General features: G+C 71.4%; 49 protein-coding genes and 3 pseudogenes (1 of these 52 cut by a window edge). 21 read left to right on the top strand and 31 right to left on the bottom strand.

Annotated elements, in window-relative coordinates; all coding sequences use genetic code 11:
- The 3 genes from LPA41_RS06635 to LPA41_RS06625 form a co-directional block, all read right to left on the bottom strand.
- A protein-coding gene (locus tag LPA41_RS06635; RefSeq protein WP_229069039.1) for a L,D-transpeptidase crosses the window boundary here: on the bottom strand, nucleotides 1-578 show its 5' portion. Its footprint begins 169 nt before the window's first position; the window shows 578 of its 747 coding nt (coding positions 1-578); the start codon lies at nucleotides 576-578; the stop codon falls past the left edge of the window.
- Nucleotides 579-672: 94 nt separating this feature from the next.
- Nucleotides 673-1176, bottom strand: coding sequence for a hypothetical protein (locus tag LPA41_RS06630; RefSeq protein WP_229069038.1), 504 nt, complete (start codon nucleotides 1174-1176; stop codon nucleotides 673-675).
- A gap of 86 nt (nucleotides 1177-1262) precedes the next feature.
- A complete protein-coding gene (locus tag LPA41_RS06625) occupies nucleotides 1263-2876 on the bottom strand; it encodes an FMN-binding glutamate synthase family protein (protein WP_229069037.1) in 1614 nt (537 codons plus the stop codon).
- 167 nt (nucleotides 2877-3043) lie between these two features.
- Here LPA41_RS06625 and LPA41_RS06620 point away from each other — a divergent pair, with 167 nt between their 5' ends.
- Nucleotides 3044-3784 (top strand): SDR family oxidoreductase, encoded by a 741-nt coding sequence (locus LPA41_RS06620; RefSeq protein ID WP_229069036.1) that lies wholly within the window; start codon nucleotides 3044-3046, stop codon nucleotides 3782-3784.
- A gap of 80 nt (nucleotides 3785-3864) precedes the next feature.
- On the opposite strand, the gene LPA41_RS06615 is transcribed toward LPA41_RS06620, so the two are convergent.
- Entirely contained in the window at nucleotides 3865-4089 is a 225-nt protein-coding gene (locus tag LPA41_RS06615; protein ID WP_229069035.1) for a MarR family winged helix-turn-helix transcriptional regulator, read from the bottom strand.
- Between the two features lie 238 nt (nucleotides 4090-4327).
- On the opposite strand from LPA41_RS06615, the pseudogene LPA41_RS06605 reads away from it, so the two are divergent.
- A pseudogene (locus LPA41_RS06605) lies at nucleotides 4328-5248 on the top strand (epoxide hydrolase family protein); the annotation flags it as partial.
- Between the two features lie 192 nt (nucleotides 5249-5440).
- Entirely contained in the window at nucleotides 5441-7606 is a 2166-nt protein-coding gene (locus LPA41_RS06600) for a hypothetical protein (RefSeq protein WP_229069033.1), read from the top strand.
- On the opposite strand, the gene LPA41_RS06595 is transcribed toward LPA41_RS06600, so the two are convergent.
- The gene (locus LPA41_RS06595; protein ID WP_255689292.1) at nucleotides 7603-8016 is read right to left on the bottom strand and encodes a transcriptional regulator; all 414 of its coding nucleotides are present in this window, start codon (nucleotides 8014-8016) and stop codon (nucleotides 7603-7605) included. The genes LPA41_RS06600 and LPA41_RS06595 overlap by 4 nt on opposite strands.
- Nucleotides 8013-8714, bottom strand: a complete 702-nt coding sequence (locus LPA41_RS06590) for a hypothetical protein (protein WP_229069032.1) — start codon at nucleotides 8712-8714, stop codon at nucleotides 8013-8015. The genes LPA41_RS06595 and LPA41_RS06590 overlap by 4 nt, the downstream gene beginning before the upstream one ends.
- Nucleotides 8715-9305: 591 nt before the next feature.
- On the opposite strand from LPA41_RS06590, the gene LPA41_RS06585 reads away from it, so the two are divergent.
- Together LPA41_RS06585 and LPA41_RS06580 are read left to right on the top strand one after the other, a co-directional pair.
- Nucleotides 9306-10265 carry a hypothetical protein gene (locus LPA41_RS06585; protein ID WP_229069031.1) on the top strand — a complete coding sequence of 320 codons (960 nt, stop codon included), beginning with the start codon at nucleotides 9306-9308 and terminating at the stop codon, nucleotides 10263-10265.
- Between the two features lie 65 nt (nucleotides 10266-10330).
- Nucleotides 10331-11113 (top strand): adhesin, encoded by a 783-nt coding sequence (locus LPA41_RS06580; protein WP_229069030.1) that lies wholly within the window; start codon nucleotides 10331-10333, stop codon nucleotides 11111-11113.
- Between the two features lie 29 nt (nucleotides 11114-11142).
- On the opposite strand, the gene LPA41_RS42915 is transcribed toward LPA41_RS06580, so the two are convergent.
- The gene (locus tag LPA41_RS42915; RefSeq protein ID WP_229069029.1) at nucleotides 11143-12252 is read right to left on the bottom strand and encodes an HEXXH motif-containing putative peptide modification protein; all 1110 of its coding nucleotides are present in this window, start codon (nucleotides 12250-12252) and stop codon (nucleotides 11143-11145) included.
- Nucleotides 12253-12365: 113 nt separating this feature from the next.
- On the opposite strand from LPA41_RS42915, the gene LPA41_RS06570 reads away from it, so the two are divergent.
- The 3 genes from LPA41_RS06570 (at nucleotide 12366) to LPA41_RS06560 (ending at nucleotide 17491) form a co-directional block, all read left to right on the top strand.
- Nucleotides 12366-12590, top strand: coding sequence for a hypothetical protein (locus LPA41_RS06570; RefSeq protein WP_229069028.1), 225 nt, complete (start codon nucleotides 12366-12368; stop codon nucleotides 12588-12590).
- A 40-nt stretch (nucleotides 12591-12630) separates the two neighbouring features.
- Nucleotides 12631-16419: an FxSxx-COOH system tetratricopeptide repeat protein gene (gene fxsT, locus LPA41_RS06565; protein WP_229069027.1), complete on the top strand. Its 3789-nt coding sequence runs from the start codon at nucleotides 12631-12633 to the stop codon at nucleotides 16417-16419.
- 109 nt (nucleotides 16420-16528) lie between these two features.
- Nucleotides 16529-17491 (top strand): hypothetical protein, encoded by a 963-nt coding sequence (locus LPA41_RS06560; protein WP_229069026.1) that lies wholly within the window; start codon nucleotides 16529-16531, stop codon nucleotides 17489-17491.
- 9 nt (nucleotides 17492-17500) lie between these two features.
- Here the strand turns inward: LPA41_RS06560 and LPA41_RS06555 are convergent, their stop codons facing one another.
- The 3 genes from LPA41_RS06555 to LPA41_RS06545 are packed head-to-tail and all read right to left on the bottom strand — an operon-like array spanning nucleotide 17501 to nucleotide 21560.
- Nucleotides 17501-19711: an ATP-binding protein gene (locus tag LPA41_RS06555; RefSeq protein WP_229069025.1), complete on the bottom strand. Its 2211-nt coding sequence runs from the start codon at nucleotides 19709-19711 to the stop codon at nucleotides 17501-17503.
- A gap of 35 nt (nucleotides 19712-19746) precedes the next feature.
- Complete coding sequence (locus LPA41_RS06550; RefSeq protein ID WP_229069024.1) at nucleotides 19747-20688, bottom strand: hypothetical protein; 942 nt, start codon at nucleotides 20686-20688, stop codon at nucleotides 19747-19749.
- Nucleotides 20688-21560 (bottom strand): hypothetical protein, encoded by an 873-nt coding sequence (locus LPA41_RS06545; RefSeq protein ID WP_229069023.1) that lies wholly within the window; start codon nucleotides 21558-21560, stop codon nucleotides 20688-20690. Before LPA41_RS06545 ends, LPA41_RS06550 begins: the two co-directional genes overlap by 1 nt.
- A 144-nt stretch (nucleotides 21561-21704) precedes the next feature.
- Between LPA41_RS06545 and LPA41_RS06540 the strand changes: the two genes are divergently transcribed.
- A complete protein-coding gene (locus tag LPA41_RS06540) occupies nucleotides 21705-22598 on the top strand; it encodes a nuclease (RefSeq protein WP_229069022.1) in 894 nt (297 codons plus the stop codon).
- Nucleotides 22599-22611: 13 nt separating this feature from the next.
- On the opposite strand, the gene LPA41_RS06535 is transcribed toward LPA41_RS06540, so the two are convergent.
- Nucleotides 22612-24090, bottom strand: coding sequence for an MDR family MFS transporter (locus LPA41_RS06535; protein ID WP_229069021.1), 1479 nt, complete (start codon nucleotides 24088-24090; stop codon nucleotides 22612-22614).
- 77 nt (nucleotides 24091-24167) lie between these two features.
- Between LPA41_RS06535 and LPA41_RS06530 the strand changes: the two genes are divergently transcribed.
- Nucleotides 24168-24773, top strand: coding sequence for a TetR/AcrR family transcriptional regulator (locus LPA41_RS06530; protein ID WP_229069020.1), 606 nt, complete (start codon nucleotides 24168-24170; stop codon nucleotides 24771-24773).
- A gap of 489 nt (nucleotides 24774-25262) precedes the next feature.
- Here LPA41_RS06530 and LPA41_RS06525 read toward each other — a convergent pair whose 3' ends face one another.
- A complete protein-coding gene (locus tag LPA41_RS06525) occupies nucleotides 25263-26135 on the bottom strand; it encodes a TIGR03620 family F420-dependent LLM class oxidoreductase (protein ID WP_229069019.1) in 873 nt (290 codons plus the stop codon).
- 58 nt (nucleotides 26136-26193) lie between these two features.
- Here LPA41_RS06525 and LPA41_RS06520 point away from each other — a divergent pair, with 58 nt between their 5' ends.
- From LPA41_RS06520 to LPA41_RS06510, 3 genes are all read left to right on the top strand, one after another.
- Entirely contained in the window at nucleotides 26194-26607 is a 414-nt protein-coding gene (locus tag LPA41_RS06520) for a hypothetical protein (RefSeq protein WP_229069018.1), read from the top strand.
- A 61-nt stretch (nucleotides 26608-26668) separates the two neighbouring features.
- Nucleotides 26669-27175, top strand: coding sequence for an SUKH-4 family immunity protein (locus LPA41_RS06515; protein WP_229069017.1), 507 nt, complete (start codon nucleotides 26669-26671; stop codon nucleotides 27173-27175).
- 78 nt (nucleotides 27176-27253) lie between these two features.
- On the top strand, nucleotides 27254-28018 hold the full coding sequence (locus LPA41_RS06510; RefSeq protein WP_229069016.1) for a hypothetical protein: 765 nt from the start codon (nucleotides 27254-27256) through the stop codon (nucleotides 28016-28018).
- Between the two features lie 63 nt (nucleotides 28019-28081).
- Here LPA41_RS06510 and LPA41_RS06505 read toward each other — a convergent pair whose 3' ends face one another.
- Nucleotides 28082-28249 (bottom strand): hypothetical protein, encoded by a 168-nt coding sequence (locus LPA41_RS06505; RefSeq protein WP_229069015.1) that lies wholly within the window; start codon nucleotides 28247-28249, stop codon nucleotides 28082-28084.
- Nucleotides 28250-28354: 105 nt separating this feature from the next.
- Here LPA41_RS06505 and LPA41_RS06500 point away from each other — a divergent pair, with 105 nt between their 5' ends.
- Nucleotides 28355-30325 carry a purple acid phosphatase family protein gene (locus LPA41_RS06500; protein ID WP_374238118.1) on the top strand — a complete coding sequence of 657 codons (1971 nt, stop codon included), beginning with the start codon at nucleotides 28355-28357 and terminating at the stop codon, nucleotides 30323-30325.
- Here LPA41_RS06500 and LPA41_RS06495 read toward each other — a convergent pair.
- From LPA41_RS06495 to LPA41_RS06485, 3 genes are read right to left on the bottom strand one after another with little or no spacing between them, the layout of a single operon-like run.
- On the bottom strand, nucleotides 30277-31008 hold the full coding sequence (locus tag LPA41_RS06495; RefSeq protein ID WP_229069014.1) for an alpha/beta fold hydrolase: 732 nt from the start codon (nucleotides 31006-31008) through the stop codon (nucleotides 30277-30279). The genes LPA41_RS06500 and LPA41_RS06495 overlap by 49 nt on opposite strands.
- A 34-nt stretch (nucleotides 31009-31042) precedes the next feature.
- Entirely contained in the window at nucleotides 31043-32245 is a 1203-nt protein-coding gene (locus LPA41_RS06490) for an alpha-amylase family glycosyl hydrolase (protein ID WP_229069013.1), read from the bottom strand.
- A 55-nt stretch (nucleotides 32246-32300) separates the two neighbouring features.
- Entirely contained in the window at nucleotides 32301-34313 is a 2013-nt protein-coding gene (locus LPA41_RS06485; protein ID WP_229069135.1) for a transglycosylase domain-containing protein, read from the bottom strand.
- Between the two features lie 228 nt (nucleotides 34314-34541).
- Here LPA41_RS06485 and LPA41_RS06480 point away from each other — a divergent pair, with 228 nt between their 5' ends.
- Together LPA41_RS06480 and LPA41_RS06475 are read left to right on the top strand one after the other, a co-directional pair.
- A complete protein-coding gene (locus tag LPA41_RS06480) occupies nucleotides 34542-36644 on the top strand; it encodes a GAF domain-containing protein (protein ID WP_229069012.1) in 2103 nt (700 codons plus the stop codon).
- A 65-nt stretch (nucleotides 36645-36709) separates the two neighbouring features.
- Nucleotides 36710-37804, top strand: coding sequence for a hypothetical protein (locus tag LPA41_RS06475; RefSeq protein ID WP_229069011.1), 1095 nt, complete (start codon nucleotides 36710-36712; stop codon nucleotides 37802-37804).
- 62 nt (nucleotides 37805-37866) lie between these two features.
- Here LPA41_RS06475 and LPA41_RS06470 read toward each other — a convergent pair whose 3' ends face one another.
- Nucleotides 37867-38262: a RidA family protein gene (locus LPA41_RS06470; protein ID WP_229069134.1), complete on the bottom strand. Its 396-nt coding sequence runs from the start codon at nucleotides 38260-38262 to the stop codon at nucleotides 37867-37869.
- A 103-nt stretch (nucleotides 38263-38365) separates the two neighbouring features.
- On the opposite strand from LPA41_RS06470, the gene LPA41_RS06465 reads away from it, so the two are divergent.
- Entirely contained in the window at nucleotides 38366-39334 is a 969-nt protein-coding gene (locus LPA41_RS06465; RefSeq protein ID WP_229069010.1) for a YafY family protein, read from the top strand.
- A 109-nt stretch (nucleotides 39335-39443) separates the two neighbouring features.
- Here the strand turns inward: LPA41_RS06465 and LPA41_RS06460 are convergent, their stop codons facing one another.
- On the bottom strand, nucleotides 39444-39788 hold the full coding sequence (locus LPA41_RS06460) for a hypothetical protein (protein ID WP_229069133.1): 345 nt from the start codon (nucleotides 39786-39788) through the stop codon (nucleotides 39444-39446).
- A 295-nt stretch (nucleotides 39789-40083) separates the two neighbouring features.
- On the opposite strand from LPA41_RS06460, the gene LPA41_RS06455 reads away from it, so the two are divergent.
- From LPA41_RS06455 to LPA41_RS06440, 4 genes and pseudogenes are all read left to right on the top strand, one after another.
- A complete protein-coding gene (locus LPA41_RS06455; RefSeq protein WP_229069009.1) occupies nucleotides 40084-40572 on the top strand; it encodes a GNAT family N-acetyltransferase in 489 nt (162 codons plus the stop codon).
- A 76-nt stretch (nucleotides 40573-40648) separates the two neighbouring features.
- A complete protein-coding gene (locus tag LPA41_RS06450) occupies nucleotides 40649-41851 on the top strand; it encodes a GAF domain-containing sensor histidine kinase (protein ID WP_229069008.1) in 1203 nt (400 codons plus the stop codon).
- An 82-nt stretch (nucleotides 41852-41933) separates the two neighbouring features.
- Nucleotides 41934-43823, top strand: a pseudogene (locus tag LPA41_RS06445) (PAS domain S-box protein); the annotation flags it as partial.
- Nucleotides 43824-46109 carry a cellulose binding domain-containing protein gene (locus tag LPA41_RS06440; RefSeq protein WP_229069132.1) on the top strand — a complete coding sequence of 762 codons (2286 nt, stop codon included), beginning with the start codon at nucleotides 43824-43826 and terminating at the stop codon, nucleotides 46107-46109.
- A gap of 5 nt (nucleotides 46110-46114) precedes the next feature.
- On the opposite strand, the gene LPA41_RS06435 is transcribed toward LPA41_RS06440, so the two are convergent.
- The 13 genes and pseudogenes from LPA41_RS06435 to LPA41_RS06375 all read right to left on the bottom strand — a co-directional run bounded on the left by LPA41_RS06435 (nucleotide 46115) and on the right by LPA41_RS06375 (nucleotide 56647).
- Nucleotides 46115-47413, bottom strand: a complete 1299-nt coding sequence (locus LPA41_RS06435) for a tyrosine-type recombinase/integrase (RefSeq protein WP_229069007.1) — start codon at nucleotides 47411-47413, stop codon at nucleotides 46115-46117.
- A gap of 2 nt (nucleotides 47414-47415) precedes the next feature.
- The gene (locus LPA41_RS06430) at nucleotides 47416-47604 is read right to left on the bottom strand and encodes a helix-turn-helix domain-containing protein (protein ID WP_229069006.1); all 189 of its coding nucleotides are present in this window, start codon (nucleotides 47602-47604) and stop codon (nucleotides 47416-47418) included.
- 52 nt (nucleotides 47605-47656) lie between these two features.
- Nucleotides 47657-49369 (bottom strand): replication initiator, encoded by a 1713-nt coding sequence (locus LPA41_RS06425; protein ID WP_229069005.1) that lies wholly within the window; start codon nucleotides 49367-49369, stop codon nucleotides 47657-47659.
- Nucleotides 49366-50235 carry a hypothetical protein gene (locus LPA41_RS06420; RefSeq protein WP_229069004.1) on the bottom strand — a complete coding sequence of 290 codons (870 nt, stop codon included), beginning with the start codon at nucleotides 50233-50235 and terminating at the stop codon, nucleotides 49366-49368. The genes LPA41_RS06425 and LPA41_RS06420 overlap by 4 nt, the downstream gene beginning before the upstream one ends.
- Nucleotides 50232-51230 (bottom strand): hypothetical protein, encoded by a 999-nt coding sequence (locus LPA41_RS06415; protein WP_229069003.1) that lies wholly within the window; start codon nucleotides 51228-51230, stop codon nucleotides 50232-50234. The genes LPA41_RS06420 and LPA41_RS06415 overlap by 4 nt, the downstream gene beginning before the upstream one ends.
- Complete coding sequence (locus LPA41_RS06410) at nucleotides 51227-51511, bottom strand: hypothetical protein (protein WP_229069002.1); 285 nt, start codon at nucleotides 51509-51511, stop codon at nucleotides 51227-51229. The genes LPA41_RS06415 and LPA41_RS06410 overlap by 4 nt, the downstream gene beginning before the upstream one ends.
- A 386-nt stretch (nucleotides 51512-51897) precedes the next feature.
- Nucleotides 51898-52167, bottom strand: a pseudogene (locus tag LPA41_RS06405) (hypothetical protein); the annotation flags it as partial.
- Nucleotides 52164-52460 carry a hypothetical protein gene (locus LPA41_RS06400; RefSeq protein WP_229069001.1) on the bottom strand — a complete coding sequence of 99 codons (297 nt, stop codon included), beginning with the start codon at nucleotides 52458-52460 and terminating at the stop codon, nucleotides 52164-52166. The pseudogene LPA41_RS06405 and the gene LPA41_RS06400, both read right to left, overlap by 4 nt.
- Nucleotides 52457-53572 (bottom strand): hypothetical protein, encoded by a 1116-nt coding sequence (locus tag LPA41_RS06395; protein WP_229069000.1) that lies wholly within the window; start codon nucleotides 53570-53572, stop codon nucleotides 52457-52459. Before LPA41_RS06395 ends, LPA41_RS06400 begins: the two co-directional genes overlap by 4 nt.
- Nucleotides 53573-53675: 103 nt before the next feature.
- On the bottom strand, nucleotides 53676-54050 hold the full coding sequence (locus LPA41_RS06390; protein ID WP_229068999.1) for a hypothetical protein: 375 nt from the start codon (nucleotides 54048-54050) through the stop codon (nucleotides 53676-53678).
- Nucleotides 54051-54119: 69 nt separating this feature from the next.
- On the bottom strand, nucleotides 54120-54989 hold the full coding sequence (locus LPA41_RS06385; protein ID WP_229068998.1) for an FtsK/SpoIIIE domain-containing protein: 870 nt from the start codon (nucleotides 54987-54989) through the stop codon (nucleotides 54120-54122).
- A gap of 277 nt (nucleotides 54990-55266) precedes the next feature.
- On the bottom strand, nucleotides 55267-55719 hold the full coding sequence (locus LPA41_RS06380; RefSeq protein WP_229068997.1) for a single-stranded DNA-binding protein: 453 nt from the start codon (nucleotides 55717-55719) through the stop codon (nucleotides 55267-55269).
- 61 nt (nucleotides 55720-55780) lie between these two features.
- A complete protein-coding gene (locus LPA41_RS06375; protein WP_229068996.1) occupies nucleotides 55781-56647 on the bottom strand; it encodes a hypothetical protein in 867 nt (288 codons plus the stop codon).
- Between the last annotated feature and the right edge of the window lie 394 nt (nucleotides 56648-57041).

The following is a 57041-nucleotide window of genomic DNA, read 5'->3' as shown; positions in this document are numbered from 1 at the left end:
GCCGGCTTCCCCGCCACATACTGCTTACGCTTGGCGTCCCACCGCACCCGTCCCGGCTTGTTGAAGTTCACCACCGCCGCGTACGCGTACTGCTTCGGATACGCCGCCAACCGCTCCGCCTGCGACTTGCGCCAGGTCCGGCTCGCCGGCGCCGACGGCTGGAACAGGTTGTACGTCTTCGCGTCCCGCCGATCACCGACCCAGTAGTCGTTCTTGTCCACCTTCCGGTACGGCAACCGGGTGCCCGGGTCGGCGCGCACGCCGAACGCCTGCGTGATGGTGAACGTGCCCGCCGGCGTCTGCCCGGTGTCCTGAACGCGGCGCGAGGCCCACGCCCACCCGCCGTGCCCGGTCCGGGCCTTCATCGCCCCGAACACCTGCCGCCACCGCCCGTCCCCTCCGCGCTGATAGGCCCGAAGCGTCGCCTGCGTCGACGTCCACGACTGGCCGCTCACCACGATCAGCTGCCGGGCGTTACCGACGTGGGCCAGCTCGTCCGGCAGCGCCGCCGCGGCCGGCCCGGCGGGAAGCAGAACCGCCGACAGGACAAGTGCCAGCACCACCACTAATCTGCGCATCCCCTGAGCATCCCTGATGACGGTCCGCGCCCGCGGCCCCACGGCGCCCCGGCTCGGCGTCCGGCACGACCGCCGGCGGTCACCGGGACGATACCTACGGCCGGTGGTCGGCGCCCGGCGTTCCTTCGGCCCAGAGACAGTCGGTGATGCCGCTGACCTGCACAACCCGGGCCTGGGGAAGGTAGCTCGCCTCCAATCGGAAGCCGGTGCCGTCCTGGGTGAACGACGCGTTGACGCCCAGGCCGACGGCGGTGTGCTTCGTGGATTCCCATTGCGGTTCCCACAGGGCGGCGACCGTGTCGATGAACCGCGACGCCACATCGGAGGTGACCTCGTTGGACTCGTGAACGACGACCGTCACCACCTGCCCGGTGACCGAGTCGAGGTCCTCGGTGCAGGCGGTGCCCGGGACGGACTCCTTTCGCTTCGGACTGAGCGTGATCCCGTCCGGTGTCGCGGCGATCGCCTCCGCGAGGTGGCCCTCGATGATCTCGGTCGCCGCAGCGGCGGTGATGGTGTCCGGCGGAGGGCTCGCACACCCTGCCGCGGCCAGCGTCAGGCCGGCGACCAGAACGCCTGCCAGCACTCGTTCACGCATCGTCCACCTCCGCCAACGACACGCAGCCCCGTGGCAACGCGGTACCGGAACGCACGATACCGAACGCGCGCACACCGGCATGCGAGTCAGCCGGGACGGCGGCGGTTCGCGGGGGTCACCTCGGCGAGATTGCGTGCCGCGTCATCGGACGGTGGGGCTGAGCCGCCCTGGGGTTCGGTCATCAGGGCGGCGATGGCGGACTGGTCGGCCTTCGAGGGCAGGCCCCAGCCGGGGCGGTAGTCGTAGACCTGGTCGAGCGGGGTTGCGGCGGTGCGGCCGTCCAGGATTTCGACCGAGGCCGTGTCGATCAGGCCGGGGTGTTCCACGCCGCACGCCTCGGCCACCTTGAGGAGGTCGCGACGCAGGGTCTTGATGTAGTTGGCGGCGCGGACGGATTTCAGGGCCGGGTCCAGGCCTCTGGTCAGCCACTTGTTCTGGGTGGCTACGCCGGTGGGGCAGGTGTCGGTGTGGCATTTCTGCGCCTGAATGCAGCCGATCGCCAGCATTGCCTCGCGGGCGACGTTCACCATGTCGCAGCCCAGGGCGAACGCGACGATCGCGTTGTCCGGCAGGCCCAGCTTGCCGGCGCCGACGAAGACGACGTCCTCGTGCAGGCCGCGTTCGGCGAACATGCGGTAGACGCGGGCGAAGCCGATCTGGAAGGGCAGGGACACCGTGTCGGTGAAGATCAGCGGGGCGGCACCGGTTCCGCCTTCGCCGCCGTCGATCGTCACGAAGTCGACGCCGCGGCCGGTGGTCGCCATCAGAGTGGTCAGCTCGGCCCAGAAGTCGAGGTCGCCGACCGCCGCCTTGATACCGACCGGCAACCCGGTCTCGGTGGCCAGCATCTCCACCCAGTCCAGGAGGCTGTCGGTGTCGCAGAACTCGGCGTGCCGGGAGGGGCTCACGCAGTCGACGCCCTGCGGGATGCCCCGGGTGGCGGCGATCTCCGCGGAGACCTTGGCGGCCGGCAGGAGCCCGCCCAGGCTCGGCTTGGCGCCCTGGCTGAGTTTGATCTCCAAGGCCTTGACCGGTGCCGACGCCACCTGGTCCTTGAGCCGTTGCAGGTCGAAGCGGCCCTGCTCGTCGCGGCAGCCGAAGTAGGAGGTACCGATCTGGAAGACGAGGTCACCGCCGCGCCGGTGGTACGGCGACAGCGCGCCCTCGCCGGTGTTGTGCAGGCAGCCCGCGAGTGCGGCGCCCTTGTTCAGCGCCTCGATCGCCGCGCCGGACAGGGAGCCGAAGCTCATGCCGGAGATGTTCACCACGGATGCGGGGCGGAACGCCTTCGCCCGGCCCCGAGCCGCACCCAGCACCTTCGCGCACGGCACGTGGGCTTCGAGACCGGACGCCGGGTTGGATCGCGGGACGGTCCGGCCGAACGTGCGGTGCTTGATGATCGGGTACCCGGCGGTGTATTCGATGTCGTTGTCGGTACCGAAGCCGAAGTAGTTGTTCTCCTTCTTCGCCGACGCGTAGACCCAGCGACGCTGGTCCCGGGTGAACGGGCGTTCCTCGTCGTTGCCGGCGACCACGTACTGCCGCAGCTCCGGGCCGATCGCCTCGATCAGGTATCGACCGTGGCCGAGCACCGGGAAGTTGCGCAGCAGCGCGTGGTCTCGTTGCAGCAGATCCCGCACGGCGACAGCAGCGACCGCGGATGCGGCGGCGGCCGCGGCCGCCCGTAAGCCCCGACTCATCCCCCGCATGTTGCCGCTCCGCGAAACCCCTAAACCGGCCGCCGCGGGAAACGAAAAACAGACCGGCTCGGGCACCCGGCTGTCACATTACGACCGGCCGGATCGTCGGTACGGTGCTGCGCCCGCGGGAACCGGCGCGGCAGAGCACCGAGCGGAGGACGGAAAAAGTGAAGATCGCAGTTGTGGGTGGTACGGGCCTGACCGGCCGCCTCGTCGTGGACGCCCTGCGGGACCGCGGGCAGGAGGCCGTGGTGCTGTCGCGGGCGGCCGGTGTGGACCTGCTCGACGGGAGTGCACTGGAAGCGGCCCTGACCGGGGTGGACGCGGTGGTCGACGTCAGCAACGTGACGACCATGAGCAGGTCGGCGTCGGTGAACTTCTTCGAGACCGCCGGGCGCAACCTCGCCGGCGCCGCCGGGCTGGCCGGGGTGCGGCACCTGCTCACGCTGTCCATCGTCGGGGTGGACCGGGTGCGGAACCCGTACTACGCCGGCAAGATCCGGCAGGAGGAGGTCGTCCGGGCCGGTGGCGTGCCGTGGACGATCCTGCGGGCCACCCAGTTCCACGAGTTCGCCGGCCAACTCCTCGGCGGGGTGCCCGGACCGGTCGCGGTGGTGCCGTCGATGCGGGTGCAGCCGATCGCCGTACGCGAAGTCGCCGAAGCCCTCGCCGACCTGGTCCTGCAGCCGCCGCAGGGGATGGCCCCGGAGCTGGCCGGCCCGCGCGAGGAGTCCCTGGTGAGCATGGCCCGCCGCCTGATCGCTGCCGGCGGCGCCCGCAAGCGCCCGGTGCTGCCGCTGCGCCTGCCAGGCATGGGCGGCAGCGGCCTGCTTCCCGCGAACGCCGGGCCGCGCGGGCGGCAGACATTCGACGAGTGGCTCGCGAGCAGTACCCACCCGGTCGCCTGAAACAGGCCCGGGGCGGGCGCCACCAGTCGGAGGACCGTGACCGGGTGCGGGCCCCACCGGCGGGAAGGACCGTGACCGGGTCAGTCGGCAACCGGTGCGGTGGCGGGACCGGCCGGGTCGTGGTGGGCGAGCAGTTCGCGCAGCAGGGCGGTGAACTCGTCGCGTTTCGACGCGGACAGCGGCGCCAGCAACTCGTCCTGGATTTCGGCCAGCCGCACCCCCAGCTCGGCCTCCCGGCCGCGCCCTGCCCCGGTGACGGTGACGACGTTGCGACGCCTGTCGGCCGGGTCGGGGGCACGTGCCACGTACCCCCGGTCTCGAGTTCGTTGAGTGCGCCGACCAGATCGCTGAGGTGGATGCCGGTGCGCCGGCCGAGGGTGGCCTGGCTGGTCGGCCCGTCGGTGACGAGGGAGCGCAGCAGCCGGTAGTGGTAGCCGCGTGCCCCCACGGCACTGAAGCCGTCGGCGATCAGGCGGCTGGCGTGGGCGGCGGTCCGGTTGAGCAACCACGTCGGCAGATGATCCACCCAGTGACTGGCAGCGCTTCGACTGGCGGGCGCACGAGGCCGAGCTCAATGCGCTGCCGCAGTACGTCACCGAGATCGGCGGCGACCGCGTCCACTTCCTGCACCTGCGCAACGCCGACCCGCACGCGCTGCCTCTGGTGCTCACCCATGGCTGGCCCGGCTCCACCGTGGAGTTCCTCGACGTCGTGCACCGGCTCGCCGGACACTTCCACGTCGTCGTCCCGGCCATCCCGGGTTTCGGGCTGTCCGGGCCGACCACCCGGCCCGGCTGGAGCGCGACCCGGGTGGCGCAGGCCTGGGCCGAGCTGATGGCACGACTCGGCTACCGCCGGTACGGCGCGCAGGGCGGCGACTGGGGGTCCGTGATCTCCCAGCAGCTGGCCGTCGCCGCACCCGGGTCGGTGGCCGGCGTGCACGTAAACTACCTGCCCACCCCCGGTGCCGCGGACAGGCTGGACGACGCCGACCGGCAGCGCCTTGCCCGGACCATGCGGCTGGCCGCGAACCGGCATCCGCATCAGGTGCTGTTCGCCGCCACACCACAGACCCCGGCGTACGCCCTCACCGACTCCCCCGCCGGCCTGCTCGCCTTCCTCGGCGAGAAGTTCGACCGCTGGGCCGACCCGGCCACCCCGGTTCCCGACGACCGAATCGTGGCCGGCGTCGCGCACCACTGGCTGATGCGTACCGCCGGTTCGGCCGCCCGGCTCATCAAGGAGAGCGGCCTGGGCGGATCATTGCCGGCCTGCCCTGCCCCGCTCGCGGTGGCGGTGCTGCCCGGTGACATCACCCAGCCGGTACGGGCCCTGGCCGAGCAGCGGTTCGACATCCGGCAGTGGACCGAGTTCCCGCGCGGGGGCCATTTCGCCGCCCTGGAGGTGCCGGACCTGTTCGCCGCCGACGTGACCGCGTTCTTCCGTACCCTCGCCGATCGCTGACCGCCCGCCGGCGGCAGGCACCGGAAACAGGGTGGCCGGGCGCGGGCCCTGTTCCGTAGGCTCTCCGGCAGAGGCCTAGCCCGGGCATACTTCGACAAACTTCTTTGGTGAAAACCGCCCGGGCACTTTCCTCATATCGGCGCCGCCCTCGCGCGGCGCCGATTTCCGTTCCGCGACTGCCGGAGGTGCCACGTGGACGCGCTGGAGCGCATCGGTTTCGACCGGCTGGGACTGGTCGTGACGCCGCCGAGCGCCGCCACCCGCGCCGTGTCCGCGCCGCTGCTGGCCGAGTTCGCGCACGTGGGTGTGCGGTTCACCAACCCGGAGGAGATCACCGACGGGCTGGCCGGCCCGCACCACGAGCTGATCGCGCACGTGCGGGCGAAGCGGGGCGGGCACGGCACGTACGCCCCGCTGTTCCGCGGTTTTCCGGAGAAGCTGCCGCAGTTCGACGACGCGGTGCTCCGGTTCGTCGTCGCCCGGCTCCGGCTGCTGGACTGCGACGCCACCCAGCAGGAGTGGGAGCGGGCCCTGGACTTCAGCCGTTTCGGCTGGTGGCCGGCCTCTTCCATCCCGCAGGACAGCGAGCGCGCCGACGCCGACCGCCGCGCGCAGGAGATGCTGCCCGGTGACAGCCGGATCGAGTGGATCACCGCACGCCTGGTGCCGGCCGACGAGCTCGAGGCCCGGCTGCGCGACTGGATGCGGGACTGTTTCGGGAGCGCCGCGTCGCTGCGGGAGGATGTGCGGAGCGACCTGGGTGTGCTGGTCGCCCGGCTCGGTGCGGACGCTGTCGAGTTGAGTGAGGTGCGGTTCCGGGAGAACCGTACGCTGCTGCTCGAACTGCTCTGGGCCTCGGATCGCGGCCGCCTGCCGTACACCGGCGCCACCCCGGACGACCTGCTGCGCCTGTTCGCCGGGCTGACCGGCGGCGATGTCAGCCTCACCGCACCGATCCGGTACCCGCGCCTGTCCCGGGCCGACCGCCGGATCGTGGTCAACACCCTCGAGACGAGCGACCGGCTAGGTGACGTCTTCCGCCGCCGCGGCCTGTGGCTGGCGATCGACCGCGGCCTGCACTCCGGGGAGTTCCGCGCGCCCCGGGTGCGGGAGACGTTCGCGCTGCTGCGCCGGACCCGCCACGATTACACCTCGTTCCCGTCCCGGTTCGAGCGGGCGCTCGTCGGCGACCACACCACGGCGGTGCGGCTGGCCGCAACCGAGTCGCCCGGGCTGCTCGGGCGCGGACTGCGCCGGCTCGCCGCGCTCGCGGTAGGCCAGGAACAGCAGGACGCCCTGGTGGCGGCACTGAGCGAGGCGGCGGAGCGCATTCCGCTGCGGGTGCTGCTCGCCGCCGGGGCACAGCTCGCGGACAACGGGAAGACGTATCCCCGGGTGGTGTTCGGCAAGGACGGCTCGGCGCTGCCCATCGTCCGCCCGCCCGGCCACCTGTCCGTGCCGAAGGAGTTCCGCACGCGGCTGCTCGACGCGCTGGACGCGGCCGTCGACGCGCGGATCGCGGCCAAGGGCGACTGGTCCGCCGAGACCGTGCACGTGGCGCCCGGCCTGGATCGGCTGCTGCTGCCCGACCAGCTCCGGGCCACCGCGCAGGGGCTGGTGCAGGTGGAGCGCGGCAGCCGGCTGCCGGTCGGCGAGGCGGCGGTGGTACGCCTTTTCGTGCACTGGCGGGAAGCCGGCGAGACCAGTGACCTCGACCTGTCGTGCATCGCGCTGGACGCGGGGTTCCAGGCGGCCGGCCAGGTGTCCTGGACCAACCTGAGCAACGGGGCGATGACCCATTCCGGCGACCTGACCTCCGCACCGGACGGCGCCGAGGAGTTCCTCGACATCGACATGGCGAAGGCGACCCGGATCGCGCGCAAGCGGGGCTGGCGCTACCTGGTTCCGGTGATCTTCCGGTACGCGGGTCCGCCCTTCGCCGCCCTGGCCGAGGCGTACACCGGCTGGATGCTGCGCGACGACGCCACCAGCAGGAACAAGGTGTTCGACCCGGCCACGGTGGCGAACGCGTTCGCGCTGACCGGCGGCAGACGTTACGCCGTGCCGATGCTGCTGGACCTGGAGACCCGCGAGGTCCTTTACGTGGACCTCTACCTCGGTGGCGAACCGCAGTCCCGGGTCGAGCGGGACGGCCGCGACATCGCGACCCTGGTGTCCGCGGTGGCCGCGCGGCGCGACACCAAGGTCAGCGTCGCCGCCCTGGCGATGCGGCACGCCCGGGTCCGCGGCGCCGGCCTGGTCGACGACCCGGCGCAGGCGACGATCACTTTCGGTACGGGCACGGACTGCACCTATGACGCGCTGCGCCCCGAGAAGCTGCTCGCCGACCTGCTCTAGGCGCCGATCCCTTCCACCCGGCTGATCAGTTGCTTCAGCCGTTCGATCTCCTCGGCGAGCGCGGCGCTGCCGGCTGCGGTCAGCGTGATCCAGGTCCGGCCACGCCGCCCGGCGTACCCCTTCTCGACCTCGATCAGGCCGGCCGCCTCCAGCACGCTGAGGTGCTTGGAGAGGTTGCCGGCGGTCAGCCCGAGCTGCTCACGCAGATAACCGAACTCCACCCGCCGCGCCTCCTGCGCGATGGTCAGGATGCCGAGCCGCACCCGCTGGTGCACCACGTCGTCGAGCCCGGTGACCGGGTGAGCGTTTCCGGTCACCGGGACCGCGTCGCCCGAGCCGGATCCGGTCGCCGAAGCCGCCGCGTCCGGGGCTGCGGCCTGCTCGCTCATCGGGGCCGCCTGCTCGCTCATCGGGGCCGCCGCAGCCGGTGGGCCAGCAGGAAGCCGGCGCTGCCGAGCAGCAGCAGGCCGCCGTTGATGACGAGCTGCGGCGCGAACTCCCAGTTCGACCCCCAGTGCTCGCCCCAGCCGAAGTTGATCGGCGTCAGCGCCACCACCAGGTATCCGACAGTGAAGATCAGCAGTGCCGGACGCCGTTCCAGCCAGGCCAGCACGAGCAGGGCCACCCCGATCGCGCCGGTCGGGTCCGCCAGCCGCAGGAGGAACTGGACGGACGCGGGCGGCACGTCCGGGAAGTAGGGGTTGTCGAGCACGCCCCACACACCGGACACCGCGGCGGAGATCACGACGAGCGCGACGCCGGTAATCACATACGGCCACATCCGGGTGCCGAGCCCTCGCTTGCGGGCAACCCGCCGGTACCCCACGGCGATCAGCACGTAGGCGGCGACGAGCGCCACCCACCAGTAAATCTGCACCGCCTGGAACCACACCTGGCACACCTGGCTGCCGTCCGGCATCGCCTGGCACTCGAGGAGTTCGGGCGAGGTCAGCCGATGCACGACGATGGCCCCGAGCGACACGAGGCCCAGCACCAGCAGCGGCAGCCACGTCACCCGCTGATCGAGCCGCACCCGCTGGGCGAGGCCACGCACGTCCGCCAGCAGCCGCCGAGGATCATCGCCGGCCGATATCGATTCCGCAGTCATGCCGATAGGTTTCCATCGCCAACCAATTTGCACAAGAGGAGAGTACGGGCCACCACTCCCCCGGGCTGGTCGAGCGCCAGGTCCGCACCGCCCCCAATGGCATCGCAATCCCCCAGCACCGGCCGCCACTTCCCGCAAACCCCCCGAACCGGTCACGAGTTTGCGATACGTTCCGGTCACCTGGGACCGCCCGGATCGGACAGGAGTACACCGGCAATGGGTTCAGCCGAGGCGACCACCGCCGGCGTCTGCTTCCGCTGCGGCGGCAACGTCACCGCCTCAGACCCGTCATGCCAGTACTGCGGCATGCCGGTGATCGACCTCCCCACCCCCGGGCCCGCCGGCCCTGCTCCAGCCGGCGCCCCCATGCCCGGCGGTCTCGCTCTTGAAGTCTCCGTCACCGCTCCCACGCCCAGCGGCCTCGCTTCTGGAGGCCCATTCAGCAGCCCGCCGCCCAGCAGTGCGCCCTCCAGCACCCCGCCACCCAGCGGGCCACCGTTCAGCGATCCGCCGCCCGGCGGGCCACCGTTCGGCGGGCCGCCCTGGCAGGCGGTGGGGCCACCGCCCCGGCCGCCGGTCGGGCGGCGGTCCGTGGTCCTCGCGATCGCGGCGGTCACCGCCGTCCTGCTCGCCGGTGTGGCCGCTGTCGGCGTGTCACGGCTGCTCACCGACACGCCGCGTTCGACGGTCGCCGACTACTTCGAGGCGCTGGCCGAGGGTGACGCGAGCGCGGCCCTGGACCTGGTCTTCCTCGGCGACAAGATCGACCCGGCGCAGTATCCGCTGCTCACCGACGGTGGGTTGGACGCCGGCGTGCGACCCTCCGATGTCCGGATCGGTGACAGCAGGGACGCCGATCCGGGTCTGGGGCGGCAGGCCACCGTCGTGCCGGTGCGGTACAGCGCCGGTGGCACCGGTGTCAGCCAGGACATCCTGGTGGTGCGGGCCGACGACGACGGCTACGCGTTGCGCGCGCCGTTCGTCACGCTCGCCGTCGGCAACGCGCAGGGCCGCGCCGTCAAGGTCAACGGCATTGCGCTCGGCGGGCAGGCCGACCTCGTCGGGTTTCCCGGCGTGTTCCGGGCCGAGGCCGCCGCGAACGTGCTGCTCGGCGCGGCCACCGCTACCGCCGTCGCGGCGCCGGGGATGCAGGGCGGCTATGTGGCGCCCCTCGACTTCGGTGTGCCGGAGCTGGCGCCCGGTGCCGCGAAGAAGATTCAGGCGGAGGTGCGGGCGACGATCGACAGGTGCGCCGGCACCACTGCCGCGCAGATCCCGGGCTGTCCGTTCGGGCTCACCGTGTGGGGGCAGAACGCGACGGTACGGTGGACGGTCGCCGCCTACCCCAAGGTCACCGTGCGGCCGGCGGCCGCGACCTGGTTCGGCGGCGGTGGCGTGACGATCACCGATGACGGCGCCGGGACGGTTCGCTGGATGGTCACATACGTCGACGGCACCGGCGTCCGGCGCACCGAGAAGGGTTCGGCGCCGTTCCGGGTCAACGGCATCGCGCAGGTGTCGGCGTCGGGCATCCAGATCACCCTGGGCTGACCCGCAGCCCACTCCGGGTTCACCCGCAGCTCACTCTGGGCTGACCCGCAGCGATCGGAGGAGTCATGAGCGACGCCGCGTACCGGATGCAGGGCCTGCGTCACGGCGGCGCCGAGCCCGGTGTCGACGACGCGGTGCCGGCGTGGACGATCGGCCGGATGGTGCTGGGTGCGGCGTTGTCGGCGTTCCTGGTGTGGGCGTTGTTCGCCTTCCTCGGTTTCCTGCTCGCCGCCGGCGGGGCGGGCCCGGCCATGTTCCATTTCGGTCACCTGTTCGCGTTCACCGCGTTCTGGGCGGTGCTGCTGGCCGCTCGCGTGGACGAGCCGATCGCCGGGTGGACGGTGCTGCTCGAGGACCGGTGGCAGGCCGCCGACTCGGCGTACGCCGCGATCTACGGCACCCTGCGCCACCGGGGTTTCCCGCTCAACGCCACCGCGCTCCGGGTCCGCACCGACGTGCTGGCGCCGGACGCCGTCAACAACCGGCTGCTGGTCACCGACGGTGGGTACCGCTTCGTCGTGTCGGTCTTCCCGTACGGCAGCAGCCTGTTCCTGGGCTGGTCGATGCGCCGCCGCAGCCGGGGCGCGGCCCTGCTCGGCCGGTTCGTCACGGACCTGTCCGGGCGCGGTGTCACGGTCCCGGCGATGCTGGGCACCGAGCGGGTCCGGGCGGCGCGCGAGGCGGTGCACGCCGCCGTCCGGGAGGGCGCCGACGTGGCGCTGCGCGGCGTCTCGGTGTCGATAGCGAGCGTTTTCGGTCAGGACGTGCCGATCCACGACCTGCGCACCGCCGCACCGCAGACCTACGGCCCGCCACCCGGACCGGGCGGCACGCACCCCGGCTCCTGAGCCACGGAACAGCGGCCGGCGAGCAGGGATCAGGAGCCGCCCACCCGGCGGCGGTGCTCCTCGTTGCGCCACCGCGCCTCGGTCACGATCTCTGCCGGCACCGGCTCGGCGAGGTACCGGCCGAGTTCCCCGGCGATCTGCCGGACGAACCGCGCACCCACCGGCGTGAGCACGTCCCGGTCGAGCAGGGCGGCGGCCGCCCGGGCCGCGCCGTCGCCCCAGCGCACGAATTCGACTTGCGCCTCGGCACGCGCGACGGCGTCCCGTTCCGCGCGTGCCTGGCGCCGCCAGAACGCCGCCACACCAAGATGCGCGTAAATGCCCTGGAGCAGCGCGGAAGCGGGTCGCGGGTCGGGCCGCCAGGGCGCGTGGAACAGTTCGGTCACCCCGGGTTCGACGAGGAGGAAAAGGTCCATGATCGCGGAGAGTTTCGCGTGCATCAGCTCGTGGGCGAAAGTCAGTGCGGCCCGTTTTCCGTCCGGCGGGCGCGACATGATCAACATGCCGAACGCGTGCCGCAGGGTCGCACTGAAATGACCGTCGCCTTTGCGCCGGACCGGCACCAGAACCGACATCGCGGCCGCGAATTCCTCGGCGACCGGCCGATGGTGACGCACCAGGATCTGCCAGCCGGCGGCGATGTCGGCACGCCACCGATCGAGCCGCAACTCATCGTCGGGGGTGGTGTCCGGGCGGTAGCCACCGGCCAGCCCGTCGACGCGCAGGCTCATCCACAGCCCACCGGACTCCGCCTCGATCCCGGGCCGCGGCGTGCCGCCGGCCCGGGCGATCACGTCGGTGAGCCCGCCGGGCGGCAGTGGCTGCCCGCGCTCCACGGCCTGCAGGGTCCGCAATGCCCACAGGCCGGTATGCGGAGAATCCAGGACACGACGGGTGTGCGCCGGTGCCCGTACGCTCATCGTCCGTAGCGTGCGGTAACCGCGCATCGCCAGATGCGCCTCCGGGTGCCCGTGCCGCACCGCGGACTCGACCGCCGCCCGGGTCATCAGCAGCGTCTTGCTGCGCTGCGTCTCCCGCAGCATCCGCACCGCGGCCGCTCCCCCACCGCCCCGGGCCAGCGACCACAGCGTGCTCTGCGGCACCCGGATGAACCGTGGTGGCGGCGGTGCGGCTGTCACGCCTCCACGGTAGTCCGCCGATTGTCACGAGATCGACAGAGGTGAAACCGGATGAATTCTCTTATCCTCGGTCTCATGTAGTCGCCATGACTCCGACGGGTGGTAGGTGATCAATGGCCCAGGAGGACGGCGAACCGTCCCTCATTTCTGATCTGCTGGACCTGACCGGTGCCGGGCTCCACGAGGTGGACGGCATCACCGACTCCTTCCTCCTGCCCGGGCTGCGCCGTATATTGCAGGAGGCAGGTGACCTGACCGAGCAGTACTCGGCGTTCGACAACTTCACCGATCCGTGGCGGGGCATCGAGGATCCGGATCCGGACATGCCGATCCAGTAGTGTTTGCCATGCCGATATCTGGTCGATTCGCGGAGACCCCATGACCGTCACGAGCGCCACTTTCCCGAACGCGAATTCGGAGAAATTGGTTGTCACGTTCGTCGCCTCGGCCAGCAACACCGGCCGCACCAGCGTCCTCGACAATCTGGCGTGGATCCTGGCCCGGCGCGGGCGTGACGTGCTGGTCCTCGACTTCAGCACCGAGGGCGCCGAGGCCAGTGAGTACCTGCGCCCGTTCCTGGCCGGCACCGGACCGGCCGCGGCGATGCTGGGTGATCAGCTGACGGCGGCGCTGCGCCCGGCCGGGCACCGGCACGCCCCCGCCGACGCCGTGGCCGGGCGCTACGCGGTGGGTGGCGGGCGGCTCGACATCGTCCGGACCGTGCTGCCCCCGGCCGACCGGATGCCCGGGCTGCGCGAGGCGCTGCACGACTCGCGGTACGACTGCGTGCTCGTCGACGCACCGGCCGACGACGACTCCGCGGAGCTGCCGGCGGCGCTGGCCGCGCTCAGCGACAGCCTGGTGGTCTGCCTCAAACCGGAGTTCGACAGCGTCCGGATCACCGCGCACATCACCGAGCGGATCGTCCGGGCCAAGCCGGGCGAGCTGCCGATCGTGCTGGCCGGGCGCAACTTCGACGGCGACGCCGAGCAGGCGTGGCGCAGCCGGTCCGACATCGACCGCTACTTCGGGCGGTTCGCCGGCGACCCGCCGCCGCTTGTTCCGCTGCCGCCGCAGCTGTACTACGACTACCTGGCGGTGCTGAAGGAGCCGGCCGGTTCGGCACTGTCGGCGGCGTACGGCAGGCTCGCCGCCCGCCTGGTGCCCGGCACCGCCGCCGAGGTGCCGGTGCGCCCGGACAGCCTGGCGGCGCGGTACGTCGCGGTGATGAGCCACCAGGGTGAGCAGGGCGAGCACCCGGTGCACCCGCCGGAGCCGGTCCGGGTGCTGTTCCACCCGAAGGAACTGCACATCGTCGAGTGGCTGAGCGACATCCTGCGCCGCGCCGGCATCGCGACGGTGACCGAACCGGTGACCGGTGGTCACCACGCGGCCGGCCGGCTCCCGGTCGTCGCCGTGCTCTCCGCTGACTGCGGCGCCGACGCGCTGGAGCGACTGGACTGCTGGCGCGACGCCGACGAGGCCGTGACCGTGGTGCTGTCGGCCGGCCTCTACCTGCCGGAACGCGACGACGACGTGATCGTCGACCTCACCGACGACCCGACGCGCGCGGTCGCCGCGGCCCGGGTGTTCGCCGCGCTGGGCCTGGCCGGGACGGTCCCGACGGACACCGGGACCAGCGGCCGGCCGGCGAGTGCCCGGCTCTTCGGGCGGCCGGCGATCTGGGACGGCGTGCCGTACGGGCGGGAGCCCTTCATCGGCCAGGAGCGGGAGATCGTCGAGCTGCGGGAGCGGCTCGGCGGTGACGGCCCGCGCACCGTGGTCCTCGGCGGCGAGCCGGGCACCGGCAAGTCCAACGTGGCCCTGGAGTACGTGCTGCGGTTCCAGGCCGACTACGACACCGTCCTGTGGATCTCCGCGCACGACGAGCGCACGGTGCGCACGGCGCTGGACCGGCTCGGCCGCCGGCTGTCGGTCCGGCCGCGTGGCGACCGGGTCGCGGAGACGTTGCGGCTGCTCGGCGGCGCGCCGGTGCCGCCCGGCACGTCTGGGCCGGGGCGCTGGCTGCTGGTCTACGACGACGCGCCGGACCCGGCCGGTCCCGCGGGTCTGGTGCCCACCGGCGGTGACGGCCACGTGCTCGTCACCTCCCGGGCCGCCGAGCCGGGGGCGCCGGACACGATGGTGGTCGGCGCGCTGCCCCGCAAGGACGCGATGGACGGCCTGGCCCGGCTGATCGAGGACGTCACCGACCAGCTGGCCGTGCTCAGCGACAGCGAGGCGGACGCCGTGGTCACCGCGGCCGGCGGCAGCCCCGCCGGCCTGGCCCTGGCCGCCACCTATCTGCGGCACCGGGTGCACGACTCGCGGGTCCGGGTCGACGAGGAGGGCCGGATCCCGCCGATCCAGCAGGCGCTGCCGGCCGCGATCGCCGGCCTGGTGGAGCCGCTGACGGCAGCACCGGCGCAGGAACGGCTCGGCGTCCTGCTGGACCTGGTGCTGGGTCTGCTGGCGAAGGACCCGTACGGGCTGCGGACCCGCCGCCTCGCCGAGATGTGCGCCTTCTTCGCGCCGGACGGCCCCGACCTGCGGCTCGTCCGCGCCCCCGCGGTGCTGGAGCAGTTGTCGGCCGGCGGCGAACCGGTCACCGCCGACGACATCGACCGGATGGTGTGGACCGGTGTCCGGTTCGGCTTCTTCGCCGTCGACTGGCAGCAGCCGCGCCCGCTGCGGGTGGTGCCGGTGGTCCGGGAGCTGCTGCTGCTGCGGATGACCGCGACCGAGCGGGAGCAGCGCCGCGAGCAGGTCCGCACGGCCCTGGCCCGGGTGGCGATCGTGCTGCCGTGGGAGGGCAACACCCGGATGCGGACGGCCGCCGCGGAGTGGACCGAGGCGGTCTACGACGAGCTGCAGCGTCACCTGTGGAGCTGCGCGGCGCTGGACGGCGACGAGCCGGACGTCCGGGAGTGGGTGGTCCGGCAGGTCCGGTTCATCGTCCGCGGCGGCAACCAGGTGGAGGTCCGGCAGATCTGCGCGCCGGTCGAGGCCGGGCTGGACCGCTGGCGCCGCCGGTGGCCGGACGACGAGCTCACTCTGCGGCTGGCCAACGAACTCACCAACATCTACCGGCTGATCGGCCGGTTCGCGGACGCCCTGACGCTTGACGAGGAGATGCTGGAGCGGTTCGTCCGGCGGCTGGGCCGCGACCACTTCCGGTCGCTGGTGCTGCGCCGCGGCATCGCCGGCACCCGCCGCGCCTTCGGCGAGTTCGCCGTCGCGCTCGCCCTGGACCAGGCGACCTGGCGGTTCTTCGTGCAGACCCACGGCGAGGGTCACCCGGAGACGCTCACCACCGCGCACAACCTGGCGCTCTCGCAGTTCCTCAGCGGGCAGCCGGAGGAGGCGTTGCGCACCGAGGAACGCGCCTACCAGGACCGGCGCCGATTGCTCGGCGCGCGGGCCCGGCAGACGTTGTGGTCGGCCCTGGAGATCGGCATCTACACCCGCGAGGTCGGTGACGTCACCACCGCGGTGCGCCGGTTGCGCAAGGTCGAGCAGGAGATGGAAGAGGCCGGCCTGGAGCGCAACGACGGCCTGCGGCTGCGGGCGCGGCGGCATCTGGGTGTCGCGCAGCGCCTCGCCGGGGAACCGCCGGCGGCCCGGGAGCCGATGGCGGAGGTGCTCGAGGCGTACGACGACCGTTTCGGCCCGGACCACCCGCAGAGCGTGGCCACCCGCCTCAGCGTCGCCGCCGAGGCGCTGGAACTAGGTGACGCGGCGCGGGCGGCCGAGCTGGCCGCCGGGGCGCTGCGCCACTACGAGTCGGTGCTCGGCGCCGAACACCCGTTCACCGGTGCCGCCCGGGCCGACCTGGCGCTCTGCCTGCACGGCGACGGCCGGCCCGGCGAGGCGGCGGAGCAGGCCGACCGGGCCGCGGCGGCGCTCGAGGCAGCGCTCGGCCAGGCCCACCAGTGGACGGTCACGGCGTACCTCACCGCCCTGGTCGTCCGGGTCGGTGAGGTCGACACCGCGACCGCCGCCGAGCGTGCCGACCAGGTCCACGCGCTCGGCCTGGAGTACCTGCCCGCCGGTCACCTCGCCACCCGGATCGCCGGCCGGTGGCGCACCCGGCTGCGCGCCGATCCGGCGGACCCCGATCCGGGTACGAGCCGGCGCCACCTCGACATCACCATCCCGGAGACCTGAGCATGACAAGTCGCGGATCCGACCGACGCGATGACACTCGGCCATCGATGAGTGATGATGTCGGGTGCCCGTCCACGCCATCGCGGCAGTCCGGGCGGGGGTGACGGAGATGAGCGACAGGGATGCGGGGCCGGCGGCGGCCGCCGAGGTGCCACGCGCCGACCGCGTCCGTCTGCGGCGGGCCGCGCACGTGGGCGACACGATGCGCCGCACCCGGCAGCGGCTCCACCAGGCCGTGCTCGACGTTCCGCAGCTGTGCCACATCGGGCACTTCGCGGACAGCGACTGGGACTTCTCGGTCGAGGTCGAACCGGTGCCGACCGACTACGCCGCACTCGGCTGCAACCTGATCGGCGCGCTGACCGGCGTCGACGAACTCCTGGCGCCGGTCGGCACCGGCCATCTGATCCGCACCGTGGCGCACGCCCCGGGCGGCGCGCTGATCTGCAACACGGTCGTGCCCGGCGAGCGGCTGCTGGGCGTGGCGTTGCAGCGGCACGGCGAGGCGTCGCTGCGCAACGACGTCGTGCGGCGCGCCGACACCGCGCTCGCCGTCCTCGTCGACGACGTGCGGGCCAGCATCGGGCAGTCCCGGCAGAACTACGGCGGCTACGACCTCACCGGCCTCACCATCGACCCGCTGACCTGGCGGCCCCCGCCGGCCGGCGGCAACCTCGACCAGCTCGCCGACGCGATCCTGCGCCCGGCCGACCTGCAGTTCGTGGCAGTGGTCCGGGACGGCTCGACGATCTTCACCCGGGACGTGTTCGACCACCCCGCCGCCGAGGAGTACTTCCGGGTCCGGTTCACGCCGGCCCGGCGCCGCGATTTCTACCTCGCGTTCGCGCCGCGGCTCGGCCCGCACGTCCGGCGTCTCGCCGGCATCGCCAACGTCGCCATCGGCCGCGGGATGAGCCGCCTGATCCTGGACATGCAGTGGGGAGCGGTCTGCTATTACCGCATCGACCTGCGGACCTACCTGGTCGGCGTCACGCTCAACCAGGGCGCGGTCGTCGTCACGGATCTGAAGTCCGAGTGGCTCAGCCAGGTCCTGCCCCGGCCGGCGCCCTGACCCCCGCGATCATCCGGACGTCGCCGCCGCGCCCAGACTGACCCGCATCTGGCCCTGCACCCGGGAGCCCAGCCGGTCGAGGGCGTCCACCACGGCCGGGGCGGACGAATCCGGCACCGGGCCGAGCAGATCGGCCAGGTCGTCGACGGCCAGCACCGGGAGCTCGTCGCAGACCGCGTCGAAGATCTGGCAGACATTGGCGAGCAGATCCCAGTCGTACGCCGCCGGTGCGCCCTCGACGGCGGCGGCGTACCACTGGGTGACCGACCGGTGGAACGCGGCGAGCCACTCCTGGAGCACGAAGCCGACACCTGCCGCGCGGTGGATCGTCCGGGATCGCAGCAGGTCCAGCCGGAACGGCAGCTCGGCGGGCCGGTCCTCGATCCGCAGCGCCGCGTCGAACAGCGTCCGCACCTGCGGGATCCGCTGCAGCGCGGCCTCGGCGCGTCCGAACAGCTCGGTCACGTCGTCCGGCAGGGCCGGTGGCAGGGGTTCCGGTGTGGCCGCCGGCGGCGCGAGCTCCTGCAGCAAACTCAAGATCTTGGCGAACTGCCGGTCCGAGGAGGCGCGGAAGCCGTCCAGGCCGGTGGTGGTCTGGCCGAGCAGCCGGAACATGTTGCTCTGCTGCCGGGCGAGCCGGCCCAGGGCCGCTGCCGGTGCGGGCCGGCCGGGTTCGGCGGCGGTCTCCGGGGGGCCGAGCCGGTTCACGGCGGTACGCAGCGCGTTCTCGAAGTCCTCGCCGAAGGACCGTGAGTCGAAGCGCACCGGCCGGCTGTTCATGGCCGCGGCGAGCTGCTCCGCCCACTCCGGCGGCAGGATGCCGACCGCGACCAGGATGACCTCCACCGCGTACGGCTCGGCGCGGATCACCTCGATCCGGCCGCGCAGCGCCTCCGCCTCGGCGGCGTCCAGCACGGACTCGGTGATGACCACCGCGCAGTAGGCGCCCTCGGCCACCGTCACCCAGTAGTCGACGGTGATGCCGGGACGGCCGACCCGGTGGTTCAGCTCGTACGGCCAGGCCGCGGCGCTGAGGTTGTTCTCGATCTCGCGATGCGCCGCCCGGGGCACATCGATGTCGTACTCCTCGCGCAGCGCCTCCCGGACCATCGCCGCCGTCACGTCGACGCCCTTGTCGGCCGCCTTGCGCAACAGCCGGTTACCGATCTTGATGATCGGCCGGGCGATGCCGCCGACCAGGTCGACCAGGTAGTCGATCGTCGCCGGAGTGAACGGCCGGAGTGCGGCCGGGCCCTGCCGGCCGGGATTGCTGTCGGCGATGAAGGCGGTCACGTCGGTGCCGGTGAACGGCGCCATCCGGATGGGTTCGCCGATCCGGTCGCGGACCGGCCGCGGCAATCCCTCGATCGCCTCGGGCAGGCCGACGAGCATCAGGAAGCCGCCGGCCGCCGCGATCTTCTCGAGGAACTGCTGCAGCGCACCGATCACCTCGTCGCCGGGCCGGTCCGGGCGCAGCAGGATCTTCTCGATCTCGTCGATCGCCAGCAGCAGCGGCACCCCGGCATGGTGATAGAGGAGGGCGAACACCCCCATCGCCTCGAGCGCCATCCCCTCGGAGTCGATGGTCCGGGACAGGCCGCGCTCGCGCAGCAGCGAATCCGGCGGATGACCCAGCAGCCATTCCCGCGCGGAGGATTCGAACTCCGGGCGCAGCATCAGGGTGAGCACCAGGCTGAAGTCCCGGTTCGAGGTGACCGCCCGCAGCCGGTTCTCCAGCGAGTCGAGCAGGTCGCTCTCCACCAGGCCGTGGTCGTCAACGACCCGCACCGGGTCACGCAGGCCCGCGTCGAGGTCGTCGGCGACCCGCTCGCCGAGCCGGGACTGGCGCAGCAACCCGGCCACGATGCCGGCGTAGATGCGCCGCACCAGGTCGGGCACCTCGGAACCGGACTGTTTGAGCAGGACGTCGACCAGGTCCTTGTAGAGCTCCACGAACGTCCGGTTGCCGGCGATCAGGTAGAGGGTGCGGACCGGCGCGCTGCCGGAGTGCTCCGCGCGGTGGATCACGTGCTTGGCGAGGTGGGTCTTGCCCATGCCGTGCTCGCCGGTGACGGCCAGGACCCGCCCGGTGCCGGACCGGTTCGGCGCCGAGAGGTAGTCCGCGACGGCCGCCAGCGCACGCTCGATCGCCGGGGTGGTGATGGTGACCGCGTTGGGGTCGTACATCGCCCCGAGCGCCGCCTGGGCGAAAGGGTTCACCCTTTCGTCAGCCGCTCCGTGCCCGCTCGCGCCCATCACCCATCGGTCCCTTGCTGATGCCCGCCACCGATCTGGTAATAAAATCTCGCCACATACTCGAAATCGATTGACGCCGGTGGTTTCGGTGCCTGGCGCAACTGTTCGTAGAGCAGGTAAAGAGTCCGCTGGAACTCCCGTATCGGCTGTTGGCGCGACCCTACCATCTCCTGAACCGTTTGCCGGTCCAGCCGTGGTTTGTCCACCGGGTGTTTGTTGTGACGGTAACGCTGTTGGACGAACTCCCAGCCGTGACTGTCGTCCATCAGACCGACGTTCATTACAATGGCGGGGTTACGATCCGACGACTCCAGTTGCTGCCGCACGTACTGCACGTCGTGCCCGCCCCGCAGTTCGGCGAGGAATACGACGTGCGGGTGGCTCAACTGGGCGTACTCGACGAGGCTCTCGACCAGCTCGAAGCGGGGCAGCAGCACGAGGACCACCACGTCACGGCTCTTGAGGGAGAACTCCAGGGCCGAGTAGATCTCGTTGGGCTGACTGTCCAGCAACTCCTGGCGCCGGTCCGGGATTTTGACGAGGTCCCGGCCCTCGAGGAAATCCCGGACATGCCGGGAAACCCGCTCCACCCGCGCATTCGACGGATCGGTGTTATTGGTCTGCCTTCTCGCGTCGATGACCACCGGCTGCAACTTGCCGGAATCGCCATCGGCCCCCTTGACGAGCTCCATTGCTCGGTAGGCGCATCGGTTGATCAGTGCGGACTTCCCGCATCCGCTCATGCCCATCGCAACGATCAACTGGCCCCTCCTCGTCAACTCCCGCGGCCCTGGGAAGGACCGCTCGAATTGCTCGAAGGCAGTTTCAGTGTTGTCGACGGGCACGTAAAGTTTCAAGCCCTCCACTCCGTCGCCACCGAGTGGATCGAGCGCGTCGTGCGGATTCTGCCGGCTGGGCAACGAGAAGGGATTGTCGAACATCAGTCCGTTCCCCCGGCAGTGACCTGCTTCTTTCCCGACGGCGGTCGCGGTTCCGTGCCGGCGTCGAGCGTCGTCGCCACGTCGTCGATCTCCGTCAGAAGGGCGTCGACTTTGGCACGCAACTCCGCCGCGGTCCGCCCGCTGATCTGCCCGGACTGCCCGACGAAGTCCCCGCCCAGCTCGGTGGTGAGCCGCCCGCGCAGCACACGCGGCGCGTCCCAGTGCCGGTGCGTGGCCGTGACCTGCCCGAGCAGTGCGGCGACCCGCAGCCGGCGCTCCTCCACGGTGTCCAGCAGATCCCGGTCCGACGCGGCGTTGCCCGACCGCTGCCGCAGGTAGGCGCCGGCCACCTGCTGGTATTCCAGGACGGCCTGATGCAGGTCGTCCACCTGTTTGCGGCGCAGCGTCTCGCGGTCGCGCGCCGACGTGGTCCGCCGGGTCAGCCACGATCCGAGCGCCACCGGCAGCAGCGCGGTCAGCACACCGATCCCGAAGGTCAGCGTCGGGCTCGTCGAGCCGCCACCCGGGGCGGCGGCCCGCAACGACCGGGACAGCAACGCGCAGGCCTGATCGAAATCGGTCCTGGTGCGCTCGTCGCGCCGCCAGTCCAGCAGTGCCACGATCCGGCCGTCGCGCACCCTGATCACCTCGGGCCGGCCGGGCACGGCCGCACCGGAGCCGAGCACGGCCGCGGCGTTCACCAGCTGCGCGCGCTGCGCCGCCGACACGCACGTCACCGCGCGGGCCTGCTCGGTCGCGGCCCGCTGCTGCGACCGGACGACCAGCAGCGTGACGAGCACAGCGGCCAGGAGGAGGACGGTCGCGATCACCGCAGCCGCCATCAGGCGCCGGGGCCTCGCGATCATCCGCACAGATCAATACTGTAGTGGCACTCAATGATCAATAGCGATGCGAATGTCGCCCGGACGGGATTCCGGTCGTGTGCCCGACAGCCGGCGGCCGATCGGGGCGCGGCATGGTGGACTGGGTGCAGAAACCCGAGCGCGGGGGGCGACATGTCCGACCCGATCCAAGTCTTCTGGGCACCGGCGGGCGCCTCGATGCCCACCCTCGGCGATCAGCCCCTGATCGACATCACCGACGGGGACACGCCGAACCTGCGGATGCCGGTGCGGATGCTCTCGGTGGACACTCCCGAGGTCACCGCCCGTTCCGCCCAGATCGACGAGGAGTTCGCCCAGCTCGCCGAGTGGATCCGGAAGGGTCAGGCGCCCATCGACGCGCCGCTCGCCGAGTTCCTGCTGCCGAAGATGGAGACCGGCCGGGCCGGGACGTGGCAGTTCCAGCAGGGCCAGAGTGCCTCCGCCTTCGCCAAGAGCAACGTCACGGCCCGCCTCGCCCGGCCGCACGATCCGCCCCGCAACGTCTTCATCCGGATCGCGGACACCCCGTTCGACAGCAACCACCGGCTGCTCGCCTACCTGGCGCCCGACTACACCGAGCAGGAGCGCCGCGACCTCCCCCGGCATCTGCGGCCGACGTTCAACCTGGACCTGCTCACCGCGGGCTGGGCGGCACCGTTCGTGATCCACCCGGCCATCCCCGGCGCCGAGGACCTGGCACTGCTGATCCAGGCCGCCGGCGCCGCCCGCACCGGCCACCTGGGCATCTGGGCCGAACCGGAGACCCTGCTGGCGTACGAGTACCGGGCCCTGGAGAAACTCTTCCGGATCACCCGGGCGAGGGTGCGCGGCGACGAGCCGACGGTCCCGGACCGGTCGTGGCGGGAGCGGTACTGCGCGGACATGCGCACCCGGGTGCTGCACGGCCCGGAGGACTACTTCGGCGTCGAACCCGAATACCGCCTCTGGCTCTGGCCGGCCGACCTGCGCGACGCCGTGAGCAGCCTCAACCTGACCCCGTCGCCCCGTCTGGTCACCCCGGCCTGACCCTGCGGCAACCTCAGTGCACCGGCACGCGAACCCCGTCCGCCGGCTCCGTGCGGCGCACCAGCAACGAGATCGCGATCGCGACCAGGGACACCACGCCGCCCCAGACGAAGGCGGCCTGGATCCCGTCGGTCGTGGCGGACAGCGTGCCGGCGCCGTCGGCCATCCGGGCGGCGGTCGTCTTGGACAGCACCGTGATGAACAGTGCCGTGCCGGCCGCGCCCCCGAGCTGCTGGAGGGTGCCGATGATGGCGCTGCCGTGCCCGTACAGCTCGGTCGGCAGCGCGCCAAGCGCGGCGGTCATCAGCGGCGTGATCAGGGTGGCGAGGCCGCTGGTGAGCAGCACGTGGTAGAGCACCACCAGGACGAGGGAGGTCTCCGGACCGGCGGTGGAGAGCAGCCACAGGCCGGCGCTGAGGGCGATCGTGCCGGGGGTGACCAGCGGGCGCGGCCCGAACCGGTCGTAGAGGCGGCCGATCACCGGGGACAGCACGCCCATCGCGACGCCACCGGGGAGCACCAGCAGGCCGGCTTCGAGGGTGCCGGTGCCGTGCACGTTCTGCAGGTAGATCGGCAGCAGGATGAGCGCACCGAACAGGCCGACGAAGCCGGTGACGAGCACGAGCAGGCTGACCGTGAAGGATCGGTGGGCGAAGACGCGCAGGTCCATCAGCGGGCCGCGGCCGTTCTGCAGGGCGCGCTGGCGCCAGACGAACAGGCCGAGCGCGACGAGGCCGGCGACGACCGGGATCCACGGTGCGACTGGCGCGTGCCCGGCCGCCTCGCCGAGGCTGGAGAGACCGTAGATGAGACCGCCGAAGCCGATCGCGGAGAGGACCAGCGACACCACGTCCAGGTGCGCCTGCCGCGGCGTGGTGATGTTGCGGACCTTCCACGCGCCGAGCGCCAGCGTGAGCAGGGCGATCGGCAGGACGACCAGGAACAGCCACCGCCAGCTGAGCCGGGACAGCACCAGGCCGGAGATGGTCGGGCCGATCGCCGGGGCCACCGAGATGACGATCGAGATGACGCCCATGATGCGGCCGCGGGCGTGTGCCGGCACCAGCGTCATCGCGGTCGTCATGACCAGCGGCATCATCACGCCGGTGCCGCCGGCCTGCACGATGCGGCCGAGCAGGAGCAGTTCGAAGCCGGGCGCGACCGCGGCGATCGCGGTGCCGGCACTGAACAGGCTCATCGCCGCCACGAAGATCTGCCGGAGCGTGAAGCGTTCCATGATGTAGCCGGTGGCCGGGATGACCACGGCCATGACCAGCAGGAACCCGGTGGTGAGCCACTGGCCGGTGGCGGCCGAGATGTTCAGATCGGCCATCAGGCGCGGCAGCGCGAGCGACATGACCGTCTCGTTGAGGATCACGACGAAGGCGGAGAAGACAAGCAGGCCGATGAGGGTCCGGTCGGAGCGGCTCAGCCCCGGCAACCGGTCGTCCGGCGGGACGATCGGCGCGACGGTCTCGGGTGCGGTGGTCACAGCGGCTCCTCAGTCGAATGGCAGCCGCCAGCATAGTGGCAGTCACTGCCAAATCGGCAAGCGCTAGCATGGTGCGCGTGACTGACACCACCGATCTCCGGGAACGGCGCCGCCTCGCCACCCGGGCGGAGATCGAGGCCGCGGCCCTCGACCTGTTCGCCGAGCGCGGGTCGGAGCGCACCACCGTCGAGGACATCGCGGCAGCGGCGGGTGTCTCGCAGCGCACCTTCTTCCGCTACTTCCCGACGAAGGAGGACGCGGTCCTCGGCATCCACCGCTCGTTCCACCGGGCCATCGCCGACCGCATCGCGACCCTGCCCGACGTGTTCGCCGCCGTCGCCGGCACCCTCGCCGCGATGAGCGCGGGCGACGGCGCGCCGATCCACCGCCTGCTGCGGGTCCGCTACCTGATCGCCCGCGACGACAACCTGCGCCGCGTCGCCCTCTGCCTCGACGCCGAGTTCTGCCGCAACGGCCAGGACCTGATCACCGCGGCCCTCGGCGGCGGCACCGACCTGCGCGCCCGGGTGATGATGGAGACCGTCAGCGTCGCCCTGCGCGCGGCCCTCGACGAGTGGGCGATGCGCCGCCACGCCGGCGAGGACGCCGACCTCACCGCGGTGTTCCAGCAGGCGTGCGGCTTCCAGCTGGAGATGTTCGAAAAACTCCGGGGGTACGCGTAAGAGCCGCTCGCGACCTCCGTCAACACATCGATCGCTGTTGCCCGGCCGGTGATGACGGATGCCGATCTTGTGTGCTCAGGTGCGCGTCCGGAAGGGGGCGAGGGTCGCCCGGATCTGGTCGGCCGCTCCCCAGTCGTCGTCGAACTGGGCCAGCACGGCGAGGTGTTGGCGCAGCTGGATGACCGGCATGCGGGCGCGCCAGTCGCCGTCGAGGCGGGTCAGCTCCGCGTAGACCGCGAAGACCGTTGTGCCTCCAGCGGTGGCGAGGTGGACCAGCCAGCCCTTCGGCCTCCGTGACGAAGACGTCGTCGGCCGGCGCGTCGGCGAAGGCCTTGACGAACACCGGAGGCGCGTCCCGGCGGGTGGCGATGCCCGCGAGCGCCGCGAGTCCGCCCGCCGCCGGCTCCACCGTGACGACATCGCGCATCCCGGCCCGGAGCAAGCACTCCAGCAGGAAACCTGCCGGGCGGGCACCGGTCCGTCCCGCTCTCACGACATGAGGCCCAGGACCCCGGCGAGCTGCCGCCACTCGTCGCGCGGCAGAGAAGGCGGCATCCCGTCGGCGACGAGGACCTGCACCGCCACGTGGTCGGCGCCGGCGGCCAGGTGCGCGTCCACCCCGGCCCGCACCGCCGCGGCGTCACCCCACGCCACCGCCGAGTCGATGAACCGGTCGCTGCCGTCACCGGCCAGGTCCGACTCGTCCAGACCAAACTTCGCCAGCTGCCGCGTGTAGTTCGGCAACCCCAGGTACATCTTCAGCGCACGGCGCGCACCGGCTCGGGCGGCGGCCGCGTCGGTGCCGAGGAACACCTTCTGCTCGGGGACCAGCAACGTCGCGTCCCCGAGGATCCGCCGGGCCTGCTCGGTGTGCGCGGGCGGCATCAGGTACGGCAGGGCCCCTGCCGTCAGCTCCGCCGCCGTTTCCAAGGTCTTCGGGCCGAGCGCCGCGATCATCCGCTCGTCCACCGGCACCGACGCGAGCGGGCCGACGAGCAGTTCCCGCAGCCGGCTCAGCGGCTTGGTGTACGACTGCCCGCGCGACTCGGCGGTCGGCGCGTGCCCGGAGCCGATCCCGAGGTAGAACCGCCCCGGGAACCGGTCCCGGATCCGCGCGTGCGACGCCGCCAGCCGGTCGCCGTCGCTGGTCCAGATGTCCACGATGCTGGTGCCCACCATGAGCGAGCCGGTGGCGCCGAGAATGGCCTCGGCCAGGGCGAGGTCATCGTCGGGGCTGCCGCCCACCCAGATCGCCGAGAACCCGAGTCCCTCTACCTCACGAGCCGCCTCGGCGACCGCGTCCGGGTCGTCCGGCCAGATCCGCTGCGGCACCCACAGCCCGTATCGTCCCAAGTCGTTCATGACCCCGATTCTGCCCGCGATCACCCAGGCCCGCACCAGTCACCATTAGCATCGACATGTGTGGTTGCATCCGAGGTCCCGCCTGACCGGCTTGCCGGAGGTCACCGGGGTGCGGAAACTGTGGTTCAGCGGCTGGTACGACGGGCCGACGACCGGGCTGGCGCTGTTCGACAGCTCCGAGTACTGGTTCGTCATGGTGACCGCCGACGAGCCGGGCCGCACGTGGGACTACGACCCGCGCGTCTACCTGCTGCACCGGCTCACCGGCAGTCAGCTCGCCCGGGCGTGGGCGGAACACCGCACCGCCGCGCTCGCCGGACTCCCCGGCTGCCTTCACAAACCGGCGTGCCCCACGGACGTGCGGGCACCCGCCGAGTCACCGGCGGGCATGTGGGAACGGTGGGCGGAGCAGGAGGACCAGTTCGCGAGCGCCCCGGCCGTCGGCTGGTTCCGCAACACCGAACGCCTTTGACCGCGAAACCACCGGGACTCCCAAAAGTCAGGTTCATCCATGATGGACTATTCTTGCCGATATGCTTCTTCCCGATTTCGCGGCCCTCGCGGCCTGGGCGGGCGCCGGCCGGGTGATACGAGCCTCGGAGCTCGAGGTTACGACGTGGAAGCTGCCGGAACCGCAGAAGACCGCACTGGTGTCCACCGGCGTGCCGATCCTCGACGGCGTGGTCGGCGAGGTGTCTTTCCAGGCACAACCGGGACGCTACCGGCTGGCTTCGAACCAGGGCGTCCTCGGCGCCGTTCCGGGCAGCGGCGAGGTGCTCCAATGGCAGCCGGACGGCAGCACCCGATTCGTGAACTCGACGATTATCCAGTGGCTGTGCTCAATACATCTGGTCGGCACCTGGCTGGCCGGCTCCGAGGCGGTCGGCCGCTGGGACGCCGACGTCGAGGCCGAGGAACAGGCGTTCGCAGAGATCGCGGCAGTGCTCGAGCACATCCGGGCCCTCGACCCGCCCGCGATCGGCGACGGTTCCCACGACAACCACTTCTGGCCCGCCACCCTGGATCGCTGGCTGTCCTGACGACCACCGGGCGCGGGCCGGGCTGCGGAGATGACGGGGACCGGTGCTGGGGCGGCGGGATTGGCGTTAGGTTGAGGCGTGGCCACGGTTCGGGCGTTCGACAGCGACGACTACCTGCCCGACTACAGCCTGCTCGTGCTGCAGGACCCCTCGGTGGGGTGGCCCGACGAGGAGCCGGTGATACCCCACCATCGGGATCGGGGTGACTCCCCGAACGGGACTTTCGCCGGCTCGGGCGCCGGATGGATCACGGCGGAGGCGCCGGACCTGGCGGCCCACGTGATCCGGCTGGAGCTGCACGACACCGAGCCGGCCGGCGCGGGCGGCGAGTTCGACGACGTGCTGGAGACGCCGTACCGGTCGAGTTCGGGCGGCATCTCGCTTGCCTGGGTGACGGACGGTCCGGGCGACCAGGTCGACCTCGTGCTCGGTGACGCCGAGTGGTTCCGGGTGCGGATCGCGCGGCGCGGCGACGAGAGCGCTAACCGGTTCCACTGGCTGCTGCGGTTCTGGCCGGAGCCGCTGATCACGCCGCCGGTCTGGGTGGCGCGGGGCCGCGACACCCGTAACCGGCCGGCCAGCCTGGCGCAGGACGTGGAGTCGATCGTGCGTTGGACACCCCGGCCACCGTTCGAGACGACAATGACCGAACTCGGTCAGCGACTGCTTGTCGGGGAGGCGGAGTTGCGGGCCGGCCTGGAGTTCGCGCAGGAGGAGGGCCTGGTGCACGCCGAGAGCGCGGCCGATGCCGGAGGCTCCAGCGATTCAGCGCGCGACGGAGGGAACGGCAGCGACGCAGGCGGCGGGCCGCTGCGGCTGTGGCTGGGCGACCGCGCCGGCTGACCGGCCGCCGACGAGACGACGGCCGGGCCGAGGACGTTCTCGGCCCGGCCGGTGAAGCCGGTGTCAGGCGGGCTCGGGAACGGCGCCCGGCTCGGTCGCCGGTTCCGGTGCGGGCTCGGCGGGTGCCGGCGGCAGCGGATCCGGGTTGTCCGGTGACAGCTCGCCCGGGTCGTCCGGGATCGGCACACCCGGGTCCAGCGGCGGGTACTTATCAGGATCGGTCACAGCCATGAGTGCCTCCTCTCACCGGAGATCACCTACCCGGCGTCCCGAAACTCAAACAGATTCCGGCATTTCGGGCGGTCTGGAGGCCGGGATCCGGGCACGATGGCAGGCGTGCCCCTGGAGTTCGAGACCGTCGACGAATGCAGCGACTGGAACGCGCACGCTCTGGCGCGTGAACGGGTCACCCGGCGCACCATGCTCCGGGCCGTCATGGCGGGGGCGGGTGGTTACGCGTACGCCCAGTTCCACCTGGCCAGCGCGGCCTTCGCCGCCGGCGGCGGCACGGCGGGCGCGGCCGGCGTGGTCGTCGCCGGGCGGCACCTGTCCTTCGTGCCCGGCGCCGACGGCGATCTGCGGCCGGCGATGGCGCTCACCGCGCAACTGGTGAGCAAGACCGGGTCGCTGCCGGCAAAACTGCGCGCCTACGTGGAGGTCGGTTCCGTTCCCGGCCAGTACGGCAGCCGGTTCGAGGCCGACATCCGGCACCTCGTCGGCCAGTACGCCATCCCGGGCGGGCCGATCGGCAGTCAGTTCTACCTCAAGGCGAAGATGGACGGGCTGCGGCCCGGCTCGATCTACCACTACCGGGTACGCCTCTCCGACGGCACCGTCAGCGGCGAGGCGCACTTCTCCACCGCGCCGGCACGGACCTCGGTCGTCCCGGCCCCGTTCACGTTCACCGCGTTCGCCGACGTCGGGACGAACACCGCACCCACCGATCCGCGCTACGCCTGGGGACAGAACCCGAAGTCGGTGACGGCCGCCGGCGGGACGTGGCCGGCCGGCGTGTTCGACGGCAACACCTACCTGCCGGACGATCCGGTGGCCGGCGTGCACGGCACCGACAAGCGGCCGGCGCTCACCCAGACCCTGCTGATGGCGACCCAGCAGCCGGTGTTCACGCTGCTCGCCGGCGACATCTGTTACGCCAACCCGTCCGGGTCGGGTCTGCCCGCCGACGACACGACGGCGCTGACGAGGATCGCGCCGAAAGGCCGGAACCTGTACAACCCGTACGTCTGGGATGTGTTCCTGAATCAGATCGAGCCCCTCGCCGCCTCGACGCCGTGGATGTTCGCGACCGGCAATCACGACATGGAACCGCTGTACGGGAAGACGCGTTTCCTCGGCGACAGCCCGGCACACGGGTACGGCGGTCTGGTGGAACGGCTCGATTTCCCCTCGAACGGGCCGCGCACCTGCCCGTCGGTCTACAAATTCGTCTACGGCAACGTCGCTGTCGTGTCGGTCGACGCCAATGAGCTCTCCGCCGAGTTGCAGACCAACACCGGCTATTCCGGGGGCGTGCAGGTGAGCTGGTTGAAACGGACCCTGAAGCAATGGCGGACGGATCGGCCGGACATCGATTTCGTCGTCGCCTTCCTGCACCACTGCGCGTATTCGACGACGAACAACCACGCGTCCGACGGCGGCGTCCGCGACGCGCTGGACCCGTTGTTCAGCGAATACCAGGTGGACCTGGTCGTGCAGGGACACAACCATCTGCTGGAACGCACCGACCCCATCCGGTACGGCCGGCGCACCCGCCCCGCGCCCGACGGCTCGACGGTGTTCCCGGTGACGGACGGTGTCACGTACCTCTGTGTCGGCTCGGGTGGCCGGCAGCGCTACCCGTTCCGCCAGGCGCCAGGTCCCGCCGCGCCACCGCCGCCCGGGGTGAAGCCCACCGGGCCACAGCTGCTGCCGTCCGGTCAGCGCTTCCGTGGCTACCGGCCGCCGGGCGGGCCGAACTCGGTCGAGAACAACACCGGGAACATCGTGAACAGCTACGTGTGGGCAGCGGAACCCCGCGAGATCAAGAAGTCCGGTCAGCCGGCCGGCCGGCGCGTCCCGGAGACCGTGGACTGGTCGCAGGTCAGGTACGACAACTACGCGTTCATCGCCGTCGACGTGGTCCCGGCGGCCCGCGGCGCGCGCACCACGATGACCATCCGCAGCCTGGCCGACGCCCTGCCCGGCACCAAGCAGCCGTTCACCGAGATCGACCGGATCACGCTGGCCCGGACCGCCGGTCAGGGCTCGATCCGGGCGGCGAAACCGGCGACGACGGCGGCCACCTGATCCGGGGCGCTCGTGTTCGCGCCGTGGCCCCGGCCGCGCAGCGTCACCCGCTCGGCGTGCGGCAGGACCGCGGCCAGGGCGTCCAGCCGCTCCCCCAGGTGCCCGGGGCTGCGGTCGCCGCCGAGCAGCAGCACCGGCCGCCGGACCGCCGCGTACCGGGCCCGCCGGTCACCGAGCGCGTCGATCGCGAGCGTGTCGTCGATCTGCCGGGGAACGAACCGGCGCCAGCCCGGGACGGCGGCGATCAGCACGGACGACACCCAGGCGGCGGTCCGCGGGATCCGGACGATGTCGCGCAGGAACAGGTGGGCGGCGTGCCGGTAGCGGCCGTCGTCGAGCGCGTCCCGGGCCTGCCCGGCGACCGCGCCGCCGAGTGGCAGACCGGTGACCACGGGCGGCTCGTAGAGGACCGCCCCGGCGAACGCGTCCGGCGCGGCGAGCAGTGCCTCCAGGGCGACCACACCGCCGGACGAGTGCCCCACGAGAACCGGCCGGGCATCGCCGGCCAGCGCGATCGTGTCGGCCACCTCGGCGCCGATCCCGGCGGGCGGGTCGAGGTCCATGCGGTAGCGGCGGCGGCACCGCAGGATCACCGCGAACCGCGGCCGCAGCCGGTCGGCGACCCGCCGCCAGGACGTCTCGTCGCTCATCCCGGGGTGCAGGATCAGGATCGTCGCGCTCATCTCACCCGCCGATCGTCGGGAACTGCCCGGCTCCTTACCCCAGGATCGACCAGCTGTGCGGCGGGACGGTCCGGCCGTCGCCGTCGATCGGGGTCAGGCCGGCCGGGTCGATGGGGAAGGTGAACGCGGCGTCACCGGTGTTGAGCAGCGTGATCAGCCGGTTGTCGCCGGCCGACGACTCCAGCGCCAGCGCCTCGTTGGCCAGGTGCAGCGGCCGGGTCCGGGCGTGCGCGAGCCACGGGTGCCGGCGGCGGATGCCGATCAGTCGCTGGTGCAGGTGATAGGTGGGCCAGCCGAGCGCCGACAGGTCGCCGGGCCGGGCCGGGAAGAGCGGGCGGATGTCGTCGTCACCGCCGAAACGTTCCTCCTTGCGGCCCCGGTACGCCTGCTCGTCGCCGTAGTAGATGCTCGGCACTCCCCCGGTCGTGAACAGCACCGCCAGGGCGTGCCCCAGGTGCCGGAAGTCACTGAGCTGGGTGGCGATCCTGGTGACGTCGTGGTTGCCGACGAAGGTGAGCGGCGAACCCGCGTCCAGGATCGTGTTGTGCCGGTCCAGGGCCCACGCGAGCTCGTAGAAGTTGCGGTCGTTCAGGCTGCTCCAGACGGCCTTGAACAGCTCGTACTGGCTGACCGAGTCCAGAGTGCTGTCGCGCAGGTAGGCGGCGTAGTCCCCGTGGATGACCTCACCGGTGAACCAGGCGTCGGGGTGCTTCGCCCGTACCCGTGCCAGGGTCTGCTTCCAGAAACCGGGCTGGACCGCGTAGGCGGCGTCCAGCCGCCACCCGGACGCACCGCGCGCCAGCCAGTGGTCCATCACCCGCACCACGTGGCCCTGCACCTCGGGGTTGTCGTGGTCGAGTTCGACGAGCGCGCCGTGCCCCTCGAAGACCGAGTCCCGGAACCAGGACGGCGGCGCCTGGAAACCCCGGCCCACATGGTTGAACACGCCGTCCAGCAGCACGCGCATGCCGCGCTCGCGGGCCGCGCTGACCAGCTTGTCGAAGTCGGCGTCGTCGCCGAGCCGCGGGTCGATCCGGAAGTGGTCGACGGTGTCGTACCCGTGCGACTCGGAGGCGAAGATCGGGCCCAGCTGCAGACCGTTGACGCCCAGCTCGATGGCGTAGTCCAGCCAGTCGATCAGGTGCCCGAACCGGTGCCCGGGGCCGCCGTGCAACCCGCCGGTGAAGCCCAGCGGGTAGACGTGCCACCAGACAGCGTGATCGATCCAGCCGTTCATGCGTTTCCCATCTGCGGTTCCGTCGACTCCGACCCTGTCATACCCAGGATTGATGTCAGGGAGCAGGGAACTGTTCCACCGGCTTGTCGCGCATGTAGTCGGCGAGCGTCTCGTAGACGGCCGGGTTGACGATGCCGTGCGACATCCGGTCGGTGTGGTTCGCCCAGTCCGGGTTGGCCAGGTACCCGGCCACCACGAGGGAGCGGGTGCCGGCCACCAGGGCGGCGGTCTTGTCGTTGTCGGTGGTGCCGGTCTTGCCGAACACCGGGTGACCGACGACGTCACGGACCTGCGGTGCGGTCGACCCGGCGCAGCGGCCGAGCTGGGCCTGGTCGCCGACCGGGCAGCGGGCCGCGTCCAGGGCCTGCCGGGCGACGGTGGCGGTGGTGGCCTGTTCGCAGTCGGGCTGTCCGGCGTCGAGTTTCGCGCCGTCCGCCGTGGTGATCGACGCGATCGGGGTGGGCTCGCAGTACTTTCCGTCGGCGGCCAGGGTGGCGTACGCGTTCGCGATGTCCAGCGGCGTGGACAGGGAGACGCCCAGCGTGAAGGCACCCCAGTCGTGCGCGGCGTCCTTGTCGTTCGCCCGGTCGGCGTCGTCCGACGAGCGGAACGAGATGCCGAACCGTTTCGCCACGTCGACCACGTTCTCCGCGCCGACCCGTTCCTGCAGCGGCACGAAGTACGTGTTCACCGACCTGCCGAACCCGGTCCACATGTTGAAGTCGCCGGTCTCACCCGCGGAGGCGTTGCTCGGGCACCAGTAGCCGCCGCACTGCGCCGGTGCGGACGAGTCGCGGTACTGCGACCGGTACCGGGCCGGTGAGTTGATCGTGGTGTCCAGGCCCATGCCGGCCTCCAGGGCGGCGACCATGGTGAACATCTTGAACACCGAACCGGCCTGGTACCCGGGGATGCCGGCGCTGCCCGTGATGATCGGGTTGGTGGTGTTCGGGTAGGTGCCGCGGATACCGTCGGCGGCCTGTGCCGGGTTGGACGAGAGCTTGTTCTGCGGGTTGTCCGCGTCGTCGATTTTGTACTTGCGGTTCGCGGCCAGCACCCGCACGGCCCCGGTGCCGGGCTCGACGGCGGCCAGCATCAGCGCGTTCGGGTTGGTGTCCTTCTGCCGGGCGCTGATCTCGGCACGGGCGTCGGCCTGCGCGTCCACGTCGAGGGTGGTGACGATCCGGTAGCCGCCGCTCTTGAGGAGCCGCTCCCGGTCGTACGACGTCTCGCCGAAGGCGCTCTGTCCCAGCCACCACCGGTAGAAGTAGTCGCAGAAGAAGCCCCAGTTGTTCTTCGCCACCGAGACGCAGCCGCTGCTCGGGCGCTTCGTGGTCCGGCCCAGTTCCACCTTCTCGGCGGCGGCCGCCTCGTCCGCGGTGATCTGGCCCAGCTGGAGCATGTTGCCGATGATGTAGTTCCGCCGGTCCAGGGCCTGCGGGTACCCGGTCTCGGTGGTCGGGTCGAACGCGGTCGGCGCCTTCACCATGCCGGCCAGCAGCGCGGACTCGGCCACCGTCAGATCGGCCGGCTTCTTGCCGAAGTAGACCTGCGCGGCGGCGTTGATCCCGTAGGCGCCGTTGCCGAACGGCGCCATGTTCAGGTACCGCTCGAGAATCTGCTGTTTGGTCAGTTGCTTCTCGACCTGGATGGCGTATTTCATCTCGGTGAGTTTGCGTTCCGCGGTGTCCCGGGTCGCGTTCACGACCTCCTGCGGATCGCTCGCCGAATAGGCCTGCGCCATCCGCACGTACTGCATCGTGAGCGTGGAGGCGCCCTGCTGCGAACCGCCCTGATTGTTGTTCACGAACGCCCGCGCGACACCTTTCAGGTCGACACCGTTGTGTTCGTAGAACTTGTGGTCCTCGGCCGCGACGATGGCGTCCTGCATGTTCTGCGACACCTTGTCGAGCGGGACGTCGCTGCGGAACTCGTCGTACATCACGGCGATCTGGGTGCGGCCGTCCGAGGCGTAGACCCGCGACACCTGCGGCGACGACTGCTGGATCAGCTCGGCCGGCAGTTCCTCCAGCTCCTGCGAGCCGGCCTTGGCGGCCAGGCCGGCCATCGCGACGGCCGGGAGGGAGGCGGCGGAGACCACGAGCGCGGCGAGCACACCGCAGATCGTCAGGACCGCGGCACTACGTAACGGGCGGCGTTCACGAGGAGTCTTCCTGGTCACTCCCCCGAGGCTAACCAGCAAGATCGGTCGCGTTCAGGCCTAGCGGAATACGTCACATCCGTGGTGTTCGGTCGTTGCCCCTCGGCGTGGAATCCCCCGACGACAGGACGATCGATGGTTGCTGTGAATCAAGCGGTGTTACGGGACCCGGCACGGCTGGCCGCGGTGGAACAGGCCCGGCGCCTGCTGTCCACCGCGCCGATGCCCTCGGACGCCATCGCCCGGCTCGCGGCGCGGCTGCTGCGCGCCCCGATGGCCGCGATCGCGCTGATCGACGCCGACCAGGAACACTTCGCCGGCGTGCACGACCTGCCGGCCGCGCTCGCCGAGCCGGGTCACGTCGAGCTGTCGCAGTCGCTCGGCAAGTACGTCGTCAGTCACGGTCACCCGGTGCTCTCCGGCGACCTGAGCGGTGCGGAGTCCCGGGAGCTGCGGGAACACCGGCTGGCCACCGAGCACGGGATGCGGGCGTTCGCCGGTGTCCCGGTACGGGATGCCGATGACCAGCCGGTGGGCTCGCTGACCGTCTTCGACACGGTTCCGCGGGACTGGAGCACCGAGCAGCTGGACGTCCTCGGGGAGATCGCCGAACTGGTCCGGGCACCGGCCGGCCCCGCCGGCCTCGACGCCGCAGCTCTGCTCCCCGTGCTGCTGGACACCCTCTCCGTCGGGGTGATCGCCTGCGACGCCCGCGGCCGGGTCGTGCTGGCCAACCGGGCGCTGCGCGAGGTGCTCGGCTGGACGGCCACGACGCCGCTGCCCGAGGACTTCGCCCCCGCTGTCGACGGCATCCTGTACCGGGCCGACCACCGGCCGCTGCCGCTCCCGGCCACCCCGCTGATGCGTGCACTCGGCGGCGAGCACGTCCACGGTGCGGATGTGATAGCCCAGCTGCCCGGTCATCGGTCACGGACCTTCGCCGCGACCGCGCAACCGATCACGGCCGGTGACGGGCGGCGGCTGGGCGCGGTGTCGGTGGCGCACGAGGTCACCGCGCTGCGCCGGGCCGAACGGTTCCGGGACTGCCACCGCCGGGTCGAGAAGGCGCTGAAGACCGCCGACTCGGCCGAGGCGGCGGCGCCGGAGCTGCTCGAGGCGGTCGGCACCACGCTCGGCTGGCCGTGGGCGGAACTGTTCCTGATCGACGAGGCCAGCGGCGACCTGCGGTCGGTGGGGCACTACGACGGTTCCGGGACGGACGGTGCCGCGCTGTTCGGGCACACGCCGGTATGCGGCACCGGCGTCACCGGCCGGGTGTGGGAGACCGGGCAGCCGCTCTGGGTGCCCGACATCGCGCACACCGATCATGTGCCGAACCCGGTGGAGCGGGCCCGGATCGAGATGTGCCTGCGGCTGGGGGTGCGTACCGTCCTGGCCGTCCCGGTCCGCGACGGCGGGACGATGCTCGGGGTGCTCACCTGTTACGCCGGCGCCCGCGAGTTCCACGAGGACCTGCTCACGGTGCTGCTGGACGGGGTGGCCGCCCAGGTGGGGGTCTACGTGGCGCTGCGCCGGGCGGAGCAACTGGCCCGCCAGCTGGCCCGGACGCAGAACGACTTCATCGACCTGGTCGGGCACGAGCTGCGGACGCCCCTCACCTCGATCACCACCAACGCCGGTGTGCTGGCCGACGAGGCCGACGGCCTGGACGCCGAGCAACGGCACATGATCGCCACGATCAGCCGCAACTCCGGGGTGCTCCAGCAGATCATCGACACGCTGCTCGATCTGGCCGGGCTGGACTCCGGGCACGTCGGGCTGGACCTGGAGGAGGTCGACCTGGTGGAACTGGTCGGCGCCGCCGTGTCGGCGGCCCGGTCCGGGACCTCGCCGGAGATCGACGTGACGGCGCCCCTGCGGCTGACGATCCGCGGTGACGCCGGGCGGCTGCGGCAGGTGGTCACCGGGCTGCTGTCGAACGCGGCCACCTACAGCGTGCCCGGCGGCCGGGTCCGGGTCGAGCTCGGCGTCTCCGCGGACGCGGCCGAACTGGTCATCGCGGACACCGGGATCGGCACGCCGGACGACCAGCGGGACCGGGTGTTCGACAGGTTCTTCCGCGGTCGCAACGTCCGGCACCAGGGCATCCCCGGCAGCGGGCTGGGGCTGAGCCTGGCCCGGGCCGTGGTGCGGCTGCACGGCGGCGACATCCGGCTGGACGGCAACGAGCCCAGCGGGACCGTGGTCCGGGTCCGGCTGCCGCTGCCGCCATCCTGAGATCTTTCGCCGGCCGGGGCCGGTCGACCGCGACCGGACCCCGGCGCCCCCACCCGGCATGTAGCGTGATCAACGAGGGGTTCGCGGGGGTGAACATGCTGGTCGAGGTGCTTCTGGACACGCCGGTCCACGTCCACTACGGCTTCCTCAGTCTCAGCGAGGCCGACACCGACCCCGGCGACCCGGACGACGCCAGACGCGGCCAGGTCAACGGGCTGTGCGGGGCGTCCATCCCCGGCGTGCTGCACCTGAAGACCGGGCTGCACACCGGCACCGTGCAGGTCCGCGTCGAGTTGCACACCGACGCGCCCCGGCTGGACGGCGGCTGGCAGGACGTCGTGGAGGTGCTGTTCAGCACGCAGGCCGACGAACTGGTGCTGGCGGCGTTCGACACCGTGCACGGACCGGTCGACCTGCCACCCGGCAACTACCGGGCGCGCTTCTGCGGCGCCGACATGCAGCGGGGCCACGACCTCGACACCGCAGCCGGCGACGACCCCGTCGACCGCTACCTGCTGCAGTTCTGGCCGGCCGCCGGGGTGGACCGGATCGTGCGGCAGGGCAGCGAGGTCGCCGCGTACTGGCACGGCCTGCGCGACGACAGCCGCTCCCGCTGGACCCGCGACGAACTGGTCCAGCGGGTCGCCGACCTGCGGCGGCAGCGCGCCGACCGGGAGAAGCTGGAGTCCGAGGACGAACTCGACGAGATCTGGGGCGACGACGTGCCCCACGACGAGGAACTGCGCGACGCCGGCTGGTTCGCGGCCCGGCTGTGGCGGCACGACCGGGCCCTCGTCGAGGCGTTGCGGCGGGCCGACGACGACCTCCGGCGCGCGGTGACGGCCTGGGCGATCGAACGGATCCTGCTCGCCGCCGGCCTGCTGCAACACCCATGGGCGGCGCGGGCGATCACCGCGCTGCGCGACGGCACACCGCTGCCGGACCGCTGGGAGGTGGGCGAGACCCTGCCACCCCTGCCGGCGGCCCCCGGCTTCGGCGACGAGCGCGCCGCCGACAAACACAGCGCCGTCGAGGCGATGTACAACGCCGGCGTCGGCCTGGACACCCTCGGCGACGTCTGCGAGGCACTCGTCACCGCCGCCGGCCCGGACCTCGACCCCTTCCTCGACCAGGTGCGCGAGAGCTTCGATCTGCCCTGAGCGCGTCGGTCGACCCGCTGCCGGCCCCGGCGCCGGGCGGCGGCGGGACCGGCAGCGGCCGATCAGTCGACGGCGGTCCCCTCCAACTCGACCGTCTGGCCGGGCACCGCGAGCCGCCGCACCTCGAGCATCGTGGTGGCCGGCGCCGCACCGGCCGCGCCGAGCCGTGCCGCCAGCTCACCGTAGTGCGGGAAGAGCGCGTCCACGTCGGTGGTGTAGACGTTGAGTCGGACCAGGTTCGCCAGCGACATGCCGGCCCCCGCGAGCACCGCCTCCAGGTTGTCCAGGCTCAGGGCCAGCTGCGCCGCCATGTCACCGTCGTGTTCGGGCTTGCCGTCGCCGTTCATCGCGGTCTGCCCGGAGCAGTACAGGGTCCGGGTGTGCCCGCTGACCAGCTCACCCTGGTTGAACCCCAGCGCCACCGACCAGCTCACCGGGTTGACCGCCGTCCGCAACATCGTCACATCGTCTCCGTTCCACAAGTCTCGCCAGGTGCCTTGCGGACGAGCCTCGCAACGAATCACGACATCCTGTGTCAGGTATTGCGATAGAGTTCCGTGGATGCGCGCCGACCGGCTGGTGTCCCTGGTGCTGCTGCTACGCCAGCGTGGCCGGTTGACCGCGGACGCCCTGGCCCGCGAGCTGGAGGTGTCCACCCGCACGGTGCTGCGCGACATCGAGGCGCTCTCCGCAGCCGGTGTCCCCGTGCACGCGGAGCGCGGCCGGCACGGCGGTTTCGCGCTGCTACCCGGGTTCCGGACCGAGCTCACCGGCCTCAACCCCGAGGAGGCCCTGGCCCTGCTGACCGCCGGTTCGGTGCGCGCCGAGCAGGTGCTGGGTCTCGGCCCGGCGCTGGCCTCGGCCCGGCGCAAGGTGGTGGACGCGCTGCCGGAGAGCCACCGGGTCACCGCGAGCGACGCCGCACGCCGGTTCCTGGTCGAACCGGAGGCCGACCTGCTCTCCCGCCGCCAGGTGATCGAGGAGGTGCCGGACGCGACGATGACCGAGGTCCGGCGGGCGGTGCTGGCCGGGCGCCGGCTGCGCCTGCACTACGCGGCCACCGGGCAGGAGCCGCGGTGGCGCACGGTCGACCCGGTCGGGCTGGTCACCGTGCGCGACCGGGTCTACCTGCTGGCCACCCGGGCCGGTGCGGACCGCACGTACCGGCTCTCCCGGGTGCTGGCCGCCGAGGCGCTGCCCGAGCCGGCGCAGCGACCGGACCACGTCGACCTGGACCGGATCTGGCGGGACCGGCGCGCCCGCTTCCTCGCCGACGGCCACCTCACCGCGCTGGTGCTGGTGGACCCGGCGCGGCGGGCGGAACTGCTGGACAGCGCGGTGGCCGTCCGTGCCGAGGAACCGGAGGCCGGCGGCCGGCTGCGGCTCGAGGTCACCTACCAGGACCTGCGGCACGCCGTCTGGGCGCTGTGGCAGCTCGGCACGGCCGCGGAGGCCCTCGAACCGCCGTCGCTGCGCGCCGCCCTGCACGACCGCGCCGCCGCCCTGGCCGCCCGGTACGCCGCCCGCTGATCACCTGACGCCGGCCCGGCTACGCCGGCGGGAGCAGGAGGGCTGCGGGAGGATGGCGAACGGCTACGCCCGCGGAGTGCCAGCGGCTACGCCCGCGGAGCACGAGCGGCTACGCCCGCGGGAGTGCGCCCGGCGAGTCGATCACCGACAGGGCGAGCGGTGCGGGCAGTGCGGCCACGCCCGGCCCACCGGCGCGGACCCAGTCGACGAGGTCGTCGACGATCACGTCCTCCAGGACCAGCCCGAACCAGACCGGCCGGGCACCCCGGCGGCGGGCGGCCGGTGCCGGTTGCACGACCACGACGTTGGACTGGTCGCAGACGTCCAGGCACAGGCTGGTGCGTACCCGATGATCGTCGCCCAGGCCGGCACGCAGCCGCTCCACCTGCCCGGCGTGATCGACCGCCGGGTGCTTGCGCGGGCTGCCGCAGCAGCAGTCCCGGCACACCGTCACCGTGCACTCCACCGTCGAGGTCCTCCGTCCCGTCGTGAACGGCCGCCACCGTACCCCGCGCCGCGTGGGCCGCCGACGCCCCGCCCCGGACCGCAAAGGCGCTAGGATCGACCGCCGTGATCAGTGCTGATGCCGCGGTGCGTATCGCCCGCCCGAGCCGGGACCTCGCCGCCGCCGACCCGGACGGCTACCGCCTGGTCCTGTCCACCCGCTCCTGGTCGAACGCGTGAGCCCGCGCGACGAAGAACCGAGCCCGCGCGACGAAGGACCGGTCCTGCGCGGCGAACGAGTGATCGTGCGTCGATTCACCGCCGGCGACCTCGCGGACTTCCTGGCTTACCAGGCCGACCCGGTGGTGCGCCGGCACCTGCCGGGCGAGCCGATGAACCCGGCGGAGGCGGCGGGTTTCCTGACCGCCCAGGCCGCGCTGGGCGAGGACGCCCGGGACGCCTGGCACGGGTACGCCGTGCGGCTGACCGCCGGCGGGCGGGTGATCGGTGATGTCGGCGTCTGGTTGTCGTCGCGGCCGGACCAGGCGGACTCCGGCGACGTCGGCTTCCAGTTCCATCCCGAGTTCCACGGATTGGGCTACGCCGGCGAGGCCATGCGCCTGTTCCTGACGCACGTCTTCGGGACTCTCGGCCTGCAGCGGGTCACCGCGAGCTGCGACGCGGCGAACGCGGCGTCGCGGGCGCTGCTGGAACGCCTCGGCATGCGGCCGGCTCACCGGTCCGGCACCGACCTGGAGTACGGCCGGCGCCGCGACGACTGGCCGCGGGCCTGACCACTGTCTTCGGCGCGAATCCGCCCGTACCGGGGCACTCCCCGTGCGACGATCGTTGCCGGGGGTGTGACCTGGTATGCCCGACGACGAGGCCCAGCGGGTGGCGGCTCTGCACGAGACCCGTGTGCTCGACACCGAGCGGGACCGCGACTTCGACGACATCGCCCTGCTCGCCATGGAGGTGTGCGGCACGCCGATCGGGCTGGTCAGCCTGGTCGACAGCGACCGGCAGTGGTGCAAGGCCAAGGTCGGCTTCGAGCTCGACGGAACCAGCCGGGACATGTCGTTCTGCACGCACGCGGTCGCGGACCGGCAGCTGATGGAGGTCGGCGACACCACCGCCGACCCCCGGTTCGCGGACAACCCGCTGGTGACCGGGCACGGTGTGCGCTTCTACGCCGGTGCGCCGCTGATGCTGCAGGGTGGGCACGTCATCGGCACCGTCTGTGTCCTGGACCGGGAACCCGGGCAGCTCAGCGCACCGCAGCGGCGGGCCCTGCGGGCGCTGGCCCGGCACGCCGCGGCGCTGCTGGACCTGCGCCGGTACGCCAGCACCGCGGCACAGAGCACGCAGCGGCTGCGCGAGCTGGACCGGTTGATGGAGTCGTTCCTGTCGAATGTCAGCCACGAGCTGCGGACGCCGCTGACCACCATCCGCGGGTACCTGGAGATGATGCTCGACGCCGAGTACGACCCGGTCAGCGCGCGCCGGTTCCTGTCGACGATGCAGCGCAACGCCGACCGGCTGCTGCGGCTCATCGACGACCTGTTGCAGGTGGCGCGGCTGCGGGAGCAGGACATCGACCTGAACCGGGTCGAGATCGACCTGGCCGACCTGGCGTTCCAGCTGGTCGCCGGTTCCCGGCCGCTGGCCGAGCACAAGAACATCACCCTGGTCGAGGAGACCGAGCGGCCGGTGACGGCGCTGGGCGACCCGCAGCGGCTGTCGCAGGCGCTGAGTCACCTGCTGCTCAACGCGATCAAGTTCACCCCGGCGGGCGGGCGGGTCACCGTGGCGACCCGGGCGGCGAACGGTCCGTGCGTGATGATCACCGACTCGGGTACGGGTGTCGCCGAGGCCGACCTGCCGTACCTGTTCGACGCGTTCTACCGCTCCCCCAGCGCCGACGCCGAGGCGGTCCCGGGTGTCGGCGTGGGCCTGACGCTTGTCAAGTCGATCGTCGACGCGCACCACGGCACCATCACAGCCGAGCAGGCGCCCGGCGGTGGCATCTGCATCCGGATCACCCTGCCGGCGGCCGGCGCCGTCGTGACGTAGCGGGGCGGGCCCGTGCGGGCCGGGTCGAGCTGGAACGACCGGCGCCGGGCCGGGCGGCGTCCCATCCTGGTCGGGGGTACTCGTGGCGAAGCTGGACGGAAGCGAACACGGTGAGGCGTTCTTGTCGTCGGTGGTGAGGTCGACAGCGGACGCCATCATCGGCTGCGACGTGCAGGGGCGGATCACCGCCTGGAACCCGGCCGCGGAGCGGATCTACGGGTACCGCCGCGACGAGGTGCGGCGCCGGCCGGTGACGATGATGTACCCGACCGACGTCTTCGACCGCGACTGGCAGGTGTTCCAGAAGGCTCTGCGCGGCACACCCACCGGCCAGCTGCGGACCGTGCGGTTGCGCAAGGACGGGTCCCGGGTGCCGGTCCGCATGTCGTTCGCCCCGATCGAGGGCGTCGACGGGTCGGTGCGGGGCGTGGTCAGCGTCGCCCACGAGCTGACCGACGAGATGCGCGCCGAGGCCCGCCTGGTGGCGTTGCTCCAGGCCACCCCGGACGTGATCCTCGGGATCAACCGCGACGGGTTGATCATGTTCGCGAACTCCTCGTGCGAGCGACTGCTGGGCTACCAGCCGGACGAGCTGACCGGCCGGCACGCCCGTACCCTGTTCGCCGAGGAGGAGCGCGCCGACCTGGTCGCGCTCCGCGAGCGCCTGTTCACCGACCCGGAGCTGCGGGAACACACCCACACCGTGTCCACCAGGATGCTGCGCAAGGACGGCACCTTGCTGCCCGGGGAGACCCGGTTGAGCTGGCAGAACGAGCCCGGCGGACCGCTGCTGGTCGCGGCCGTGCGGGACCTGTCCGAGCTGCACCGGGCGGAGGCCCGGCTGCGGGCGCTGCTGGAGGCGGTGCCGGACGCGATCACCGGCATCTCCCCCGACGGGCGGATCGTGCTCGTCAACCAGGGCACCGAACGGCTGCTCGGCCATCCGCGGGACCGGCTCCTCGGTGAGCCGTACGCCATGCTGCTGCCCGAGGCGGAACAGGACCGCATCGCGCAGGTGGTGGCGGAGGTGTTCGCGGCGCCGCAGCCGCCCACCGTGGTGTACGCCGAGGTGATCCGCGCCGACGGCACCCGGGTGCCCACCGAGAACACGGTGACCCGGTTCGACGCCGGCAGTGACCGGATGCTGCTCGTGGTCGGCCGCGACATCACCGAGCGGGTGACCGCGGAACGGGAACGGACGCGCCTGGTCGAGCAGGTGGAACGGCAGCGCACCGAACAGGCGATCCTGCGCGCGCAGCGGCTGGAGGCGCTGGGGCAGCTCGCCGGCGGGGTCGCCCACGACTTCAACAACCTGCTCGCGGTGATCGCCAACTACGCCGATCTGCTCGGTGACGAGGTGGCCGATCTGGCGCGCACGGACGCCGCGCAGTGGCAGCCGTTCGTCGACGACCTGGCGCGCATCCAGCAGGCGGCGCAGCGCGGCGCCGCCCTGACGCAGCAGCTGCTGGCGTTCAGCCGCCGCGACCTCAACCGTCCCCGGATCCTGGAACCGGGCACCGTGCTGCGCCGGCTGCTGCCGTCGCTGCGGACCACGGTCGGTGCGGACCACGACCTCGACCTGGACGTGGCCGCCGACGTGTGCACGGTGGTGCTGGACCCGGGCCGGCTGGAGCAGATCCTGGTCAACCTGTGTGTCAACGCCACCGAGTCGATGCCCGGCGGCGGCCGGATCCACGTCACCGCCGACAACCTGTGCCCGGCGCAGCCGGATGTGCGCTTCCAACCGGCCACCCACCCGGGGCAGCGTTATCTGCGGCTGCGGGTGGCGGACACCGGCGCGGGCATGGCGGCGGAGGTCGCCGCCCGCGCCTTCGAGCCGTTCTTCACGACCAAGGCCAAGAGTACGGGCGCCGGCCTGGGACTGGCAGCGGTGTACGGCATCGTCGGCCAGGCGGACGGCTGCCTGCGGATCGACTCGGCCCCCGGCGCCGGCACCACGGTGACGGTGCTGCTGCCCGCCGCGGACGAGAGCGCCACCGCACCGGCCGACAGCCCGGCCTCCGGCTCGGCCGCGACGAGCGTCCCGGACGCCGCCGGGTCGGTCGCCGTCGCCCTCGACGCCAACGCGGCCGCCGGTTGCCGGGTCGACTACGCGGTGACCAACCAGTGGCAGGGCGGCTTCGGCGCCGCCGTCTCCGTCACCAACCTCGGCGATCCGATCACCGGCTGGACCCTGACCTTCTCGTTCGCGGCAGGTCAGAGCGTCACCCAGCTGTGGAACGGCTCCGTCACCCAGTCCGGCTCCACCGTGTCGGTCCGCGACGCCAGCTGGAACGCGGCCGTACCCACCAACGGCAGCGTCTCGTTCGGCTTCAACGCCACCGCCACCGGTGCGAACCCGGCGCCGGGCGCCTTCGCCCTCAACGGCACGGCGTGTACGGGCGGCGTCACCGGCCCGTCCAGCCCGGCACCGTCCAGCCCGGCACCGTCCAGTCCCGCTCCGTCCAGCCCGGCACCCAGCAGCCCGGCGCCGTCCAGCCCGGCGCCGAGCAGCCCGCCGCCGGTGGGGTCCGGTCGGCAGATGGAGCGGCTCGACCGGGGGCTGATCAGTGTGCGCTCCGGCAGCGGCAACCTGGTGAGCTGGCGATGGCTGGCCGCCGACCCCGCCGACGTGGCGTTCAACGTCTACCGGGACGGCACGCGCGTCAACCCGTCCCCGATCACGGGATCGACGAACTACCTGGACGCCGGTGCCGCGGCGGGTGCGGCGTACACCGTGCGTGCCGTGACCGGCGGCACCGAACAACCGGCCTCACCGGCCGCGCTGCGGTTCGGCAACGGCTACCTCGACGTACCCGTGCAGAATCCGGACCCGGCACGGTACGCCGCCAACGACGCCAGTGTCGCCGACCTCGACGGCGACGGGCAGCTCGACATCATGCTCAAATGGGAGCCGCTCAACGCCAAGGACAACTCGCAGGCCGGCGTGACCGATCCGGTCCACATCGACGCCTACCGGACGAACGGCACCCGCCTGTGGCGGATCAACCTGGGCCGCAACATCCGCGCCGGTGCCCACTACACCCAGTTCCAGGCGTACGACTACGACGGTGACGGCTCCGCCGAGGTCGCCATGAAGACCGCCGACGGCACCGTGTCCGGAACCGGTCAGGTGATCGGCAGCGCGACCGCGGATCACCGCAACGCCGACGGGTACGTGCTGGCCGGGCCGGAGTTCCTCACCGTGTTCAACGGCCGCACCGGTGCGGCGCTGGCCACCGCGAACTACGACCCGCCGCGCGGCACCGTGTCGTCGTGGGGGGACAACTACGGCAACCGGGTGGACCGGTTCCTGGCCGCCACCGCGTACCTGGACGGCGCACGGCCCAGCATCGTCATGGCGCGGGGCTACTACACCCGTACCGTCATCGCCGCCTGGGACTTCCGCAACGGTGCCCTGACCCGGCGCTGGACGTTCGACAGCAACGCCGCGGGCAACAGCACCTACGCCGGTCAGGGCAACCACAACCTGTCGATCGCCGACGTGGACGCCGACGGCCGCGACGAAATCGTCTACGGTGCGATGGCCGTCGACGACAACGGCACCGGTCTGTGGAACAACCGCAACGGCCACGGCGACGCCATGCACGTCGGCGACCTCGATCCGACCCGTACCGGACTGGAGGTCTTCAAGGTCGACGAGGACGCCAGCAAGCCGTCGTCCTGGTTCGCCGACGCCCGCACCGGCCAGGTCCTGTGGTCCACACCCGCCTCCGGGGACAACGGCCGCGGCGTCTCCGCCGACGTCTGGGCGGGCAGCCCCGGCGCCGAATCCTGGTCCTCGGCACCGGCCGGGCTACGCTCACCCAACGGCACCGTGGTCAACAGCCGCAAACCGGGCTCGACGAACTTCCTGGCCTGGTGGGACGCCGACCCGGTCCGCGAACTGCTGGACGGCACCCACATCGACAAGTACGGCACCACGGGCGACACCCGTCTGCTCACCGCCTCCGGCGTGCACGCCAACAACGGCACCAAATCCACGCCCGCCCTCTCCGGCGACATCCTCGGCGACTGGCGCGAGGAAGTCATCTGGCCGACCTCGGACAACACGGCCCTGCGCATCTACGCGACCCCCACCCCCACCGACCGGCGGATCACCACGCTGCTCCAGGACGCCCAGTACCGCCTGGCCCTGGCCTGGCAGAACACCGCCTACAACCAGCCCCCGCACCCCAGCTTCTTCATCGGCGACGGCATGCGCACCCCGCCCCGCCCCACCATCCGCCAACCCTGACCAGCTCATATGCCCTCCAGGCCCGGTGCGCTACCACCCTGCGCTGGGCCTGGCCCGGTCGACAGTTCCTCTCGCCGTTGCAGCTCTGGGGCCGTCGTGGGGCCGTGGTGGTCATCCAGGTCGGCGAGGAGCGCATCGATGGCGCCGCGCGCCCGGCCCGGGCTGTCCGGCATCAGGTGCCCGTAGACCCGCAAGGTGAACGCGGGGTCAGCGTGCCCCATCCACTCCGCCAGGTCGCGGACACTGACACCCTGGGCCAGCAGCTGCGAGGCGAACAGATGACGCAACGCGTGCGTTCCGTTACCGCGCACCGCCGGCACGCCCGCCGCCGCCAGCCCTGGTTTCCAGGCGCAGCCGTCGAACGTCTGCTGCCGCAGCGGCGTGCCCTTGCCGGTCGTCAGGATCAGCGGCACCGTCACCATCTTGCCCCGCTCCGGGTCCTCCCACGGCAGTGTCACCGAGACAGCGGGGAACGCCGCCAGGTGGGCTCTCACGGATCGCGCCACCGACCCCGACAGCGGCGTCTTCCGTTCCCGGTCGTTCTTCGGCGATCCGAAAACCAGCCGGGAACCGACCCGCTTGACCTGCCGCCGGATGGTCAGCCACTCGGCGTCGAAATCCTCCGGCGAGATCCCGAACGTCTCGCCCTCCCGCGTGCCGCAGCCCGCAGCGAGGTCCACATACACCTGGTAGCGCGCCGGCATCGCGGCACGAACAGCCGCGACCGTCGCCGGGAGCCACGGCACGACCTTCGAGACCTGCGGCTTCGGGATCGTGACGGACTTGGCGGAGCACGGGTTCTTCGCTATCCGGCCGTCATCGACAGCAGCAGTCAGAATCCCGCTCACGTGGGCGAACAGCACGACCCGGGTGTTCACCGACAAGCCTTTGCCGATGAGCCAGGTGTCCCACTCCCGCAGCGTTCCCGGGTAGACGGTGTTGACGGCACGGCGGCCAAAGAACGGGATGACGTGCAGCCGCACCCGGCTCTCCACAGACGTGCGCGTCGATTCGTCGAACCTGCTGTTGCGGACGTACGCCAACGCCAATTCGTCAAAGGGCTTCTTCCCACGCTGCGGGTCCAGGTAGTGACCACGGTTCTTGTCCGCCTCGACACTGGCAAGGAACGCCTCAGCCTCGCGCTTCTGGCGGTCCGGGAACGAGCTGTTGCGTTCCTTGCCGTCCGGCGCGATGTAGCGAACCCGATAGCGCAGGCCCACGCCGTGCCGGTCGGTCTTCTCCCGGCACTTCTTGCCGTTCGGTCCGGGAACGTCTTTGAACCAGCGGTCCTCGATGTGGCCCATGGCTACGCCGCCTCTTGGTCGTGGAACCAGGCGCGGACCGTGTCGGGGTCGTAGCGCAGGTGCCGGCCGATGCGGGCGGCTGGCGGGCCGTAGTGGCGTTTGCGCCAGGTGTAGAGGGTTTCTACGGGCACGCCGAGGTAGACGGCCACGTCGGAGACCGTCCATCGCGGTTGCTGTCCAGGTGTTGCCATCGGTCCTCTCCGTCGATTCGTCGTCAAGGTGGGCTTGACGGTCGGCGGCCGTTCACGCGGCCAGGGTGCTCAGGTGGTGCCTGGCGGCGTTCTGGTGTTCTCGTGCCATCGCGGCGGAGGTGTTGGCGAGCATGGCGTCTGCGGGGGTGCGCCATCCGGCGCCGACGAATTGCAGGAAGTTGACGACCAGCGTCGTCGGCTGGCCGCTGGGTTCGGTGTGCTCTGGTCCGGCCGTCTGGGTGCGGCGGAACGCGACGCGTTGGTCGCGGAGCAGGGCGAAGGTGATGGAGTAGCGGCGGCTTTTGGTGAGGAAGTGGCCGCCGAATCCGAGCATGTGTGCCCATCGGCGCAGCTTGAGGTATGGGCTGGCCGGTGGCCCGGCCGGCTCCTGGCGGGCTGCGTCGGCGGCGGCGATCTGTTCGGCGGCGCAGGTGGGGCAGGTCCGGTAGCGGGTGCAGCCGCCGCAGCCGGGATCGGTGCGCAGCTCCCCGAACGGCCGGACCGGGGCGGGCCCACCGCGGCTGCTCGGGCCGAGCGGTGCAGGCGGTTCGGGACTGGTGCGGAAGTTGCCGAGTCGCCAGCAGGCGTCGATGAGTCGTTCGGTGTGGGTGCCGTCCGCATCCGCGTACAGGTCGATGGTCTGTTCGGTCAGGCGGGTGGAGGCGTGCCCGGTGACCTCGGTCGACTTGGTGGCGTACTTGGCGAGGTAGGCGGCGACCTGGGCGTCGGTGACCTCACCGAGCCCCGCGATGGTGATGACCTTCGTCAGGATCTGCTCGCCCCAGGCGATGGGCCAGCCCTCGGGCCGGGCCGGATGCGGGTCGCTGGTGAACATGACGGTGCGGGCGGCGTGGTCGATGGCGTCGACCAGGTCGGCGGCGTCCAGCTCGGCCGGTGGCGGTATGACGGCGTCGGGTTGTTCGGGGTCGAAGCCGTCTAGGCGCACGATGGCGTGGAAGTGCGCGACGCCGCGTCGCTGCATTTCGGCGGCTTTGCCGAACGACAGCCGCAGCGGCAGCACGTGGCGCACCTTGCCGGTCTTCGGCGAGAACACCGGCACTTCGGCGACGCCGCGTCGTTTCGCCAGCTGGCGGATGTGGCGGTTGACGGCGATGGTGGTGCGCCGCCACAGCTCACCGGCGTACAGGTTCCAGACGGCTTGTGCCCGGTAGTCGTAGCAGTCCAGGCACAGTGGCGAACCCAGGCACCGATCGGTGGTGTCGTGGCGGGCGAAGCAGGCCAGTTTCACGCCGTGCGGGCAGACGGTCAGGTCGCGGCGGCCGTGGCACGGCTCGGGGCGGCAGTCACAGTCGGTGCGCCGGGTGCAGGTGTGCCGCCGGACGTGGCGGGTGTGGACCTCACCGAAGCTGGGTGCGGTGAAGGTCGGGAACACCGCCGGGTGATGCGCGACCTGTTCCGGCACGCCTTTGCCGCCGACCAGCCCGGACCGGATCACCTGGTAGGCGTCGCGTTTGTAGCGTTCGGAGCAGGCCGGGCAGACGGCGTCGCGGCGGTTGCCGCACGGCTTGTAGATGACCCCGTCCGGCATGTCCGCCGTCGCCCGTTCGGCGAGGATGCGGCCGGTGGTGGCTTCGACGGTGGCGAGGGTTCCGGCGAGCCGCACCGGGCGGGTACACGCGGCGGCGGGCCGCACGTGGGCGAGCCACGCGGGGTAGTCGTCGCGGGCGGCACGGGCGATGGCCTGCTGCCGCAGGTCGGTCGATTGCCGGAACCAGACCGGGACTGTGAGTTGGGTGGTGGTCACGCAGACCACCAGGCGGGGCCGATGTCGAACAGGGCGGGCTGGCGGGAGGCTGCCGCGACTTTGGTGATGAGTCGGGTGCGCCAGGCGAGTGCGTAGCGGGCGCAGTTCGCGCAGTTGCGGTGTCCGTGACATCCGGGCAGGGCGGGTTCTCGTCGGGCTTGGGCGCTCCAGGCCATCGAGTCGGCCGAGGCGAGTAGATGCCCGTGCCGGGCCAGGCCGAGGGTTTTGAAGCCGAACCCGTGCAGCCGGGTGAGTCCGGCCTGGTGCAGTGCGGTGAGGATGTCGCCGACCTGGACGGTGGACTGTCGCCGGCATACCGAGCCGACTCCGACCAGTGGCATGCGGGTGAGGTCGATACCGGCGCGCTGGTAGCGGTCGACGCAGCGTAGGTAGTCGCCGGGTGTCCAGCCTTGCACCACGGGCACGAACGGCAGATCGGGTGCGAGGTCGCGTAGCCGTTCGTAGTTGGTGATGGTGCGGTCTTGGTGCTCGGCGACGGTCAGGCCGGTCTTGGCGAGGATGGCCGGCTCACACATCCAGTCCTGCGGGGCTGCCCAGGCCAGGTGGCCGATCTCGTCACGGTAGCGGCGCACCCGGTTGGCGTAGACGGCCGGGGCGGGGCCGGTGTCCCAGGTGCCGTACTGGCTGAGTTCGGTGAATCCGCCGGAGTCCAGCGCCCACGGTGCGGCAGCGACCGGTAGGCGCCGGTAACGGCGCAGGCGTCGGTCGGAGACGAACAGCGGCACACCGAGGGCGGCGAGCCAGTGTGGCTGGTGGGTGCCGAGGTAGAACAGGGTCGGCTCAGCGCAGGGGACCGCACCCGCAGCGGTTGCTGCGGGTGCGACGCTCAACGTGGAGACGGTCACCGGGTCGCCTTGCTGGGGCGGCTGCCGTTGACGGCGTGTTCGGTACGGGTCGGGCCGTGGTCAGCGCGTAGCGCTGCCAGTGCTTCGGCGGCCTGGTCCGAGTTCACCTTCAGTCGTGCGGCCAGTTGCCCGGCGGTGATCGGGGTTCCGTTGTCGGCCTGATACTGCTGGGCGATCTGATCGGCGCGGCGCAGCACGTGTTCGGGCACCAACGGCAGACGTAGCTGGGTCCGGTCCGGCTCGGTGACAGAGATGTCGGCGGCGGGACGGGCCAGGTTGTCTGTGCTGGTGTCGGAGGTGTGCGGGCGGCGATCGGTCGCGGCAGTCGGCCGAGGTTCGGTTGCCGGTCGGTGCGGGCGGGGCCGTTCGGTTCGGGTGATCCGGGCGGCTACGACATCCGGGTTGGGGATGTCGACCGGCCGTGCGGGACGCGCCGTCTCCGGAGCTACCGGAGCAAGGGTGGCGGCTTGCGTGTCGTCGGCCGGGCGCGGCACGCCCAGGAGGGCGGGCGCGGCCGGCGGTTCGGGGGTGACGGCACCGGTGGTGTCGTCAGCCCGTGCGGGCTGGACTGGGGTGTGCGGCTGGTTGCCGGTCGCCAGGATGGCGCCGGTAGCCATGACCATCAGCCCGTCGACTGCGAGCGGGCCGAGGATGCACACGAGGGTTTCCTCGCCGTAGTGGTCGAGGAGACCGGACAGGTGCCGGTAGGACACCAGGGCAGCCACGATGGCCACGGGCAGGAGCCCGGCCCAGCGGATGAGCTGCCAGATACGGCCGTCGGGCCAGGCCACGCGGGCCAGGATTTCGACGGCGACGAACAGGAAGACCGGCCAGACGACCGCGCCGACGACGGCACCCGGTTCGGGTGTCCAGTTCGCCGTGGTGTCTTCCTGGGGTTGGATGAAGGAGTGAGCGACGTTCGCGGCGATCGACACCGCGCCGCCGAGCATGGCACCGGCATACGCCCAGGCGCGTCCGGTGGTACGGGCCGTCATGCCGGCTTCTGCGAAGGCGCGGCCACCGGCTCGGTGCGCATCAGGGTGTAGCCCAGGATGAGGGCGTTGGCGAAGCCAAGTTCCCGCTGGTAGTAGTTCTGCAGCATGACAACTTGCTCGTAGCGGCGGATCGGCTGCAGCAGCGAGATCTCGGCGTTGGCGAAGCTGATGTTGCCGCCGGTGTTGTGGTTGAACGAGACGAAGTAGTGGTAGAGGTGCGATCCCGCGTCGTTGCCGGTCGCTCCGTTGGGGTTGGGGTTGGGTCGGTTGTCAGTGGTCATGGCGCCGTCTCCGTTCCGTTCAGGGTGAACAGGGGTAGTGCGGGACGGTTCGGGTCCGGCGCGTGTGAGGCTGCCTGCCGAACCGCTGCTCGCGAGGCGCGAGCGTGGTGCTGGCTGAGCAGGTCAGCGTGTTGGTCAGGGGTCAGTCGGGCGACCGCGTCCCGGTCTTCTCCACGCCGCCGCAGCAGCAGCGGACGCACGGTGGCGTTCGTGGGACAGTCCAAGACCTTGTCGGGGTACGGGTAGCCGCAGCCGGGGCAGCGTGATGCCGCCGGGCTACCGGGATGGTGATCGGCGAACACCTGCACGAGGGTCGCCACGGTCACGCCGAGACCCGCTTGCCGGAGCCGGATGTCGAGGGCGTGACGGGAAGAAGTGGAGGAGTCGCCGTAGCGCTGTTGCGCGGCCTGCTTGGACACGCCAAGACGGCGGGCGATCTCGTCCCAGGAGTAGGAGTAGGGCTTGGCACGCAGACCGGCCACGGCCAGACGCAGCATCGCGTCCACCTCGGCAGACAACGTGACCATCGAGGCCAGGGCTTCGACGTCACCGGCGGCGACGCGACGGCCGTAGGCGCGGATGATGCGACGCGCGAACGCGTCGAACTGAGCGGTTTCGACGTGCCGCCGGGCACGCTTACGCGGACGGGAAGTCATGATCCGACCACCCCCGCCACGGCGAGCACGACGACCGCGACAGCGGTCAGCCGCAGACCGGCACGCTGCCAGCCAGCAGCCAGCGCCCACCACCGCCAGGTGAACAGGTACGCCGGGCGTCCGAGACGGCGGTTACCCGCAGCCCAGAACGTGCAGTTGGAATGCCTGCGGCCATCCAGCGGACGACCCGAGGCGAACCGCACCAGCACGGCGAACGCCATCCACAACCAGTTGTGCCGGCCACGGGTCCGACGCTTGCGCGTCAAGCCAGACTTGACGGTGTTCTTGTTCATCGGTCGTCACCGTCCTGAGCCGCCGTTTCGGCGTCCTCGGCTGCGACGACGTCCGCACAGGACGGTCCGCCGCTGTACGAGGTGCGGCAGTACGGGTAGCCACCCGGAGCACCGCAGAACAGGCAGGTCGTTCCCGCATCCGATGCGCACCGCACACACGCGGACCCATCCGAGAACAGGTGGCAGAAGCACCATGCTTCGCAGGCCGAACAACCGGCCTTGGTTCCCCACGGGTGCTGCTTGCCGTCGTGCTGGGTAGGTGCGGCTTCACCGCTGATCAGGCGAAGAACTTGTTCAGTGGTGACACCTGATGCGGCCAGCTGCTCGTTCATCTCATCGATGGCTCGCAGAGCGTCGAGCAGCTCGTGTTCCGGCGTGGCCGCCGCCTTGCGCAGGACGCGGGTGACGTCGGCCAGAGCGCGGCCTTTGGCGTCGTTGAAGTCGTAGGATTCCGAGCCGTCCTCGACCAGCAGGAACCGGTCCAGGTGCAACACAGCCGCCTCGAAGTCAACGAACGCGGGGTCATCGAAGTGTTGCGCCGGAGCGTCGACCGGGCCGCCGTAGCAGGCCATACCGATAGCACCGACCAGACAGGCCGGAGGCGTGAACACGCCCTCGGTGGCGTCGTAGTAGCCGCCCTGGATCCAGCCGTGCCGTTCCAGGTACAGCGCCGCTGACCGCAGCACCTCAGCCACCGTCGCGCAGACGGCGCAGGTCGGCTGAGCCGACGCAACACCGAACATCGCCTCGCACGAGCCGCAGACATCGAACGTCTGCGGCTTAGCCTGCTGCGCAGGCACCGAGGTAGCCGGCACGCAGTCCGGGCACAGCGGCTCGTCCCACGTGTAGACCCACGGCAGCACGTTGCCGCACTGCTGGCACCAGCCAGGCACCGTGATCGGTGCGTACGCCGGAACCGGCTGCGCGGTCTCGTCCCGCACGGTGGCCGGGAAGACTGCCGTGCTCATCGCCGAGGCGATGTGGGCGCGGAAACGGCTGCCGTTGCTCAGCAGACCAGCGAGTGCAGCTGCCGAGCCGTCCGTGTCGCGGCGGGGTTCCGGGGCAGGGTTGTTCGTGTCCTGGGTAGGGTTCATCGTGCCGACTCCTTCCATCGGAGGTGAGTTGGTTGGTAGGGCGGCGGCATCAGGACTGCTTTGGTCGGTAGGGCCTGATGTCGACCGCTCGGACCGTGGTCCGGGGTGAAGTTGTGGCTGGTCAATGCATGTGCTGCACGATGGTGATGCACCGGTGTCCACCGGCGGCAGCGGCGATCGCACCCGCGATGACGAGCGGGATGGCGAAGACGCCGAGGGCCAGCACGGTCCACAGCCACCACACGGCGACCGCGACCAGGACCAGCAGGACCAGGGCCAGGACAGCGCCGAAGCCGGTCCAGAACTGCCGAAACTTGCGGTCGCGCTCGGCGATCGCTTCCTGCCGCTGCTTCCAGCGCAGGTACAGCGCCCGCTGCTGAGCCTGGCGGGTCGCCAGTTCGGCAGGGGTCAGCTGTTGCAGGTCGGCGCGCATCGTGGCGTCGACGTAGTGGATGACCCTCGTGTCGGTTCTTGCTACGGGCAGGTGACGGGCCATCAGGTGGCCTCCTTCAAGTGGGTAGGGACTCCTTCGCCCGGCAGACGTCCGGGACGTATCAAGGGCGCGTCAGGCCGCGACGAGGACCGGTTTGCCAGTCGGCATGTTGTCGCGGACGACGGCACGCAGGTCGGCCGCGTAGGCGGCGATGGCTGCGCAGGTGCGGTCATCGAGGTAGGCGACTTTGATCAGTTCCGGGCTGCCGCTCTCGGAGATCAGCAGGCCCGCGCCGGGGTTGTTCGGGCTGATCGTGTTCGCCGACCAGCCTTTCTGCGCCCAGCCGTGGCCGAGCACGATGTCCGACGAACTGTCGTTGGTGCAGCGGCCGGCGTAGCGCCACGCGAACAGGTCACGCAGCGACGTCGGGATGATGTCGCTCGACGGCCGTTGCGTGGCGGCGATGACGATGATGCCGACCGCCCGGCCCCGCGCGACCAGGTCACGCAGCAGCATGGAGAACTCGTCACGGTCAGTCTTTTTGCCGATTGTGGCGGTGTAGTACGCCAGCTCATCGAGCGCGACCAGGTACGCCCGGAACACGTCTTCCGGAATGGTCTTCCGGCGTTCGCACTCCTCCAAGTAGTCGTACCGGGCGTCCATCATCATCTGCAGCTTGCGCAGCACGAGCAGCGCCTGATCCAGGCTCGGGCCGACGAACGCGTCAGCGCACCGCCGCCACTGGCCCAGCTCCACCCGCTTGCCGTCGAACAGCACCAGACGGCAGTCCAGCGACAGCGCCGCATGCGCCACGACCGCGTTGAGTAGACCCGACTTCCCCGAGCCGGGCTCGCCACCGATCAACATGTTGCGGTAGATCAGCGGCACCCGCTTGGCGTGGCCGTACTCATCGAGCCCGATGTGCACCGGGTCGAAGATCGACAGCACCGGGCCGAGATCGACCGGGCCGTTGCCGTTGTCGGCGGTCAGGATCGGGGCCATCAGGCCACCTCACCGCTGTCGGGCCAGTCGTTGTCGGGATGCAAGTTCTGATGCTCGTAGCACTCGCAGTCACTCTCGTCACCGGAGCACTCCACGCAACCCACCGGACAGGCGAGACACGTAGAAGTACTCAAAGCTCGGTGAGCTGCCAGCACGTTGAGCAGAACCGACTTCCCCCCACACGGCTCGCCGCCGAACAGCACGTTGCCTTCGACCAGGGACCCGAGGTTCACCCGCTCCGGGCCACCGCTGTTCCCAGCGGTCACGTCGGCCGCCATCAGAACGGCGGCTCAGCCGGTACGGGCGCGGCGGTGTCCCACGCGCTACCCGGCGGGGTGGCCGGGGTGAACCCGTCGGCCTTCGCCCGGGTGGCCTTGACGACCTTGGCCGTGGCGAACCGCAGCGACGGGCCGATCTCATCGACGTCGACCTGATGGGCCGAGCGCTTCTCACCCTCCGGGGTCTCCCACCGCGACAGCTTGAGCCGCCCCTGAACCACCACGCGGGTGCCCTTGGCGAGCGACTCGGCGAGGTGCTCGGCCAGGTCGCGCCAGGCCGTACAGGTCAGAAACAGCGCTTCGCCGTCCTTCCACTGCCCGGACTCGCGGTCCATGACGCGCGGTGTCGACGCGACGGTAAACTTCGCCATCGCGGTGCCATTGGGCAGGAACCGCAGTTCCGGGTCATCGGTCAGGTTCCCGACGACCGTGATCGGGGTTTCGTTCGCCATCTAACTCACTCCCTTGTCGGTGATGGCATGAACAGGACTTCCGGCAGCCCGGCGCGGCAGGTCATCGGCGACCATTGCGCGGTTCCGGTGCCGGAGGATCAGGCATGTCGGCCAGGTTCAGGCCGATCCGCGGAACGGCCGCAGACACCGGCACATCCGCATTGGTGTTCGTGTTACGCAGCGCCGGGATCAGCAGCGCCAACGGCGAATCGATACGGCCGGCCAGCGAATCCCGGCGACCGATGTCGACCCGGATCAACGCGGCATGCCGCTCCGAGGCCGGAACCACCCGGACCTGCTTGGCCCAGCAGGTGACCGCGATCCGCCCGGCCTTACCGTCCAGATCAGTCAGATCCAGACCAGGCCGCAGCCACAGCCACACCCGCTCACCGGCAGGCGTCGGACGCGCCCACAACATCAACGGCAGCAACCCAGACCGGCCACCACCCGACGAACGCGCAAGCCCCGCGAAGTACAGCCGCAGCCGGTGACGATCCACCACACACCACGACCACGCCGACAGGAACCGGCGCACCGGACCGACGAGCACCAGCACAGCCACCAGCACGATGACCACGCCGACCAGCAGCCACGACGGCAACACTCTCGCCGCCAGCGAGACACCAGCCACTACGGCCGCCACGACGGTGATCTCTAACGACCACCACCACAGCGCCCGCAACACCGGCCACACCCGGACCACCAGGGCAGTCACCAAGCCAAGCAGCAGACCCGCCGCCAGGCCCAGCGCCACCGCGAGCAGCGGCATCACGAACGCCGACAGCACCACAGCCGTCACCGCCCACGCCGCCAGGCTCACGCAGATGAACGCGACACGAGCACGCCGCGCGTACCACTGCGACACCGGCGGCTCAACCACAGCCACCGCACCTACCGGTGTGGTCCCGAACAGCTTCTGACTTGCCATATCTCCCCAGCTCCTCCCGTGGGAAGCGGACAGGACTGGCAGGCCGTTGCCTGCCTCATCGCACGCTTTACAGCGCCGGTGCTGTATTCAAGGCCGACGTTACAACGCCTGTGCTGTGTTCAGCAGGCCTCTTACAGGTGGTGAAAATTTACGAACGGCGACGTGGGCGGCTAGCCGCCCACGTCTTCACCGTTGATGGCCGCCACGCTGGTGAGCGGCCGAACATTCGTTCCGGCTCCGGAGCTTGCTCACGGGACACGTACGCCGCCCACGTGCTGCGCGTAATCCCCAGGAACGCCGCGCAATCGGCGGCCGTCCACCAGTCGGCGGGGAGCTGAGCGGGATCCGTTGGCGTAGGCATCGCCGTCGAGCTTAACCGCCCGTACAACAGACG

The organism is Actinoplanes sp. DH11 (assembly GCF_020873875.1).
Classification (GTDB): Bacteria; Actinomycetota; Actinomycetes; order Mycobacteriales; family Micromonosporaceae; genus Actinoplanes.
The sequence above is the reverse complement of the archived record's forward strand: the minus strand, read 5'-3'. Positions and strand labels throughout refer to the sequence as shown.

What these genes read in the sequence shown, in the direction of transcription:
- LPA41_RS06630 (WP_229069038.1), bottom strand. Translation starts at nt 1,176, where the DNA reads ATGCGTGAACGAGTGCTGGCAGGCGTTCTGGTCGCCGGCCTGACGCTG.
- LPA41_RS06625 (WP_229069037.1), bottom strand. Translation starts at nt 2,876, where the DNA reads ATGAGTCGGGGCTTACGGGCGGCCGCGGCCGCCGCCGCATCCGCGGTC.
- LPA41_RS06595 (WP_255689292.1), bottom strand. Translation starts at nt 8,016, where the DNA reads ATGAGCGAGCAGGCGGCCCCGATGAGCGAGCAGGCCGCAGCCCCGGAC.
- LPA41_RS06590 (WP_229069032.1), bottom strand. Translation starts at nt 8,714, where the DNA reads ATGACTGCGGAATCGATATCGGCCGGCGATGATCCTCGGCGGCTGCTG.
- LPA41_RS06580 (WP_229069030.1), top strand. Translation starts at nt 10,331, where the DNA reads ATGAGCGACGCCGCGTACCGGATGCAGGGCCTGCGTCACGGCGGCGCC.
- LPA41_RS06570 (WP_229069028.1), top strand. Translation starts at nt 12,366, where the DNA reads ATGGCCCAGGAGGACGGCGAACCGTCCCTCATTTCTGATCTGCTGGAC.
- fxsT (WP_229069027.1), top strand. Translation starts at nt 12,631, where the DNA reads ATGACCGTCACGAGCGCCACTTTCCCGAACGCGAATTCGGAGAAATTG.
- LPA41_RS06560 (WP_229069026.1), top strand. Translation starts at nt 16,529, where the DNA reads ATGAGCGACAGGGATGCGGGGCCGGCGGCGGCCGCCGAGGTGCCACGC.
- LPA41_RS06550 (WP_229069024.1), bottom strand. Translation starts at nt 20,688, where the DNA reads ATGTTCGACAATCCCTTCTCGTTGCCCAGCCGGCAGAATCCGCACGAC.
- LPA41_RS06540 (WP_229069022.1), top strand. Translation starts at nt 21,705, where the DNA reads ATGTCCGACCCGATCCAAGTCTTCTGGGCACCGGCGGGCGCCTCGATG.
- LPA41_RS06525 (WP_229069019.1), bottom strand. Translation starts at nt 26,135, where the DNA reads ATGAACGACTTGGGACGATACGGGCTGTGGGTGCCGCAGCGGATCTGG.
- LPA41_RS06515 (WP_229069017.1), top strand. Translation starts at nt 26,669, where the DNA reads ATGCTTCTTCCCGATTTCGCGGCCCTCGCGGCCTGGGCGGGCGCCGGC.
- LPA41_RS06505 (WP_229069015.1), bottom strand. Translation starts at nt 28,249, where the DNA reads ATGGCTGTGACCGATCCTGATAAGTACCCGCCGCTGGACCCGGGTGTG.
- LPA41_RS06495 (WP_229069014.1), bottom strand. Translation starts at nt 31,008, where the DNA reads ATGAGCGCGACGATCCTGATCCTGCACCCCGGGATGAGCGACGAGACG.
- LPA41_RS06490 (WP_229069013.1), bottom strand. Translation starts at nt 32,245, where the DNA reads ATGAACGGCTGGATCGATCACGCTGTCTGGTGGCACGTCTACCCGCTG.
- LPA41_RS06485 (WP_229069135.1), bottom strand. Translation starts at nt 34,313, where the DNA reads ATGGCCGGCCTGGCCGCCAAGGCCGGCTCGCAGGAGCTGGAGGAACTG.
- LPA41_RS06480 (WP_229069012.1), top strand. Translation starts at nt 34,542, where the DNA reads ATGGTTGCTGTGAATCAAGCGGTGTTACGGGACCCGGCACGGCTGGCC.
- LPA41_RS06470 (WP_229069134.1), bottom strand. Translation starts at nt 38,262, where the DNA reads ATGTTGCGGACGGCGGTCAACCCGGTGAGCTGGTCGGTGGCGCTGGGG.
- LPA41_RS06465 (WP_229069010.1), top strand. Translation starts at nt 38,366, where the DNA reads ATGCGCGCCGACCGGCTGGTGTCCCTGGTGCTGCTGCTACGCCAGCGT.
- LPA41_RS06450 (WP_229069008.1), top strand. Translation starts at nt 40,649, where the DNA reads ATGCCCGACGACGAGGCCCAGCGGGTGGCGGCTCTGCACGAGACCCGT.
- LPA41_RS06435 (WP_229069007.1), bottom strand. Translation starts at nt 47,413, where the DNA reads ATGGGCCACATCGAGGACCGCTGGTTCAAAGACGTTCCCGGACCGAAC.
- LPA41_RS06430 (WP_229069006.1), bottom strand. Translation starts at nt 47,604, where the DNA reads ATGGCAACACCTGGACAGCAACCGCGATGGACGGTCTCCGACGTGGCC.
- LPA41_RS06415 (WP_229069003.1), bottom strand. Translation starts at nt 51,230, where the DNA reads ATGACGGCCCGTACCACCGGACGCGCCTGGGCGTATGCCGGTGCCATG.
- LPA41_RS06410 (WP_229069002.1), bottom strand. Translation starts at nt 51,511, where the DNA reads ATGACCACTGACAACCGACCCAACCCCAACCCCAACGGAGCGACCGGC.
- LPA41_RS06400 (WP_229069001.1), bottom strand. Translation starts at nt 52,460, where the DNA reads ATGAACAAGAACACCGTCAAGTCTGGCTTGACGCGCAAGCGTCGGACC.
- LPA41_RS06395 (WP_229069000.1), bottom strand. Translation starts at nt 53,572, where the DNA reads ATGGAAGGAGTCGGCACGATGAACCCTACCCAGGACACGAACAACCCT.
- LPA41_RS06390 (WP_229068999.1), bottom strand. Translation starts at nt 54,050, where the DNA reads ATGGCCCGTCACCTGCCCGTAGCAAGAACCGACACGAGGGTCATCCAC.
- LPA41_RS06385 (WP_229068998.1), bottom strand. Translation starts at nt 54,989, where the DNA reads ATGGCCCCGATCCTGACCGCCGACAACGGCAACGGCCCGGTCGATCTC.
- LPA41_RS06380 (WP_229068997.1), bottom strand. Translation starts at nt 55,719, where the DNA reads ATGGCGAACGAAACCCCGATCACGGTCGTCGGGAACCTGACCGATGAC.
- LPA41_RS06375 (WP_229068996.1), bottom strand. Translation starts at nt 56,647, where the DNA reads ATGGCAAGTCAGAAGCTGTTCGGGACCACACCGGTAGGTGCGGTGGCT.